Origin of the sequence: Lachnospira hominis (ex Hitch et al. 2025), assembly GCF_040096395.1 — a bacterium.
In the GTDB taxonomy this organism is placed as follows: Bacteria; Bacillota; Clostridia; order Lachnospirales; family Lachnospiraceae; genus Lachnospira; species Lachnospira hominis.
Map to the genome: position 1 here is coordinate 173,015 of NZ_JBBMES010000003.1, position 57,671 is coordinate 230,685.

Consider the following 57,671-nt stretch of genomic DNA (forward strand, 5'->3'; position numbering starts at 1 on the left):
TTATCATTTCATCCGTGTAGCTGTATTTTAGGAGTATGTTATTTTGAATGGTAACAAAACCCGGCTGCATCATTAAGTGACTGTATAATCATTTTAGGAGTATGTTATTTTGAATGGTAACAAAACTTTTAAAGGAATACAAAGATTTAAAGTTCCGGTTCACTTGGATGGTGCATTTAAACAGATGTTTGTTTCGGATTATGAAAGTAATAATGCAGATGAACTGGCAGAGTGGGTATATGATAACTGCCTTGACGTAGTAAATCCGGTAAAAGTCAAAGAAAAAGCGGAAAATTATTAGAAGTAAGTCAGTAAATATTAAAAAACTATAAATCAACAGCACGCTATTGACAGCGTGCTGTTATTTTTGTAATATATTAGAACATCTAAAAGAAACTATTTATCAAATTTTATGAAAAGGAATGAGCATATGTTTGGAGAAACATTGCATTGCGGTGAACTCATAAAGAGACTTAACGATGCACTTGGAAGAAAGGCTAATAATACGTTGATGTGCGATGATGTTACCCTTTCGCAGATTAAGGTTCTCGCCACTATCAGCGAGGCACCCGATGAGACGATAACGCTAAAAGAACTTGAAAAGCATTTTGAAGTTAAACAGGCAACGATGGCAGGAATTGCTGTACGTCTAGAAAAAAAGGGGATGATAGAGGGGTTTTATGATTCAAATGATAAAAGAATCAAACATGTAAAGCTCACGGCAAAAGGTGAGGAGATATGCAAGACGGCAAGAGCTTCAATGGATGAAAATGAGAGGGAACTTTTAAAGGCACTTAATGATGATGAAAAAAGACAGCTTAGAAATCTTTTGCAGAAAGTATATGACAGTATCAAGTCATGCTGACTGTAGACTTATAAGGTGAATTTAATCGAAGGGAGAATGATAAAAATATGATAAAAACATTAGCAAAATGTATTGGCAAATATAAAAAAGAATCAATTATAACGCCAATATTTACTGCAGTTGAAGTTTTTTTGGAAATTCTTATTCCATTTATAACAGCCTCAATAATTGATAAAGGAATACAGGCCGGAGATATGAGAAAGGTTGGTATTTATGGTGGAATAATGCTTATTATAGCATTTTTGAGCCTTTTTTGTGGTATACAGGCAGGAAGGTATGCGGCGGCAGCATCAACAGGATTTGCGTGTAATCTGAGAGAGAAAATGTATGAAAATATACAGACATTTTCATTTTCTAATATTGATAAATTCAGTACAGCAGGTCTTGTAACACGTATGACAACTGATGTAACTAATGTACAGAATGCTTATCAGATGATAATAAGGATTGCTGTGAGAGCACCTCTCATGATGATTTGCAGTATTACAATGTGTGTAATAATAAGTCCGAGATTAAGTATTATATTTCTTGTTGCACTTATATTTTTAGGATTTGTACTTTTCTTTATTATATATAAAGTAACACCGATTTTTACATCAGGTTTTGAAAAATATGATGAACTCAATGCGAGTGTTCAGGAGAATATTTCAGGAATTCGTGTTGTTAAGGCATTTGTACGTGAGGAGCATGAAAATAAAAAGTTTAATAAAGCGGCAGATAATCTTTATAAAACATTTGTTAAAGCCGAGTCATTTCTTGCATTTAACAATCCGACTATGATGCTTGTTGTATATGGATGTATTGTTGCATTGTCATGGTTTGCTTCACATTTTATTGTGTCGGGTTCAATTACAACTGGTAATCTTACATCAATGTTCAGTTACGTAATGAGCATGCTTATGGCACTTATGATGCTTTCAATGATATTTGTAATGGTTTCAATGAGTGCGGCAAGTGCAAGGCGTATTTCAGAAGTTCTTAATGAAAAAGCGGACCTTGCCAATCCGGAAAAACCTTATGAAGAAGTGGAAGACGGAAGAATCGATTTTAATCATGTTAATTTTTCATACAGAAAAAACAGTACAGAGGATACTTTACATGATATTGATATTCATATTAATGCAGGTGAGACAATTGGTATTATTGGTGGTACAGGATGTGGAAAATCAAGTTTTGTGAGCCTTATAAGCCGTCTTTATGATGTTACTGAAGGTTCTGTATGTGTTGGCGGAAAAGATGTAAGAACTTATGATATGGATGCACTCCGTAATCAGGTGGCTGTAGTATTACAGAAAAATGTCCTGTTTTCAGGAACAATACTTGACAATCTCAGATGGGGTGATGACAATGCTTCATATGAAGATTGTGTTGAGGCATGTAAACAGGCATGTGCTGATGAATTTATCGAGAGAATGCCTAAGAAGTATGATACATGGATAGAACAGGGCGGTACTAATGTTTCAGGTGGTCAGAGACAGAGACTCTGTATTGCGAGAGCATTGCTTAAAAAACCAAAGGTTCTTATTCTTGATGATTCGACAAGTGCTGTAGATACTGCAACAGACGCAAAAATCAAACAGGCATTTGCCCAGAAAATTCCGGGAACAACAAAGATTATAGTTTCGCAGAGAATTTCAAGTATTCAGGATGCCGATAGAATTATTGTTCTTGAAGATGGAAAAGTCAGTGGCTTTGATACACATAAGAATCTTATGGAAAATAACAAAGTTTACCGCGAAATCTGTGAAGTTCAGATGCAGGGCGGCGGCGATTTCGACGAATCGGCAGAATAGTGAGAATAGGAGGAAGACATGAAAAATAAAAATGAGAACAAAGAGAAGAATCCGCTTTTATTATTAAAAAGACTTCTTTCTTATATAGTAAAAAATTATAAATTGGCATGTTTCATGGTGGTTGTTTGCATATTGGTTTCAGCACTTACAACATTGTGTGGAACTCTGTTTATACAGAAACTTATTGATAATTACATTGTGCCTCTTACCCAGATGGCAGTTCCTGATTATTCACCGCTTGCACAGGCTCTTTTAAAACTTGTAGCAATATTTGCAGTGGGTGTTTTATGTTCCTACGGATATAACAGAATTATGGTAAATGTCGGTCAGGGTACTATGAAAAAGCTCCGTACAGAGATGTTTACTAACATGGAATCACTTCCAATCAGATATTTTGATACACATGCACATGGAGATATCATGTCGGTATATACAAATGATATTGATACATTAAGACAGCTTATAAGCCAGAGTATTCCACAGGTTCTTAATTCACTTATAACACTTGTATCAACATTTGTAAGTATGATAGTTCTTGATATACCACTTACAATTGTATCTGCTATTATGGTTGCAATTATGCTTTTTGTGACATCAAAGCTTTCCGCTGCATCCGGCAGATATTTCGTTGAACAGCAGAAAGATATCGGTAAGGTAAATGCTTATATTGAGGAAATGATGGAAGGACAGAAGGTTGTTAAGGTATTCTGTCATGAGCAGGAAAGTCTTGAACAGTTTAAGCAGATTAATAACAAGTTAAGAGAAAGTGCCAATAATGCTAATAGGATTGCAAATATTACAATGCCTATCAATGGAAATATAGGAAATATAAGTTATGTTTTGTGTGCACTTGTAGGTGGTGTGCTTGCATTAAGCGGGTTTTCCGGACTTACTATTGGTACACTTGTAGCATTTCTTTCATTAAACAAGAGTTTCACACAGCCTGTAACACAGATAAGCCAGCAGATAAGCAGCATTGTAATGGCTATGGCAGGTGCTGGCAGGGTATTTGATCTTTGTGATGAAGTACCGGAGACAGATGAAGGTGATGTTGAACTTGTAAATATATGTTATGATTCAAATGGTGAAATTCATGAAACTGAAGAACAGACAGAGATGTGGGCATGGAAAAAACCAAATGCTGCAAACAAAGATGAAATGTATACAAGACTTCAGGGTGATGTTACATTTGATGGAGTTGATTTTGGATATAATCCTGACAAAATCGTGCTTCACGATATAAAAATGTTCGCAAAACCTGGTCAGAAGCTTGCGTTTGTAGGTTCTACCGGTGCCGGAAAGACAACAATTACCAACCTTATTAACAGGTTTTATGATATACAGGATGGTAAAATCCGTTATGATGGAATTAATATTAATCATATTAAAAAAGACGATTTACGCCGAAGCCTGGGCATTGTTTTACAGGATACCAACCTTTTTACAGGCACGATTATGGACAATATCAGATATGGAAGACTTAATGCAGCTGATGAAGAATGTATGGCTGCCGCAAAGCTTGCTAATGCTGACGGATTTATAAAAAGACTTCCTGATGGTTATAACACAGTGCTTACCGGCGGTGGTGCGAACCTTAGTCAGGGACAGCGTCAGCTTCTTGCAATAGCGAGAGCAGCAGTTGCAGATCCTCCTGTTCTTATTCTTGATGAGGCGACTTCTTCTATTGATACACGTACAGAAAAACTTGTACAGCGTGGTATGGATGCACTTATGACAGGAAGAACTTCATTTGTTATCGCTCATCGTCTTTCTACGGTACGGAATGCAGACTGTATTATGGTTATGGAACAGGGAAGAATTATTGAGCGTGGTACACATGACCAGCTTATGGAAGAAAAAGGCAGATATTATCAGCTTTACACAGGAAAGTCAATCAGTGCGTAAGATTTTGCTTAATTGGTATTAAATAAACATTTCAAAAACACGGGGTATAAAAATATGAAATATGCTTATATTAACGGAAAAATACTTGACGGAACCAAAGATATGCAGGTAAAAGAGGGCTTCGTCATACTTACGGACAATGATAAAATTGAGGATATTGTCAATGCAGGCACGGATTTGAATGGATATGAAAAAGTTGATTTAAAAGGCAGATATATTATGCCCGGTCTTATAAATATGCATGTTCATCTTGCAGGTAATGGTAAGCCGCAGAAAAAACAGCGTGATAATGAGAAGCTTGTAAAAATACTTATGGGAAATGCACTTATGCGTTCAATTGCATATGGTATGGTTGCCGGATTTGCAAAAACAGAGCTTATGAGCGGCGTGACAACAATAAGAACGGTTGGCGGACTTGGAAGTTTTGATACAAAATTAAGAGATGAGATTAATGCAGGAACAAAGATGGGACCTAGAATACTTGCCGCTAATGAAGGGATTTCTGTGCCTGGCGGACATATGGCTGGCTCTGTTGCTGTTGCGGCGGACAGTATAGATACAGCCTTAAAACATCTGGAGCAATCGGAAAAAGAAAAGGTTGATTTGATAAAACTTATGATTACAGGCGGCGTAATGGACGCAAAAGAAAAAGGTGTTCCGGGTGAATTAAAAATGTCTCCTGAAATGGTAAAGGCAGTCTGTGACAAGGCACATGAAAATGGCTATGTCGTTGCTGCACATGTTGAATCTCCGCAGGGGGTGCGTGTTGCACTTGAAAATGGAGTTGACTCAATTGAACACGGTGCAAAAATTGATGATGATACAATTAAGTTATTCAAGGAAAGAAAGGCATTTCTTTGTACAACAATTTCACCTGCACTTCCGTATGCATTGTTTGATCGTTCAATTACTAACGCAACTGAAGTTGAACAGTTTAACGGAAATGTTGTGTTTGAGGGAATAATTGCATGTGCGAAAGCGGCACTTGAAAATGATATACCTGTCGTTCTTGGCAATGATGTTGGATGTCCGTGGATTACACAGTATGATTTCTGGAGAGAATTGTATTATTTCCACAAATATACGGGCGTTTCCAATGCGTTTGCACTGTATACGGCAACCGCAAGAGCCGCCGAAATGGCGGGAATCGGTGATATTACCGGTACGCTCGAAAAAGATAAATGTGCAGATATGATTGTAACCGAGGAAAACCCACTCGATGACCTCAGAGCATTACGCCATGTAAAAATGGTTGTTTCAAGAGGAACGATTATGGAAAATCCTAAGGTTAAAATCAATAAGCGTGTTGAGACTGAACTTGATAAATTCCTATAAAAAAACCCCGCTGCGGCGGGGCTTTTTTATTCATATACTTCTCAATATTCAAATTTTTGCTTAATCCGGATATTCGCTTGTGATTCCAAAATATTCTTCAAGTGAAATCCAATTGCCATTGTTGTAAAGCTTTTCAGCGAGGTCTTTACCGACATATCTTAAATGCCATGATTCATACTGATAGCCTGTGTATGCGTCCTTACCCTTAGGAAAACGTATGCAGAAGCCGTATTTATAACAGTTGTCATTGACCCATCTGCCCTCTGCGGTATCGCCGAAGCTGTCATCTATAGAATTGAGGTCAAAACAGAGCCCTGTCTGATGTTCTGAGTTACCGGGTCTTGATGAATATGTATCTGCGGCAGCTTTTCCATCTCTTGCTACATAGGAATTATATAGATTTACCTGATAACTGTATGAACGGTAAGCACTTGCAATATAGATATTAAGTCCCTGTGAAGAAGCATCAGCCTGCATCGTACGCCATGCACTCATAAGTGTTCTGTCAAGACTTGTTGTGCTTCGCTGGCTTGTTACAGGAACCTCAGGGTCCTGAGGAATAAAATCACTTGGAAGAGAGTAAGTTTTATTGGCGATAAGCACCCCATCAACATATGTTATTCCATTGATAGTCTGGATTGAAAATCCTTTGGATGAAACAGACTGCGAATCAGCATACTGGCTTCCTGAATAATCAGAGCTGTTATCTGATGATGTGGAAACATCCTGAAATTCCTCAGATTTTCTGTTTTCGCTGCTGTTTTCACTGTTGTTTTCTGTTGCTGTTTTATTGTCATCAGTAGTAGTCTCAGTAGTAGTTCCGGCTGTCTTGTCGTTATTCCTTTTCTTACTGTTACAGCCCTTAAATGCGAGTACGAATATAATTACTAAAATAAAAACCGCAATGCCTGCGGCAAGTGTAATTTTTTGTCGTCTGACTACAGCTGCACGCTGTTTTCTTGTTAATCGGTTGTTTGCCATAGTTAATTCTCCATTCTGATTTTGCCGTTGTAGTGTGGCAGTTCATAAAACAAATCCATTATTGCATTTACAAAAGAAAATATCAAGTGTTGACGTTTCAATTAAAATAAATATATTGAAATGTTATGTTTTGAGTGGTATATTATTAATACATTTAAAAGAGCGAAAATTACAATTATTTTAAATATGAATGGAGAAATACAATGCATATATCGAAAAATGCTGCGATGCAGATAGTTGATGAAATATCGCAGCTTGTAAAACAAAATATTAATCTTATGGATGAGACGGGGCATATAATTGCAAGTTGTGATAAATCAAGAATAGGTGATTTTCACTATGGAGCATACAAAATCATTACGGAATGTCTAGATGAATATTATCTTAAGAAAGATGATAAGGAAAGAGGAATGAAACAGGGAATTAACCTTCCGCTTGAACTTGATGGTGAAATCGTTGGGGTTGTCGGAATTACCGGAAGTCACGATGAGGTAATAACAGCCGGACGTCTGATAAAAAAGATGACCGAAATTCTGCTTATGGAACGCCGTGTCAGTTATCATCAGCTCATGGATAAGCGTGTAAAAAATGCTTTTTTTGAAGAATGGCTTATAAATGACGGATATAAAAACTTTGATGATCTGAGAGAACGTGGAAAATCTCTTGGGATAGATATAGACAAGCCGGGAAGAATTATTATTGTAAGTATCGATGAACTTGATGAGTATAAAGATAATCAGGAGGGTCAGTCTGTAATTGCCAAATTTGAAAATAATGTTGCAGCATTTCTTAACAGAAATGGTTACAAGGCACATTTCAGAAATGCCTCAAGACAGATAATTCTTATAGATGATATGACAACAGAAAAGGTAATTGAATTTTCAAATGAACTTGCAGATTACATATATGAAAAGCAGAAACTGAATCTTAATATAGGGATTGCAGGGAAAAGTGATGATATGCATGAGGCATACATCCAGGCACATAGGGCGTGGAATGCAGCTGCAAATGAACATGAAAAGATTATCTGCTATGAGGATATGAGTCTGGAACTGCTTGTTAACTGTATTCCTGCCAAAATTAAGCTTGAATATATTACCAAGCTTTTCAAGAATTCATCTGTTGATGAAGTAAAAGAATATATGTCACTCCTGAAGGCTTATTATAAAGAGCAGGGCTCTATTCAGGCGGTGTCTGATAGTCTTTATATACATAAGAATACATTGCAGTACAGGATTGGCAAGTTGAAGGAACTGACCGGATATGATGTCAGAAAACCATCCGAAAATCCGGCATTATATATGGCATATCTTATTATGCAGGATATAGAAATGGAAAAAAGTGAAACATATGCTTTGTTACATGAAACAAAATAATTTGAATAATTATGTTACGTGTAACATGTGAAAAGATTTGCTTCCGTGATATGATTGCACCATAGACAGTACGAGCTATTGTACAAATCGTATAAAAAATAACGAAAAGGGGTGTTTATTATGTCAGGAATAGCATTAATTATTGTCTTTATTTTAGCTATCATAGTCATGATAGTAGCAATTTCAAAGTTTAAGGTTCATCCTTTCCTTGCTATCATGGCTGTATCACTTATTCTTGCTATAATTGCAGGAATTCCATTTGTTGATACAGTCACGGCAGACGGAAAGAAGATTTCCGGAATTCCAACAGTAATCGGAGCAGGATTTTCGGGAACATTCAGCAGCATCGGTATTGTAATTATTCTTGGTGCACTTATCGGTTCAGTTCTCGAAAAGACAGGTGCAGCATTAAAGCTTGCCGATATGGTAATTAAAGTTGTTGGTAAGAAGAGACCTGAACTTGCTATTGAACTTATGGGATGGGTTGTTTCAATCCCTGTTTTCTGTGATAGCGGTTTTGTTATTTTGAATCCAATTAGAAAAGCTCTTGTAAAGAGAACAGCAGTATCAAGTGTAGCTATGACAGTTGCTTTGTCAGCAGGTCTTTATATTTCACATGTATTTATTCCACCAACACCTGGTCCGATTGCAGCAGCAAGTACCCTTGGTGTAGGTGATAATCTTTTACTTGTAATGGGACTTGGTGTTGTATGTTCGATATTCCCTCTTATTGCAGGTCTTATCTATGCAAAGTTTATCGGCAAGAAAGTAAAGAGTGCAGACGAGATGGGCGATAATGCAGAAGTAGCAAAAACATATGAAGAACTTGTTGCAGAATATGGCAAACTTCCTAATGGATTTAATGCACTTGCTCCAATTCTTGTTCCAATTATACTTATGGCACTTGGCTCAATTTCATCTATGGCCGGCTGGACAGGAGCACTTGATATCGCCTGCCAGTTCTTAGGAAAGCCAATTATTGCCCTTGCAGTTGGTACAATATTTGCAGTAATCCAGCTTGCAACTGCTCATAAGATGAGTGATTTTTATAACATTACTAATGAGACATTAAAAACTGTTGGTCCTATTCTTTTTGTAACAGCAGCAGGTGGTGTTCTTGGTAAAGTTATTTCTTCAACATCAATGGTAAGCTACATAACACAGCATGCAGAAGTGCTTTCGGCAGTAGGTATATTCTTCCCGTTCATACTTGCAGCAATATTAAAGAGTGCACAGGGTTCATCAACAGTTGCTATTACAACAACAGCAGGTATACTTGCTCCGCTTCTTCCTGTACTCGGACTTGCAACACCTGTAAAGTCAGTACTTTGTGTAATGGCTATTGGTGCCGGTGCCATGACAGTATCACATGCTAACGATTCATATTTCTGGGTTGTTACTAACTTTGGTGATATGACACCTGAACAGGGATATAAGACGCAGACAGTATGTACATTAATCATGGGTATTGCATCTATGGTTGAGATATTCATACTTTCATTATTCTTATAATTAAAATGCTGTTAAAATGATATAAAATCAGGAGGATTTATATGGTTATTGGGTTTATCGGACTTGGAATAATGGGGAAACCAATGGCTAAGAATCAAAAGCCATAGATGGAACAGTTGCATTTATGGTTGGCGGAGATGAGAATACATTTGAAAAATATAAAGAAATACTTTTTAAAATGGGTTCATCTGTAACCAGATGCGGTGAGCTTGGAGCAGGAAATACAACTAAACTTGCTAATCAGATAATTGTAGCAGGTAATATACAGGCAGTGTCAGAAGCATTTATTCTGGCAAAAAAGGCCGGTGTTAATCCTGAGTGTGTCTTTGAGGCAATAAAAGGCGGACTTGCTGGTTCTACAGTAATGAATGCAAAAGTGCCTATGATGATTAATGATGATGTAAAGCCGGGATTCAGGGTTGATTTACACATCAAAGATTTGAATAATGCTTTGGAATGTGCACACAGTGTTGGTGCTGTTGTTCCAATGACATCACAGATTCAGGAGATAATGCAATATCTTCATAATAATGGAGACGGAAGCAGTGACCACAGTGCAATAATTCATTATTATGAGAAACTGGCAGATATCAAACTTTAATATTTGTATTTCGATAAAAACCAGAAAAGTCTGGTATATAATAGAAAATCAGACGGAAAGGGGAAACATATGAATTATGAATTAAAAAAGGTTGCAGATAATATAATAGATGCAGCAATAAAAGCTGTTCTGCCGGATAAAGCAGTAATAAGAGCACTTGAGAATAAAGAATTTCCCGGCAGGGTAATTCTTGTTTCAGTAGGAAAAGCAGCATGGCAGATGGCAAATGCTGCATCAGAATATTTGGGCGATAGAATAGATAAAGGTATTGTTATAACAAAATATGGACATGTCAAAGGTGAGATAGAAAATGTGACATGTTTTGAAGCAGGACATCCTGTGCCTGATGACAATTCCTTTAAGGCAACACAGAAAGTCCTTGATATGGTTTCTGATTTAAAAAGTAATGATACAGTTCTTTTTCTCCTTTCAGGAGGTGGAAGTGCATTGTTTGAAAAACCACAGATTTCAGGTGATGAGCTCTCAGACATAACTAACCAGCTTCTTTCCTGTGGAGCAGACATTGTGGAGATAAATACTATAAGAAAACGTTTATCTATGGTAAAAGGCGGAAGATTTGCAAAAATATGCGAACCGGCACATGTATATTCAATTGTGCTTTCAGACATACTTGGAGATCCTCTTGATATGATTGCTTCCGGACCGGCGTGTCCTGATTCTACTACATGTGAGGATGCAAAAAAAATTGTAAATAAATATAACCTGAAGCTTTCACCGGATGCTGAAAAGCTTATGGAGGTTGAAACACCAAAAAAACTAGATAATGTTACGACATTGATTAATGGCAGTGTAAGAGAACTTTGCAATGCAGCGGCAAAAGAATGTGAAAAACATGGTTTTGAGTCGGTAATTCTTACAGACCAGCTTTGCTGTCAGGCGAAGGAAGCAGGAAGTTTTCTTGCCTCTATAGCAAAAACACATTGCCATGGTAATAAAAAGACAGCCTATATTGCCGGTGGCGAGACAGTTGTTAATCTCACCGGACATGGCAAAGGCGGAAGAAATCAGGAGATTGCACTGTCAGCAGCCAGTGGAATTGATGGTATTAAAAATGCTGCCATATTCAGTATCGGAAGCGACGGAACTGATGGTCCGACAGATGCCGCTGGAGGATATGCTGATGCTGATACTGCGGGAGAACTCAGAAAGAAAGGCATTAATATATTTGATGTTCTAAGACAAAATGATGCATATAATGCGTTAAAAGAAACAGGCGGACTTATTATAACTGGTCCGACCGGAACAAATGTTAATGATGTTGCTGTGCTTCTTATTGATTGCGATTGATAGGTTAATAAGAAGAAGCCGGTAATATTCATATAAAAGTACCTTCCATCCTATTTGCAGGACTGCCACACTAAGTGATTGGTTTGGCAGTCCTTTTTATTTACGCGTGTAACGAGCCAAAGTCCGTGCTTGCACGAGACCTTGGTGAGTGCCGCGATAACTTGAGAAACCCGCGGAGCGTGTTTCTCATAGTTTATTAGGACTGAAGTATATAATTGAATTTAATATGTGTAAAAATGCCAACATGATTTGCTTTTAAAAAATAATCGGGATATAATTAAATAAAATTAACGTGAATATAAATATTGATTTATAGAGGAGGTACAATTTTATGGTGAAAAATTTTGGACAGTTATCATCAGGGGAAACAGCACATCTTTACAGTTTAATGACAGATATGTTAAGGATTTGTGTCACTGATTTTGGCGGAACACTTGTGAGTGTGGAAGTTAAGGATAAATCAGGCAAATTTGTTGACATAACGCTTGGTTATGATGATGTTGCAGGTTATGAAAATGACAATGACTGTTTTGGGTTTAATATCGGAAGAAATGCAAACAGAATTTCCAATGCACAATTTACCTTAAATAATATTAAATATGTACTTGCAAAAAATGATGGGGAAAATAATCTGCATAGCGGGCCACATCTTTTTTCAAAAAGAATGTGGCATGTAACAGAATACAGGGATGATTCAATTATATTTGAAATTGAGAGCCTGCATCTTGACCAGGGATTTCCCGGAAATGCAAAGTTTTATATTATATACAGAATAACAGGCAGTAATTCATTTGAGATTGAGTATAATGCGGTTTCTGATATGGATACAGTAATTAATATGACAAATCACAGTTATTTTAATCTTAATGGAGAGGGAAGTGGAAGTATTGTTAATCATAAGACCGTTATACATGCAGTTTCTTTTACACCATTAAGAGCCGGTGCAATTCCTACAGGAGAAGTTCGTGCAGTTGAGAAAACACCTATGGATTTTAGAAAAATAAAAAGAATAGGTGATGATATTAATTCAGAATATGAGCAGATTAAGATTGCGGGAGGCTACGACCATAACTGGGTGATTGACCACCCTGATTCACAGAAGCTGGCTGAATGTGTGGAAGTTTACGGAGACAAAACCGGTATTGCTATGAAGATAAGCTCGGATTATCCGGGAATTCAGATGTATACAGGCAATTATATTGGAAATGTAAAAGGAAAACACGGACATATATACGCACCTCGTGATGGGGTATGTTTTGAGCCGCAGTATTTTCCGGATGCAGTCAACAGACCAGAGTTTGAAAGTTCTGTATGTAAGGCGGGTCAGAAATTTGATAAAAAAATAAAGTATGTTTTTTTTAATGAGAAATATTGCTAATATTTGTATTTTGAATTATATTGTTCATTGAAAGATTTATTAATAAATGGAGGATTTATGAAAAAAATTAGCGAACTTATGCCGGAGGCATATGATTTTAATGGAAAGCTTCCATTGAAGCAGGCAATACCACTTGGACTTCAGCATGTTATGGCGATGTTTGTTGGTAATCTTACACCGCTTCTTATTATAACCGGTGCATGCGGGATTGGTGCAGGAAGTGAATATGCATCTGTTCAGGTTGCACTTTTACAGAATGCGATGATTATAGCCGGTATTGTAACACTTATTCAGTTATTTGCAATTGGACCAATAGGTGGAAAAGTACCTATTATTATGGGTACAAGTTCCGGATTTATAGGAGTATTCAGCAGTGTAACTAAAATTATGGGCGGTGGAGTATTAGCTTATGGAGCACTGATGGGGGCATCTATTATAGGAGGCTTGTTTGAGACTGTACTTGGAGCATTTATTAAACCTTTGAGAAGATTTTTTCCATCAGTAGTGACAGGAACTGTAGTTTTATCTATAGGTTTGTCACTTATATCAGTTGGTATTAATTCTTTTGGAGGTGGAAATTCAGCTAAAGATTTTGGCTCTTTGGAAAATCTTTTTCTGGCTTTTGTTGTCCTTGTAGTGATATTGTTTTTTAAACATTGGACGAAAGGATATATTAGTTCATCAGCTATACTTATTGGAATTATAGTTGGTTATATTGTTGCATTTATTATGGGATTAGTTCTTCCACATACAGCAGTTTCTGCTGATGGAGTAGAATATACAAAGTCATGGGTGCTTAACTGGAACAAAGTTGCAGAGGCAAAATGGATTGCAATTCCAAAGTTTATGCCGATAAAACCTGTATTTGACCTGAGAGCAATTTTGCCGGTACTTGTTATGTTTGTTGTTACAGCGGTAGAAACAGTTGGTGATATTTCGGGTGTTATGGAAGGTGGAATGCAAAGAGAAGCAACAGACAAGGAACTTTCAGGCGGTGTTATGTGTGATGGTATCGGTTCAACACTGGCAGCATTGTTTGGCGTTCTTCCTAATACATCATTTAGCCAGAATGTTGGTCTTGTTGCAATGACAAAGGTTGTTAACAGAATAGCACTTGCTTCAGGAGCTGTTTTTCTTATACTCTGTGGACTTATTCCAAAACTAGGTGCATTAATTTCAATTATGCCTCAATCTGTACTTGGAGGTGCTGCAGTTATGATGTTCTCATCAATTATAGTAAGCGGTATTCAGCTTATAACTAAAGAATCTCTAAATGCAAGAAGACTTTCTATAGTTTCAGTTGCACTTGGAGTAGGTTATGGTATGGGAGTCAGTCCGGCAATTCTTTCACATACACCACAGGCAGTCCAGCTTATATTTGGTGAATCTGGTATTGTTCCGGCAGCATTTGTTGCAATAATACTTAATGTGATATTGCCGAAAGACGAATAATATCATCCGGTGTGTCAATATCATATAATTCATATTTATCCTGTGCAGGAACAGCAATGACCTGTGCAGGATATTTTTTAATAAGAAATCCGCCACCTTTGTGTTCTGGGAGATTTAAAAGTTCGTTAAAATAATGAGATGGAAATATACATGGAGAGCCGGCATTTCCGTTAAAACTAAGTCTGCATATTTTATCATTATGATAAACAAATAAAAGACAAAGAAGTTGTAGGCTTGTTCTTTTTATTAATGGTTGATCTGCTGGCAGAAATAAAATTCCACCAGAATATGAATTATTAATAATATGTGTCACGCCGATACGTATCATGTCATTTCTGTATGGCATATCATGTTTTATAAAATGTATATTTTCATGTCTGCATATATCGGCTACATCGTTGTGGCGTGTCACAACAATACAGTCTTTAAAATTTACAAAGCGGCTTTCTGATATAGCATTTTCAATAAGCGTTTTTCCATTAAAGTCAGCAGTCAGCTTATTATGACCAAATCTTTTTGACATGCCTGAGGCCATGATAATGCATGAGAGGTTATTGAATATAGTGTCTATATCTATAAGAAGTACATCTTTTCGTGAACGTATTTTGTCAAGAAAAGATGTTGACTGTTTCCTTATTATAGCTAATACATGTGAACTGTTCAGAAGTTCAAATATAGAAGTCTGGAATTGAATGCAGGAACTTTCAAGATATCCGAGTTCATCAATAACAAAAAATCTATTATTTGAATTGTCAATGTGTGAACGGATAGCCGGTATGGCACATTTAAGAAAACCTTCTTGTACGGCTTTCATGTTATTGCCTTTTGATAAAGAATCAGGGTTTGCGGTTAGTGGAGTGCCTATTGTATATTCACGTGCATTTTCAATAAGATTAGATTTTATAACTACTTCAGGTTTCATGGTTTTGTAACTTCGCAAAAAATCAAAATTTTCATTTAAAAGTACGCATAAATTATTTAAAAGAGTTGATTTGCCACTGCCCTTGCAACCTGTAATAAAAAGATGTTTCTTGCCGGTTATATTGTAAAAATTAAGGACCGCTGAAGCATCCATATAAAAATTATTCATAATAATCCCATCCTTTATAATGAAAGAACTGTTTTGTGTAATCTACCGTTAGCATCGGCACATTCAACTACATTAATATTACTATATAAAAATGACATTTTTTCATTGATTTCTGTAATATCTGCTGTATGGACATCAATATCAGATATGATTTTTCCGTTTTTCATAAGAAATATTACATCGCTGTATTCAAGTGCCAGTTCAGGACTGTGGATACACATTATTACACATTTATTATTTCTTGAAATATGAGTTATATGCTTCATAAGCATATGTCGATTTGCAAAATCAAGAGCACTGTCGGGTTCATCAAGAAGCAGAAGAGGAGTATCTTCTATAAGCGTTCTTGCAAGTATGCATAACTGTTTCTGCCCTTCACTTAAAGTTAAAAAATCAGTGTTGTATAAACCGGCAAGCCCTACAGAATCGATAGCTTTATCAACCTTCTGTCTCATATTACTGCTGTATGATTCAAATATCCGAAGATGTGGATTAAATCCTAAAAGACATACTTCTCTTACCGTCATACTTATATTTATTCCGGTTTTCTGCGGTATATAGCTTATTAACCGGGCTCTTTTTTTTACTGACATTTTTTCCAGTGTTTTTCCGTTAAGTCTGCATATGCCATTGTGACCGGTAAGATTCATAACAGCTTTCATAAGGGAAGTTTTGCCACATCCATTATTTCCGATAATAGCATAAATATGTCCAGAATGTGCATTAAAGCTTACATTTTCAACAGCACATTTATGACCATAGTATACAGATACATCTGATATATCAAGTGTTGGAACGATTAAATCAGGCATTACAAATCCTCCTTTTTGTTTGATTTTATAAGAAGAATTATAAGCAGCGGTGCCCCAATAACAGATGTAAATATACTTACAGGAAGTTCGGATGATGATAAACTTCTTGCAAAAATATCTGAAAGAGTCATTATAATAGTGCCGGCAAAACCACTTGAAATGTATGTGAAACGGTCATTTCTTCCAGTGAGCAGTCTGGCAATATGTGGGGCTATAAGACCGATAAAACTTATGAGACCGGTTACACATATTATTGATGAAACTATTAACGTCGCTGTAATCAGTATAATGAATCTGAATATTGTGACATTTACACCTAAAGAAGCTGCTTCATCTTCATTGATAGATAGTATTAGAATTTGCCTGTATAGTAAAAGTATAATAAAGAAACCAATAAATGTTATAAAAAAGGGAATAGCAATACTGTCGATAGATATACCATTGAGACTTCCCATAATCCAATATTCTATGGATGCAAGCTGTTTTTCCGGGTCAGCAGCAAGTTTTAAAAACATAAGAATTGTCTGTGCAACAGAGTGGATTGCAATACCTGTAAGTATTATGGTGTATCTGTTTTTTCCCGGAACTGCATATGCTGTAAGAAGTGTAATCGAAAGTGCAATTAGACCTCCTGCAAATGCACATATTGAAATAAATGGTGCTGAAGCTGAAACTGCAACGATAGCAAATGCTGCACCGGCACTTGCCCCGGATGAAACACCTGCAATATCAGGCGATGCAAGAGGATTTTTAAATACCAGCTGGTAAACATAACCGGCAATTGAGAGACCAAACCCACCAATAATTCCCATAATTACACGTGGTAAGCGGAGACGGAAAAACACCATAAGCATCATTTTATCGCCGTCCAGCAATCCTTTTATTGTAAGTGGATATTGTCCTGTAAAAACTGACCATATGGATACTGCAATAAGAAGCAGTACCCATATAACAGATAAAAATATAATTTTGTTTTTGTAGTTAGTGATTTTTAACATAAATCATTCCCGTATTATTTTGAAGGTGTAAATCCATAGAAATTTTTATAAAATTCTGTTACGCATGATTCGTAGAAATCTTTTGTTATTTTATCAGGATGAAGGATATGTGCAATATAAATACTGCCGAGAAAACTTCCTGGTACCGGAGAGTCCCATGCTTCAATATCATTTGGAAGCTTTACAACATTTTTATTTTTAATTGCTGTGCAGTTTGCAAGATTGGCATCATTTAATACATCGTCAACAGAGTATGATGCATCAGCAGCTATAATAATATATTCAGGATTCCATGCAAGAATCTGTTCGTAAGAAACATTTGCCCAATAAGTATCTGTAAGTTCAGATGCAACATTTTTTCCACCGGCATTTGTAAGAAGCGTATCCTGATACATATGACTGCCTGCTGTTGACAGAACAGAACTGTTGCCGGCAAGATATACAGATGGGGCTTTTTCATCTGCAACTTCGTTTTTTGTACTTGTTAAAAATGTATCTATTGAATTATTAAGAGCAGTAGCTCTTCCATATGTATTAGTTATTTTTCCAGCTAAAGTTATGCATTCCTTTAAAAGTGACTGATCTTCAGGATTTACAACAACTGCCTTAATACCAAGTTCATCAAGTGTATCGGCAGCTTTTTTTAATTTCATCGGAAGAAATACTACATCAGGAGCAGCTGCAACGCATGCTTCTGTATTAAATTCTTTTGCAGTTCCCATATTAGGCAGATTTACTGCTGAAGGAGCAGCAAGTTTATATATATTTCGTGTGTTTGCTTTTGCTTCAATACCAACGAGCTTATCTGTTAATCCCAGTGCGATAAGAAGACTTGTTGAAATATAGTATGAAGAAGCAATTTTTTCAGGAGCTTTATCAAATGTTACAGTTCTTCCAGCCTGGTCTGTAACAGTGAGAGGGTAACTTACACCGATTTCGTTGAAATTAGACATGATTTCAAAAGCAGATGTAGTATTTTCTGTTGTGTTTTTATCATTGCTGTCAGAATGTGAAAAGTTGCATGCAGTGACAGAGACAAGCATAATCATCGATAATGCGACAGCTGATATTTTTTTGAAAAATTTCATTATTAAAATCCTTTCATTAATTTAATTTAGCAAATAGAGTTTATCAGATTGACAATATTTTTACAAGCCGTTATATTTATAACAGTTAAATGCAGAATACTGCAAAATTAAAAGATTGGAGTTTTTATGCTTAATATACAGAATTATATTAAAGTTGAAAGTCTTGAAGAAGCTTATGAGCTTAACCAGAAAAAGAATAACAAAATTATTGGCGGTATGATGTGGATGCGTATGGGCGATAGCAGAATAAATACAGCAATCGATTTGTCAGGACTTGGACTTGATAGAATTGAAGAAAATGATGATGAATTTAGAATTGGATGTATGGTAACATTAAGACAGTTGGAAGTTCATGATGGATTTAATCAATATACCGGTGGATGTGTAAAAGAAGCTTTAAGACATATTGTCGGGGTTCAGTTCAGGAATCTTGCGACAGTTGGCGGAAGTGTATTTGGAAGATACGGTTTCTCAGATGTGCTTACACTTCTGATTGGATTAGATTCTTATGTTGAATTGTATAAGGAAGGTATTGTCAGGCTTGAAGACTATGCTGGTCGAAGCTATGACAATGATATTATTATAAATATTATTGTAAAGAAAAGACCGGTGCATATGTTTTATGAAGCAGTGAGAATTACTGAAACTGATTTGCCTGTATTGACATGTTCAGGAGTAAAGTTTGCAGATACAGGTTTATGTAATATTTGTATAGGTGCACGACCTGGGAAGGCTGTTATTGTTAAAGATACTCATGACATACTTTCATCTGGAATTAGTGAAGAATCAATAGAAAAATTTGCTGATTTTGTTGAAAAAAATCTGCCAACACAGGGAAATATGCGTGGAAGTGCCGGTTATAGAAGCCATCTCGCAGGTGTTCTTACAAAAAGAGCTTTAATAAATATTAATAAATAATTGAGATTCAGATGGGAGAATATATGTTAGTTAATATTAAATTAAATGGAAAATCTGTCGTATCTGACATAGCCGCTGATATGACACTTTATGATTTTGTGAGAAAACACGGATGCTATAGTGTAAAATGCGGCTGTGAAACTTCTAATTGTGGTCTGTGCACAGTGTTTCTTGATGAAAAACCTGTTCTTTCATGTTCAGTTCTTGCTGTAAGAGCGGATAAATGCAGTGTAACAACGCTTGAAGGTATTCAGGAAGAGGCTTCTGAATTTGTAACTTTTATAGCAGACCAGGGAGCTGAACAGTGTGGTTTTTGCAATCCGGGATTTGTTATGAATGCAATTGCACTTTTCAGAGAAAATCCATATCCGGATGAAAATGAAATTAGAGAATATCTGTCAGGAAATCTCTGCAGGTGTTCAGGTTACGAAGGGCAGCTTAGAGGAATTCTTAATTATATTAAAGCTAAAAAAGAAAAGGAGTTACAGTAATGAAAGCAGTTAATAAAGCTATACGAAAAAAAGATGCGATGCAGCTTCTGCTTGGAAAGCCTGTGTATACAGATGATATTGCACCAGATGACTGTCTTATTGTGAAGTTGTTGCGTTCTCCTTATGCTAATGCTGTCATTAAGAATATTAATGCGGATATAGCAATGAAAGTACCTGGAATAGAGGCAGTTTTTACATATAAAGATATTGACCAGAATATGAAACGTTTTACATGTGCCGGACAGACATATCCTGAGCCAAGTCCGTATGACAGGCTCATACTTGACAGACATGTAAGATTTATAGGGGATCCTGTTGCTATTGTTGCCGGGGTTGATGAAAAGTGTGTTGATAAGGCAATGAAGCTTATAAAAGTAGAATATGAAGTACTCGAACCTGTACTAGATTTTACTAAAGCGAAAGATAATAAAATTCTCGTTCATCCGGAAGATAACTGGGAATCACTTTGTCCTGTCGGAGCTGATAACAAAAGAAATCTTTGTGCACATGATGAGAGTGGTAATGGAGATATAGATAAAGTCCTGAATGAGTGTGATGTTGTTATTGACAGAACATATCATACAAAAGCATGCCAGCAGAGTATGATGGAGACTTTCAGGACGTTTTGCACAATAGATACATATGGCAGACTTCATGTTGTAAGCTCAACACAGATTGTATTCCACTGCAGAAGAATCATATCACATGCACTTGGAATTTCGCCATCAATGATAAGAGTTACAAAGCCTAGGATTGGTGGTGGTTTTGGAGCAAAGCAGACGTCTGTTTCAGAGATATATCCTGCATTTGTAACTTGGATGACAAAAAAGCCTTCAAAGATTATTTTTTCGAGAAAAGAATCATTGTCAGCATCATCACCAAGACATGAGATGCAGATGCATGTAAGACTTGGTGCAACAAAAGATGGCATAGTAAAAGGGATAGATTTGTACACATTGTCAAATACTGGGGCATATGGTGAGCACGGACCAACTACGGTCGGACTTTCAGGGCATAAATCAATTCCACTTTATGGAAAGGCAGAAGCATTTCGTTTTGTAAGTGATGTTGTATACACTAATGTTATGTCAGCTGGTGCATATAGAGGGTATGGTGCAACGCAGGGACTTTTTGCTGTAGAATCTGCAGTAAATGAACTGGCAGATATTCTTCATATGGATCCATTTGAAATAAGATTGAAGAATATAGTAAAAGAGGGAGATGTAATGCCGGCTTATTATGGACAGGTAAATACAAGCTGTGCATTGGACAAATGTCTTTTAAAAGTTAAAGAAATGATAAAGTGGGATGAAAAATATCCTATGCGTAAAATTTCCGATACAAAAGCCCGTTATGTTGGAATGGGAATGGCAATGCAGGGTTCTGGTATTTCCGGCGTAGATGTAGGAAGTGCAACTTTAAAGCTGAATGATGAAGGTGTCTATACAATGAACATAGGTGCAGCTGATATGGGTACAGGTTGTGATACCATACTTGCACAGATTGCAGCAGAAGTTCTTGAATGTAATACTGATGATATAAGCGTATTTGGTGCAGATACTGATATTTCACCTTATGATTCAGGTTCATATGCATCAAGTACAACTTATATAACCGGTAAGGCTGTTGAAAATTGTGCATTAGAATTACGTGACAGAATTGAAACGCTCGGTGCAAAAATACTTGGATGCAATAAATGTGATGTTAAATTCGATGGCAGCAAAGTAATATGTGAATCAGGCAATAATAAAGATAAGAGTGTAACACTTGCAGATATTGCCACAGCATCAATGTGCGGAAATGATATATCACTTTCTGTTACTAATACTCATTCATCACCAATCTCGCCGCCACCATTTATGGTTGGTGCAGCAGAAGTTGAAGTTGATCTGCTTACAGGTGAGAGCCATATTGTTGAATATGATGCATGTGTAGATTGTGGAACTCCGGTCAATCCAAATCTTGCAAGAGTACAGGCAGAAGGTGGCATTTTGCAGGGAATTGGAATGGCAATGTCAGAAAATATCACATATTCAGATAAAGGAAAACTATATGAAAACTCTTTCTTACAATATAAAATACCATCTAGAATGGATATTGGACATATTAATGTTGAGTTTGAGAGCAGTTATGAAAACGCAGGTCCATTTGGTGCAAAATCGATAGGTGAAGTAGTAATTAATACACCGCTTCCTGCAATTACAGATGCATTAAGCCATGCAGCAGGAAAACGTTTTTATGAACTGCCGATAACTCCTGAGCAGATTGCAATGTCTAATTCATTGTAAGCATTTTTTTATAACTGCTTGGCGACATTCCCATATTTTTCTTAAAGACATCACCGAAAAAGTTGCTGCTGTTGTAACCACACAGCACAGCGATTTCTGTGATGCTTTTTTCTGAAGAAATTAGCAGGGATTTGGCGGCTTCAATCCTTGTTTTTGTCAGATATTCCTTAAATGTCATGTTTGTGAATGCTTTTATTTTCTTTGACAGCCCTGATTCACTGAGTCCGAATTTCTTTGCAAGTCCAGGAAGGGTCAGGTCATTTCCGTAATTGTCATCTATATAATGAAGAATCTCGCCGGTAGTGATATTGGACAGGTCAGTTTTCTTAATGATTTCATCATTGTATCGGTGGCATCTTATAATGTAAATAATCATTTCAAAAAAATAAGCCTTTGTGAGAGGGGCAGAAAGATTATCAATATTATACTTTTCAAACTGGATTTTTTCAAATAATGAAGAAAGATTAGAAAAACTCTTTCTTGACAACTTTATATGGCGGTTTATGAAAAGATTGTCGATTTCTTCCTTAAAATTATCGTCAAAATACCAATTGAGCTGTTCTGTTGATATGTATAAGACTGTTCTTTTTACATCCACTGTATCATAATATACAAATGTATGCTCTTTAAAAGCAGGAATAAACAGAACACTTCCGTCTTCAAGGGTATATTTTTCATTTTCTATATAAACATGGCATTTACCTGACTGCAAAAAGTATATTTCATTAAACTGATGTGAATGTGAAAGAGGAGGCAATCCTTCAACATGTCGGGTTCTATGGTCAATTACAAAGTCTTTACTGATTTTTTCTAACATACTATATAATCCTCACTTTTTAATCTTTAGAATTTTTAATCAGGACTTATAACGATACTTTTTATAAAAGTCCTTATTTTATGTAAATTATAATTTATTTTGCAGATAATTGGTAGTATGTTTTTGGTAACAAATTTATATATGAAGTCATAAAATATTCACAAAAACTCATAAGGAGGCAGTAAAAAATGCGAAAAGTTACTAAGTCATTGGTTACGCTTGGATTATGCACAACAATGCTGGCGGGAGCGTTTATTAGTGTTCCTACAGCTGGTGCACTTTCAGGTCTTTCCAAAGTTGATACTGTATATGCAGCAGACGGTGAACAGGTTGAATTGGGAGATCTTGTTTTGCGATTCCTTGCCATAGGAGAGTATGAGCCTAACCGTTATACAAAAAAGGACGGCAATAAGTGGGGACCAGAGGAGATTGAAAAAGGACTTCTTATCAAGGCTGATATGGTTCTCGGAGAAGGCAATGCCGAGGGAATGATGGCACCTATGAAGTGTTCGCTCGAAGATATTACAGGTCATGTTGATGCAGATGTTTCCACGGGAAATATTGTTATTACATATAATGGACTTACACTTACAATGAAAGCAGGCAGTACAACTGCTGAGCTTAAAAACGGAACAGATACAAAGACACTTAATATGAGAAGCGAAGTTGCTCCTTATTTTAAAAAGATTGATGGAGAGAAAAATGCAGACGGAAGCGATTACTACGCATGCTATCTTCCTGTAAAATTTACTGCTGAAGCACTTGGTGGCAATGTTGTATGGAATGATGCAATGCACAGGCTTGAAATGGCATTTGCTTTTTACGCATCGGATGCAGCAGCATCTCCTGTAGTTAATTCAAAATCTGATTACACAACAAAGAAGATGGAGTCTAATTCTAATACATACAGCAAGATGAAAGCAAGACTTGATTCTACAAAGCTTACTTCTGAGCAGGTTAAGACCAATGTTGCCAATATGATTAAGGCAGGTCTTAATGTTGTAGACCCTGTATATCAGAATGATGACGGTGGATGGGCAAAGACAAATACAGAATATGATTTGCTTGAAGATTCATTTGCAAGATTGTATACAAAGGGATATTCGACAGTTGATAATGGTGCAACACATGGACACATGAAATTCTTATCAAGAATTATACGTCTTTCAAAAGAAAATCCTACATTATTTGCGGGATATTCGACAGAGCTTTCAACTATTGAAAAAGGTTTCTGGAAAGCTGCAAAATATATGTGTGACGCACAGAATGACAACGGAGGATGGCCACAGTATTATCCTTATGGTGTAGGATATTTCAAGAATATCACATTTAATGATAATGCGATGCCTGACCTCATGGAATCAATATATGCACTTTCAAATGACAGCGGTCTTACAGACAGTGAACTGTGTGAAGATTACGCATGGGCAAGAGAAGAGATTAAGAACCAGACAAATCCTTATGTTCTCGAACTCGGCATCAAGCACGATACATTGAAGTCAGTATGGGATAAAGGTCTTGATTTTGTAATCAGGGCACAGGTTGTAATCGACGGAACTAAGACAGGATGGGCACAGCAGTATGAACCTGATGCGGTTGACCCGGTTCCTGCGGGCGGACGAGCATTCGAGCTTCCTTCAGTATCTCCTGACGAGAGCCTTACAATGGTAAAAGTTCTTGCAAATATTGTAAATCCAAGTGATGCGGTAAAAGAGGCAATCACAAGTTATGTAAACTGGATTAATTCGGTAGGTATTACAGGCTATGGTATATACAACATTTCCGACAGAACAAGAGAACTCGGTACAGACAGACTTTTCTTAAAAGATGGAAGTACAACAAAGCAGTTCGGACGATTCTACGGACTTGATACAACTGGTAAATATTACGGTTTCACTGAGGAACAGATGAAGAATAAGCTCACAAGCAATAAGTTCTACGAGATATTCGCAGGAAGAGATTCAGTGGCACAGCTTAGCATGAATTATGGCATGTGTGAGAGAAGAATCGGTTATTCATATGTAAGAACTGGTGCTGATACAAAAGCAAAGACCATATATGATGCTTGGAAAAAGGCACTTGGCGAGTAATTGGTGCATTTAATATGTGATTAGTATTTACATAAATGGAGGCTAAAATGAAACGAAATATAAAAAAGACTATAAAAAAAGCGGTTGTCGCAGTTGCCGCTGCGTCTATGCTTACGGTTCTTACAGCACCGCTTGCTGTTATGCCTGTAAGTGCCGCAACTGTAACAAGAGGAAGCTATGATTTCTCAAACATGGTTGTAAGAAGAGTATGGTTTAATACAGATGATCCTGTATTTTTAATTGATGATTATCAGAGAGTATGGCTTGATTCCAATGTCAATGTTCTTGCGACAGGTAATGCCACAAATCCAAAACCTGATACAAGCAATCTTATGGCACCGATGAAAAATATGTTTGCTTATATCGGAGCCGATTATAAAGAGGATGGCGATAAAATTACAGTAAGCATGAATAATACAACTGTAAAATTAACAATCGGTTCAACAGATGTTGAAATTAACGGAAATGTTAAAACAGGTGCATTAACAGATGAGCAGAAACCTGTAAAAGTAAATGCAAAAGATACATATGCTGATATGAATACATATTTAACAGAAGATTATAATGTTGTATATCTTCCTGTTGCATATGTACTTGATATATTCGGTGCTGATATGTATAAAGACACAAAAATGGCAAACAGCTTTTATGCAGCAGTTCCTGTTATGAAAACAGATGTTGTACCTTCATATGAGACATCTTCAAAGGGTTATGGAATACGTTATGATGCGTTGCTTGCAGGTACAGCATCACTTGATACGACAGCAGCAGACACAATCGTAGCTTTGCAGAATGAAGACGGCGGATTTGCTGTACTTCCTGATAATTTTGAAATGGCACAGACAGGAGCGTCTCTCGGAAGCCTTAAAGGTGCTTCAAGCATTGAAAACGGTGCAACTACAGCGGAGTTAAAATATCTTGCAAAGTATATTACGGAAAATAAGCCTGAAGATTCAAAATATCAGGATGCATTTATAAAAGGTATTAAATTCCTTCTTTCAACACAGCTTGATAACGGCGGATGGACAATGCAGCCAAACGGCGGAAGCGGATTTAACGGAAATATTGAAGTCGGAAATAGTGCAATGACAGAAGTTCTCACACTTTTAAGCGACATTGCCGTATTAAATAATCAAAATTATGTATTTGCAAGAAAAGCAATGAATGTTGACGCAATCAAGTCAGCTGTAGAAAAAGGAAATGATTTTATCGTTGCTTCACAAATAAGCAATAATAACAAAAAAGCGGGCTGGGCATCACAGTATGACAAAGCTGGCAAAGTCACAATGGGACGTACATATGAAAGAGCGTCTGTAAGTTCATACACAACAAAAGCCGTGGTTGATTATCTTATGACAATCCATAATCCGTCACAGGCAGTAAAGGATGCCGTAGAGAGTGCTTACAGCTGGCTTAAAGATGTTAAGATTGCCGATAAAGAGCAGGAAGTTGTAAAAGATACATCTATGAACAACGGATTTGATGTATATTTTGTAGATGGAAACGGAACATGGGCATCAAACTATGTTTATGATGAAGCAAATGATTCATATCGTCCGTTATATTCAGATGTTGACCCGACAAGAGCAGATCAGAAATATGTAAATGTATATGATTTATTCAATCTTGACGGTAATAAGGTTGGCCAGTCAAAAATTAACAATAAAGATTTAATTCTTTATTCAACACGTACAACAATTTCTTACTATGATAACAATCTTTGTGATGAACTTATCGCAACAGGATATGACACATGGAAGGGTTACCTTGCTAATGGATTCCCAGAAATTCCTACAGACCCTGCTGATACACCTGACAACGGCGGTACAGACCAGGGCGGTGACAATTCAAACACAGGTGATACAGGAAATGGCGGCAGTGCTGATACAGCAGGTAATCAGACAAATACAGGTGATACAACACCATTTGGTTTATATGCCGCACTTCTTGCAATATCAGGCGGACTTGCAGGAGCTTGTGTTTATGGAATTAAAAAAACAGGAAAAAACGGACTTGTAAGAAAGTAAGATAAATTCATATAAATAATTCTTTCCTAATTTTACTTTATTTAAGAAAAATCCGGCAGAGGGCTGTATGGCTTGTCTGTCGGATTTTTTGCCTGATGCGGTCGTTTTAGTTAATGAGTATATGGACATTTTGAAAATCGGTGTTATAATAGGCGTGCGAAAAATGTGAAGAAAAACAGATATAAGTTAGGAGAAACGAGTGAAAAAGAATAAATATGAAATTGATATGTGTAACGGAACGATAATGGATAAGCTGATTTCGTTTGCCCTGCCGTTAATGCTGTCGGGCATGTTACAGCTCATGTTTAATGCGGTTGATATTATAGTTGTGGGACGATTTAGCGGAAGCCGGGCGTTGGCTGCGGTTGGCTCAACGACGGCACTTATTAACGTATTCACGAATCTTTTTATAGGAATTTCACTTGGGGCAAATGTTCTTGCTGCAAGATTTTATGCGGCGGGAAAAGAAAAAGAGATGTCAGATACGGTTCATACGGCAATAGCCATTGCAATTATAAGCGGATTAATCATGGCTTTTGTAGGACTTATATTTTCAAAAGGGGCATTGGAACTTATGGATACGCCTGAAGATGTAATAGGTCAGGCAGCATTGTATATGAGAATATATTTTATCGGCATGCCGTTTTTCATGCTTTATAACTATGGTGCGGCTGTGCTTAGAGCCGTTGGCGATACAAAAAGACCGCTTATGTTTCTTATTGTATCGGGATGCATTAATGCGGTGCTAAACCTTATTCTTGTAATAGGTTTCAGTCTGTCCGTGGTCGGTGTTGCTGTGGCAACTGTAATATCACAGATGATTTCATGTATTCTTGTATTGCGTTGCCTTTATAAATCAGAGGGAAGCTATCAGCTTAGATTTTCAAAATTAAAAATAAACAAAAAGTATATGATTCAGATATTTCAGGTAGGAGTTCCTGCGGGAATACAGAGTACGGTAATTAATTTTTCAAATGTACTGTTGCAGTCATCAGTTAATTCGTTCGGTTCTGTTGCGATGGCGGGATATACGGCGGCGAACAATATTCTGGGTTTCCTTTATCAGTCAATCAATTCAGTCACACAGGCATGTATGAGCTTTACGAGCCAGAATTACGGTGTCGGTAAATACAAAAGAATGGACAGGGTTCTTGCTGACTGCATGATTCTCACCGTGGCGGTATCGCTTATAATCGGTTGTAGTGCATATTTTTTTGGAAATTATATATTAAGAATTTATACGTCCGATGCCGAGGTTATAAAATGTGGGCTTGAAATATTGTCAATAACTACAGTTCCGTATTTTCTGTGCGGAATAATGGATTTGTTCCCTGGAGCACTGCGAGGCATGGGCTATTCGGCCGTACCGATGATTTTGTCTGTAATCGGAACAGTCGGAATGAGAGTTTTATGGATATATGCGGTATTTCCGTCAAACCGTTCGCTGTATGTGTTGTTTATTTCATATCCGGCGTCATGGGGGATTACGATAGTCATGCAGGTTATATGTTACATATTTGTGAGAAATAAAGTGCATGGGAAAATAAAAAATATATATGCTTGATAAAACAAAAAAATAATTGTATAATTTAAACAGCAAAAATATAATTCTATAATTAAAGGAGGTTTTATGGGAAGAAAGACACGCGTAGGGATTATTGCGGCAGGAATAATAGTATTGGCATCGACAGTTGTCGGTACATCGTATTATTTTGTAAGTTCGCATTATGCAAATCGTCAAAAAGCTGACAGTACAGAATCGGGGCAGGTTTATGGTCAGAATGACGAACGATTTAACGATACATATACAGAAAATGAAAGTGTTAAATATTCATCAGACGATTATGCGGTGAAGAAGAGTACAAAACTTCCGTAAACAAGTAACTGCAAATGCGGTTTTATCAACACATTTTGTCCTATATGTCTAAAAATATATTAAAAGGTGAGCCTTTCTAGGGGCTCACCTTTTTGTGCAATATTTCTGTTATGACGCTGACCGAAGCAGAATTTGCAAATTACGGTTTGCATGGTGGCATACACGTCTGTAATATTAATTAAACAGCTCTTTTACCATATCCGCATTGTATACAACTTCCGTTTTGTGCTCTACTTCGATTAAGTAAAGTGCATGTGCGGCGATGTGCTCTGCAGCCTGCTCAAGGTCACGGATACCTGTTGTGTCTTTGAATATGTCAAGCACAGTATCAAGTGCGTCATCAAGCACACGGCACTCGTTTTCTTTAAGACCGATTCGTTTTAATACCTTAGGAAGAGAGTATTCGACAAATATAGTTTTCTTTTCTTCCCTTGTGTAGTCAGGTATGTCAATAATCGCAAAACGTGAAAGAAGCGGTGCACTAATCTGGTCTTTGTAGTTTGCTGTGGCAATTGGATATACACCTGATGTAGGAATGAGACATTCCATATAATTGTCTGTAAATCCGAGGTTATCAAGGAGTGTGAGAAGTACGTCGGCAGGGTTGCCGTTTCCGTTGCCTGATGTGGCTTTATCAAGCTCATTGATAATAAATACAAGGTTAGATTCGCCTGCCATATTAAATGCTTCCATTATAATACCCGGTTTTGCGTTAGAGTAGATTCTTGAACTTCCCGTAAGCTGTTCGGCATCGTTGATTGAACTCATGTCAAGTGTAGACCACGGAAGCTTTAAAATCTTGGCGATAAGGTAGGCAATCTGTGATTTACCTGTTCCTGCAGGACCAACAAGAAGTATTCCGTATGCAGGAAGCGTATGTGTACGGTTAATCTGAATGATTGTTTCAATAATACGTTGTTTTACACGTTCCATTCCGAATAATTCTTCATCAAGAATACGACGTGCTTCATCAGGGTCGATTGCTTCAAAATAATTGCTTTTCCATTTGATGTTAAGCATTATTGACAAAGCTCTCTGAGCATGGCGTTTTTCTTCGGGAGTAACTTCGTTGGAACGTGCAACCGCAAGATTTCTTCTCGCCCACAGCCTGATATTTTCAGGGAGGGTAATTCCCGCACAGTTAAGGAAATCAGATATGCTTGTAAGGCTTGTAACCTTCATGCTGTCGCCTGATTCGTCAAGCTCGTCATCTGAAATATTTTCTGATAAAGCACTGCTTTCAAGTAGTCTTTCAATCATAAACTGTAAAAATCCGTCTTCAGACGAAAGTTTCTGGCTGTTGTTATATGCAATTTCACGTATTTTGTATACAGCATATCCTCGTGCAGTATTTTCACCTGTAAGTTTCACTTTTATCTTATTTTCCCCAAGCCATCTTATAAGGCTTTCAAAACGTGAGTCGATAAGAAGAATATTACTGAATACATCTCCGTCAGGCGTCTGCATTGTGAACGCAGTTTTTCGGTAAGGATTCGTAAATGTTCCTACACAGTCATTTGTAAATGCTACGGACAGGTTATCGAGAACAAGGATTGGTGCATCAGGTGTGGCTGTCTGGTTGTTGGAAGTAAATGTTTTATATGTACATTCAAATTTTGATTTTGAATTTGCTATACTTTCTGAATCATAAACAGGCATTGTTTTTCTCCTAAATATAAATTTTTTGTTTTCATTATAATAACACAATAATAATATTAATCAAACGGGTATTTTTCGCAGTTTGAAAAAAATTCTTGTTACATCGGCAATATAAGTGTAAAATTGAAAACAAGGGTTTTGTTAAAAATTGGGGAATACAGGTAATTAAATTATGTTAAAATGGCTGATGCTTTTTGTCTACTTTATCGTAGGCGTGTATGTTTTACACAGAATTATTTATTGGTTTAAAATTGTTACGCCGCTTTTTAAGCACAGAGGTGTACAGGGAATCTGTGTTGCATTATACTGTATTGCAGCATCAACGATATTTTTCGGTGCATTTCTTCCGTCGGGAAGAATACAGACCTCAGTTCATCGTGCGGGAAATGTGTGGCTGGGATTTCTTATTTATCTTCTTACTTATATAGCTGCTTCAGATATAATAGTTTTAATATTAAAGCTTATAAATAAAAAGAAAGAAATTCCCATACTGAAAAAAAGATATGGTGCATTGATAATAGGTGCGGCGGTGACGGTTTCAAGTTTTGGATTTACAATATACGGAACGATTCATGCAAGAAATATGACGACAAAAGAGTATGATGTCAGTATTGAAAAGCATGTTGACGGATTGGACGGTCTTAATGTTGTTCTTGTTGCCGATTTACATCTCGGATACAGCATAGGCTGTAAAGACATGGAAAAAATGGTAAAACGAATAAATGCTTTAAATCCCGATGTGGTAATATATGCAGGAGATATATTTGACAACGATTATGATGCACTCGATGACCCTGACAGGCTTTCACAGATTATAAGCGGGGTAAATGCAAAATACGGTTCGTATGCGGTATTCGGAAACCATGATGTGACAGAAACGCTTGTCGGAGGATTTTCGGTATCGTCTGCATACAGGGCATTTCGAGATGACAGAATGAAGCCGTTTCTGGAATCGGCGGGAATTAATGTATTGCTTGACGATGTCATTCAGATTGCGGACGGAAAAATAAATCTTGTCGGCAGACTTGACGAAGAAAAGCCGGGAGACGGTACAAAGAACAGAAAACCGTTAGATGAACTGTTATCAGAATGTGATATGAATAAGCCTGTTATAGTGATAAATCATGAACCCGACAAGCTCCGTCAAAATGCACAGTCAGGTGTTGACGTGCTTCTTAGCGGGCACACTCATGCGGGGCAGTTTTTTCCTCTTACGGTTGTTCAGCCGTTTGCGTGGGAGAATTATTACGGAGTAAAAAAGATTGATAATATGTATAGTGTTGTGACGTCGGGAATAGGAGTGTACGGTCCTGCAATAAGGGTCGGAACCGATAGCGAAGTTACTAAGATAAATATATATTTCAAATAAATAATACAAATAAATACAATTAATCCGGAGGATATTATGGAGGAAAAAGCAAAGAATATTATTGAACTTAAAAATATATGTAAAGTATATGATGACAATGGTTTTAAGGCGGTTGATGATTTTAATCTAGAGGTAAAAAGAGGTGAATTTGTAACGTTTTTGGGATCATCAGGATGTGGAAAAACGACAACACTCAGGATGATTGCAGGTTTTGAGATGCCGTCAAGCGGAAAGATTCTTCTCAATGGTGAGGATATATCACAGCTTCCGGCAAATAAGAGACCGATAAATACAGTGTTTCAGCGTTATGCGTTGTTTCCGCATATGAATATTTATGACAATATTGCATTTGGTCTGAAGTTAAAAAAATTATCTAAAGACGAAATAAAGAAAAAAGTGAAGCGTGTTCTTTCAATAGTTGACCTTGAAGGATTTGAAAACAGAAAGATTTCCACACTTTCAGGCGGACAGCAGCAGCGAATTGCAATTGCAAGAGCACTGGTAAATGAACCGGAGATACTAATGCTTGATGAGCCTCTCGGTGCACTTGATTTAAAAATGCGTAAAGAGATGCAGCTTGAACTTAAAAATATGCATGACAGGCTTGGTATTACATTTATTTATGTTACACACGACCAGGAAGAAGCACTTACTATGTCAGATAAAATAGTTGTTTTATCAGAAGGTAAAATCCAGCAGATAGGAACGCCGGAGGATATATATAATGAACCACAGAATGCGTTCGTTGCTGACTTTATCGGTGAGAGCAATATTTTCAAGGGAATTATGACTAAGAATATGAAAGTACGTTTCTGCGGTGGTGAATTTGCCGGAATGGATGATTTGCCTGAAGGAACACTTGTCGATGTCGTTGTCAGACCTGAAGATGTAATAATAACAAAACCTGAGGAAGGAGCAATATCAGGTGAGGTTGTATCTGTAATATTTAAGGGAATGCACTATGAGATTACTATTGAATCAGGAAAATATGAGATGGTAATTAGGACGACTAAGTGTTATAAGGTTGGAGATAAAGTAGGCATGCAGCTTGAACCTGACGGAATTCATGTAATGATGGCAGAGGATCATACAACAAGTTTTGTTACAACGGTCAACAGCGATTATACACTTGATTTTAACGGAAAAGTCATTAATTGCAATCTGGCTGATATTGTTCCGAAGTCTCATATGAAAGACGGCATTCTTGTTGATGAAAATGGTGAGACAGTTGATGTGTCAAAGATAAAAGTAATAGTTTCGTTGCAGCCTTATGATATAAAGATGAGTGATGAGACGGATGCCGGTCTTGTTTCGGGAAAAATTATTGATCTTATATATAAAGGTGACCATTACAGTTATGTTATTCGTGATGAATATGGGCATGACCTTATCGTAGATGATGAATATCTGTGGAATATGGATGACCAGGTTGGGCTTATAATGCCTGAGGATAAGATGAAATTCCAGATAAAGAAGTAAAACAGGAGGATTTACGGAGATGAAAAATATGTTTTCACGTAAACAGCTGGGTATTCCATATGGTTTATTTTTAGTCCTTTTTGTAGCAGCACCGTTATTAGTGCTTGTATATTATGCGTTTACGGATGGTTCGGGAAAGTTCAGCATTACAAATCTGCTTAATTTTTTCACAGACCCTAATACGCTTGGAACACTGTGTTACAGCTTTGTTCTTGCAATAGTGACAACGCTGGTGTGCCTTTTAATTGCATATCCGGTTGCCTATATACTTGCACATAGCAAAATTAAGCGTAAAGCAGTTATTCTACTTCTTTTTGTTATGCCGATGTGGATTAATTTTACATTAAGAATTACAGCTTTAAAAGAGATACTTTCACTTATAGAAGGAAATCTTGCTTTTTATCCGTTTTTAAATACTGTAATCGGAATGACTTATGATTTTCTTCCGTTTATGATTCTGCCATTGTATACAACATTGTCAAAGCTCGATAAGAGCCTTATTGAAGCGGCTGCAGACCTTGGTGCTGATAATTTTCAGACATTTATAAAAGTTATATTCCCATTGTCGGTGCCGGGAATTGTGAGCGGAGTTTCAATGGTATTTCTTCCGGCAATGACTAACTATGTAGTTCTTGATATGCTTTATAACAGCACATATATCATGGGCAGTCTGATTGGAAGCTATTTCAGTGCATATGACTGGCATAATGGTTCAATGATTGCATTGATTCTTTTAATTATTATCTGTATCGTCTCGCTTATTTCAGGTGATAGTGATTCAGAAGAAAGCGGCAGAGGAGGTGCATTATTGTGATTAAAAAAATATTAAAATATGCAGTTATCAGCCTTGTGCTTCTGTTTATGTATGTGCCGATACTTGTGCTTGCAGTGTACAGTTTTACTGATGCATCAAACATTGGAGCAATACATGCATTCTCATTTCAGAATTATGTGACACTTTTTACAACACCGGAATTGCAGCATATGATATTCGGATCAATACTTCTTGCATTTGGCAGTGCGGCAATTGCAACAATACTTGGAACTACAGGTGCTGTTGGTGCTTTTTATTCAAAAAAGAGAGTGAGAAATACATTGTCGGTTCTTAATCAGGTGCCTGTTGTAAATGCCGATGTGGTAACGGGATTTTCAATATGTATCCTTATAGTTGTTGTGTTCGGAGTGAGCAAAGATACGTATATACCTCTGGTTGCAGGTCATGTTGTGTTAAGTGCACCATTTGTATATCTTGCAGTAGTGCCTAAATTAAAACAGATGGACCCGAGCCTGTATGAGGCAGCTCTTGACCTTGGAGCAACTCCTGCATATGCGTTGTTTAAAGTTATAATTCCACAGATTGCTTCAGGAATTTTATCAGGTTTTGTTATGGCTGTTACACTGTCGCTTGACGATTATTTTGTTGCAACATATACAAAACCTGCTACATTCGATACTATAAGCACCTATGTCGTAAATGCAACAAAAGGTTCACAGACACAGATAAAGACTGCGTTGTGGGCATTGTCAACAATAATTTTTATTATTGTAATTGTGGTGGAACTTTTTATTAATATTGTTCCATCAAGAAAAGAAAAAAAGGAGGGCTGATATAATGAAATATTTTTTAAGAAAAATTGTATCAGTCAGTCTTGCATCACTTATAGTAATAGGAAGTGCATGTGCATTTCTTCCGTCATATGCACATGCGGCCACTTCTTCTGATACAATCACGCTGCGTGTCTGCAACTGGGAAGAGTATATTGATGAAGGTGGCTGGGATGAGACAATAGACCTTGAAAGCGGCGATATAAAGGGCGAGAATTCAATGGTTGCTGATTTTGAGGACTGGTATTACAAAACATATGGTAAAAAAGTAAAAGTTGAATACAGCTGTCTGGGGACAAATGAGGAACTTTATAATATGCTTACGCTTGGCGATGAATATGACCTTGTGTGTCCGTCTGAATATATGATAATGAAACTTATGTCAGAAGACAGGCTTGAGCCATTTTCAAATGATTTTTATGATAAAAATATCAAAGAAAATTATTACAGCCGCGGAGTATCGCCGTTTATTAAAAATATGTTTGACAGTAATGAAATAAATGGTGAGGCGTGGAGCAGATATGCTGCGGGATATATGTGGGGAATCACAGGAATTATATATAATCCGGATGCAGTCTCAAAGGAAGAGGCATCGACCTGGACTATTATAAATAACAGCAGGTTTAAACGTCAGATTACTATAAAAGATAACGTAAGGGATTCAATGTTTGCAGCGATAGGTGCTATAAAGTCTGACAAACTTACATCAAAATCATTTCTGGCTTCAAAGGATTATAAAGAAAAACTTGCACAGGAGATGAATGATACTTCAGATGATACAATAAAAGAAGTACAGGAGTATCTGCAGGAAGTTAAAGATAATGCCTACTCATTCGAGACAGATAGTGCAAAGGCAGATATGATTACCGGAAAAGTTGTTGCAGGTTATCAGTGGTCGGGTGATGCCGTGTATACAATGGATCAGGCTGATAAAGATGATTTTACACTTAATTTTGCAGTGCCAAAGGAAAGTACCAATATTTATTTTGATGGATGGGTAATGCTGAAATCAGGAATTGGCGGAAATGATGAGAAAAAGCAGGCGGCACAGAGCTTTATTAATTTCCTCTCAATGCCGGAAAATGCTGTCAGAAACATGTATTACATCGGTTATACTTCTGTTATATCAGGAGGGAACAGCGATGTGGTTTTTGATTATTTAAAGTGGAATTACGAGGCTGATGACGATGAAGCAGATACTGTAGAATATCCGCTTGGCTATTTCTTTTCAGGTGATTCAGATGATGAAAAATATATACTAACAATTCCAAGAGACCAGATGGATAGACAGATTCTTGCCCAGTATCCAAGTGAGGATGTCATGGAAAGAAGTGCTGTAATGCAATATTTTGATAATGATAAAAATGCAAAAATTAATCAGATGTGGATTAATGTAAGATGTTACAATATTGCAAATGTTCCGCCATGGGTATGGATAATGGTAGATGTGGTCATAATAATATTGGCCGCTGCATATATTTATAACAGGACAAAAAAATAGATTGTTAAAAAACAGACAATATTCAGGCAGTGCATAAATTTTAGGCACTGCCTGTTTTTTGCCTGTTTAATAAAATCATTAAACGGGTTATATTATAGAAAACAACTCAGAAAGGATGATTTGTATGGGTAAAAAATCAACAAAATTAGGCGTGGCATCTTTGATAGCAGTTGGAGCAGGAATTGCAGCAGTTGCAGCAAAGAGCAAAAAAACTGAGGAGAAAAAAAGAGTAAAAGAAATTCAGAAAGAAGAACATGATACGTTCAGGAACACAGAGCGTGGCAAATATACAAAGAACAGTAAAGGTATTTACTATTCAAACGGTAATTATGAAGCATTTGCAAGACCTGAAAAACCTGAAGGTGTTGATAACAAGAGTGCATATCTTGTAGGAAGTGGACTTGCTTCACTTGCAGCTGCATGTTTTCTTGTAAGAGATGGACAGATGAAGGGCGAAAATATTCATATTCTTGAAGCTATGGATATCGCCGGTGGTGCGTGCGACGGAATTAATGACCCAACAAGAGGTTATGTAATGCGTGGCGGACGTGAGATGGAAAACCACTTTGAATGTCTCTGGGATTTGTTCAGAAGTATTCCTTCAATTGAAATACCTGGAGCATCTGTACTTGATGAATATTACTGGCTTAACAAGCATGATCCTAACTATTCACTCTGCCGTGCAACTGTAAACAGAGGCGAAGATGCCCATACTGACGGCAAGTTCAATCTTAGCCAGAAGGGCTGTATGGAGATAATGAAACTTTTCTTCACAAAAGATGAAGATCTGTATGATAAGACAATAGAAGATTTCTTTGATGAAGAAGTTTTTGATTCTGATTTCTGGCTTTATTGGAGAACAATGTTTGCATTTGAAAACTGGCACAGTGCACTTGAAATGAAGCTTTATATCCAGAGATTCATTCATCATATCGGTGGACTTCCTGACTTCTCTGCTTTGAAGTTTACAAAATACAACCAGTACGAATCACTTATTCTTCCTATGCAGAAATATCTTGAGGCAGCAGGTGTCAAATTCCAGTTCAATACAAGAGTTGATAATGTTGAATTTGAATTTAAAAATGGCAAAAAAGTTGCTAAAAAGATTGTTTGTACTGTAGATGGTAAAGAAAAATCAATAGATTTAACGGAAAATGACCTTGTGTTTGTAACAAACGGAAGCTGTACAGAAGGTACAATCTATGGTGACCATACACATGCACCTGTTGGCGAGGCGGAAGTAAGGACAAGCGGATGCTGGAGCCTCTGGAAAAATATTGCAAAACAGGATAAATCATTTGGACATCCGGAAAAATTCTGCAGTGATATTGAAAAGACAAACTGGGAGTCAGCAACAGTTACAACAAGCGATGAAAAGATTATTTCTTATATCAAAAATATATGCAAGAGAGACCCAAGAACAGGAAAAGTTGTTACAGGCGGTATCGTAAGCTGTAAAGATTCAAGATGGCTTTTGAGCTGGACTATTAACAGACAGGGACAGTTTAAGGCGCAGAAGAAAGATGAAGTCTGCGTATGGGTATACAGTCTCTTTACAGATGTAGCAGGTGATTATATCAAGAAGCCTATGAAAGAATGTACAGGTGAAGAAATCACAGCTGAATGGCTGTATCATCTTGGTGTTCCTGTAGATGAGATAGACGAGCTTGCAAAGAATCATTGCAATACAACACCTACAATGATGCCATTTATCACAGCATTCTTCATGCCAAGAAGAAAGGGCGACAGACCTGACGTAATTCCGGATGGCTGTGTAAACTTTGCATTTTTAGGACAGTTTGCCGAAACACCTAGAGATACTATATTTACAACAGAATATTCAGTAAGAACAGCTATGGAAGCTGTATATGGACTTCTTGGTGTAGACAGAGGTGTTCCGGAAGTCTGGGGCAGTGTATATGATGTAAGAGATCTTCTTGATTCATCGGTAAAACTTATGGATGGCAAATCACCTCTTGAAATTGAACTTCCCGAACCACTTAACGCATTAAAGAAGCCACTTCTTAAAATGATTAAGGGTACAGTCATTGAAAAGGTATTAAAAGACCACAATGTAATTAAAGATTATATGAAATATTAATGTATTTGATATAATGTATCTGCGATAATGTATCTGCGATAATGTATCTGCGATAATGTATCTGCGATAATGTATCTGCGATACAATAAAAAATAGTAAAGTCAGGATATTTATCACTAACGGGGTTAGCAGAATAGAATAGATATGGTATTTTGTAAAAACAGATGGAATGTATGTTTGACACAATTATAAATGTGCACAAATAAACATACGGACCATCTGTTTTTATATTATTATTTGTGGTATTATAAAAAATAATAGCTTTTATATTACGATGAAATAATTGATATTTTTACGAATTTAAGCATGGAAAGAAGATGCGAGGGAGGTTTTGTGCTAATGAAAATGACAACGCTTTGTTATATAGAAAATAATGACTGTTATCTTATGCTTCACAGAACAAAGAAGAAAAAAGATGTCAATAAAGACAAATGGATTGGCGTAGGCGGCCATGCCGAAGGCAATGAGACACCGCAGGAATGCCTGCTTCGTGAAGTTAAGGAAGAGACCGGGCTTTCGCTTACATCATACAAGTTCCGTGGACTTATCACATTTATAAGCGATGAATATGAGGCTGAGATGATGTGTCTTTTTACAGCTGACGGATATACAGGAGAACTTATTACGTGTGATGAGGGCGAGCTTGAGTGGGTAAAAAAGTCTGATGTGCCACAGCTTCCGACATGGGAAGGAGATGCACAGTTCTTAAAGCTTCTTCTTGAAGATGAAAAGCGTTTTTTTGCGATGAAGCTAAGATATGAGGGTGAGAGGCTTATTGAAAAAAGCGTTGAGTTTTGCGGTGGATGATGTTATCGTTAGAATTAGAATTTGCTGAGGCTATGAAGGAGTGGCAGAAATTATGATTACAGGTGAATTAAAAAATAAAATTGATGGATTGTGGGATGCATTTGCAGCCGGTGGACTTGTTAATCCACTTGAAGTAATTGAACAGATAACATATCTTATGTTTATACATGACCTTGATGATGCAGATAATCTTAGAGCAAAAGAAAGTGAAATGCTGGGATTGCCATATGAGACAATATTTTCGGAAAATGTTAAAATAGGTGAACGTGTTATTGATGGAACACAGTTAAAATGGTCTGTATTTCATGATTATCCGGCTGAAAAAATGTATGGCATAATGCAGGAGTGGATTTTTCCATTTATCAAATCTTTACATAATGATAAGGAAAGTGCTTATTCAAAATATATGCAGGATGCAATATTTAAGCTGCCAACACCATTGTTGCTTTCAAAAGTAGTTGATTCTCTGGATGAGATATATGATTTGATGAATCACATGCAGGCATCAGATGTCAGAGGAGATGTTTATGAATATCTGCTTTCAAAGATTGCACAGTCAGGCAGAAATGGACAGTTCCGTACACCAAGACACATTATTAAGATGATGGTAGAACTTATGAAACCATCAGCTGATGATATGATATGTGATCCGGCATGTGGAACATCAGGATTTCTTGTCGCATCAGGTGAATGGTTAAAGGAAAATCGTAAAGAAGAGATATTTTTTGATAAAGATAAAAAAGAACATTATATGAATCATATGTTTTATGGCTACGATATGGATAGGACGATGCTTCGTATAGGAGCGATGAATATGATGACTCATGGAATAGATAATCCGTGTATAGAATATCGTGACAGTTTATCAGACCAGAATTCTGATAAGGAAAGATATACATTAGTATTGGCAAATCCACCATTTAAGGGAAGTCTGGATGCAGAATCAGTTTCGGGTGATTTACTGAAAGTGTGTAAGACAAAAAAAACAGAACTTTTATTTTTGACATTATTTTTAAGAATATTAAAAGTTGGCGGAAGATGTGCGTGTATAGTTCCAGATGGTGTTTTATTTGGCTCATCATCAGCACATAAGTCAATAAGAAAGGAAATAGTTGATAATAATAAACTTCAGGCAGTCATTTCAATGCCATCAGGTGTTTTTAAACCATATGCGGGGGTATCGACAGCTATTCTTATATTTACAAAAACAAATCATGGCGGTACAGATGATGTATGGTTTTATGATATGACAGCGGACGGCTTCAGCCTTGATGATAAACGAACTTCTGTGCAGGAAAATGATATACCTGATATTATAGAACGTTTTAGCAATCTTGATAATGAAAAAGAGCGAAAGAGAACTGACAAGTCATTTTTTGTTCCCAAACAGGAAATCGTTGATAATGATTATGATTTGAGTATTAATAAATATAAAAAAATCGAATATAAGCCGGTTGAATATCCATCAACTCAGGAAATAATGACTAACATAAGAGAAATTGAGATGGAAATTGGAACGCAAATGGAAGAATTGGAGAAACTTCTGGGATTATAAGTTATAATGGGGCTGATTGTGGTTATGAAGTGCTGTCAAAATTCGGATTTGTAGGGGAAATGAGTATGATGCAAAGCTGAATGCGAATGTGTTCTGCGTATATCCGGTATGGATAATAAATAGTCTATGTGACAAAGTTGAGAAATAATAGTTATAGAATAGAAATATAATTGACATATAAAAATAGCGGTGATAATATGATTATGTAAAGGGCGTTGCCGATATACGGTTAGTCCTTAGATTGGTTATATTTGGATAACCGCTCTGTCTTCCAGGACGTTGGAGCGGTTATTTTTGTGTCTTGGAATCATGGGAACCAAATGAATAACCAAGACTAAAGAAAGCCAAACAGAGGCTTATAATGCCAATAAAGGTTTTTGATGAGGATGATGTAGATGAAAAAATTTAATGAAATATTTATTGATAAAACGAAATATGGAGAGAAAATTCAAACATCCGAATATGAAAAACAAGGTAAACACATTATTGTGGATCAAGGGCAGGCAGAAATTGCTGGTTATACAAATAGAGAAGAAGGTTTATTTAATGAGGTACCAGTTATTATTTTTGGAGACCATACGAGACTTATTAAGTATATAGATGAACCATTTTTTCTTGGTGCAGATGGTGTTAAGGTACTTCGTTCTAAAGAAAAAAATGCAAATTATAAATATTTATATTATGCACTAAAAAGTGCAAAAATACCTAATACGGGATATAATAGACATTTTAAATGGTTAAAAGATGTTGAAATAAACTATCCTGATAGTGTTAAGCAAGAAAAAATTGTCGATATTCTTGATAGAGTTTCAGATGTAATTGAAAAAAGAAAAGCTGAGTTAAGTTATTTAGACACACTCATCAAAGCCCGATTTGTCGAGATGTTTGGTGACCCGATAAGAAATACTCAAAATAGACCAACAACAGAGTTTATAAATGTGGTAAAAATGCAAAGAGGTTTTGATTTGCCTGTTCAAGATAGACAGCAAGATGGAGAGATTCCTGTATATGGTTCGAATGGGGCATTGGATTATCACAATGTAGCAAAGATACATGGAGGTGTTATCACTGGACGTTCTGGAACTATAGGCAAAGTTTTTTATACAGAAGGAGATTTCTGGCCCCTCAATACCTCGTTGTTTTCTGCCGATACACATGGGAATAATGTAATCTATCTTGGTTATTTGCTTCAGCTTTTTGATTTGACAAGATTTGTTGAAGGCACGGGAGTGCCAACATTAAATAGAAATATGTTTCATAATAAGCAGATAATTGATGTACCAATAGATGAACAAAGAGTATTCGCCGCTTTCGTCAACGAGATAGACAAATCTAAATCTGCTGTAAAAAAAGCATTGGATGAAACACAATTATTATTTGATTCTTTAATGCAAGAATATTTTGGCTGAATAAAAAACATGATAAATATAATTGAATAGAAAGGAGGGTATAGATGAGTTATACATTAAAATTATTCGATACAGAATTGTTGAAGTTTGATGTGATAGAGAATTTAGCAGACCCTGTAGTGCATATTTTGTGGCTGGATGAAAGTAAAAAAGAATTATTGCCATTAGGAATGGATGCAACAGATAAAGGACTTGCAAGCTGGCTAAAGCATAGAAGTATACCAAAAAACAGAGCATATGTTAATAGTTTTTTGGCAAAATGCGGTTTGAGTGCCAATCGTCCAATGGATGTTATATTAGTGTGTAAAGGATTATCTTTAAATGATTCTTATTGGATAACTGATGAAACATTTACGGAATCATTTGAAAGCGAAAATTTATACGATAATAATTTTAGCCGTGTTCTTGCATGGACAGCTTTTACCGGATATGGCAGCAGTATTCGTTCGACATTCGCATCGTCACCGGAGTTTACAACTAATGGAATGTTACCGAAGTGCTGGAGAAGATTAAATGATAAGATATATTTATATAAAGGGGCAACTTCTGGTGCATCAAATACAGGAAATGAGCCATATTCAGAACTTTATGCATATATGGTAGCAGAGAGAATGGATATAAATGCAATTCCTTATAGAGCTGCAAAGTGGAAAGGTAATCTCTGTTCAGTATGTGAATTATTTACAAATAAACATCTTTCATATGTGCCTGTTGGAAGGCTTATAAAGTCAGGAGGAATGAAAGCTGTAAGGCAGTTTTACGAGTCCTTAGGACAGCAATTTGTTAGTGCCTTAAATGAAATGATAGTTTTTGATGCTGTTATATGTAATACAGACCGTCACTATGGAAATTTTGGCGTATTAGTTGATAGTGATGCGAATAAAATTGTTGCACCGGCACCATTATTTGACCATGGAAATTCACTTTTTAATCTTGCAGGCGAGGAAAATTGGAAGAGTGAAAAAGTTCTTCAAAATTATGTAGAAACATTATTTCCATGTGTTTATGATGATTTTATTTCAGAAGCAAAAACGGTTATGAATGATGAAATAAAAGAAAAGTTGCGTAAATTACTTACATTTGATATTAAAAAAACAGGTAAGTATAACTATTCATCTAAAAAATTAAAAATAATGAATGAAATAATTAAAACAAGAGTGTCAATACTTTTACAAAACTAGGCCATGCATTTGCATGGCTTAAAATATACTTATGATGGAGCAGGATGTTGGTAAATATGAAAGGAAAACCAACATGGATGAAAAATTAGTTAGCATTTTAAATGAAATGGCAGATTATCTGAATATTGCACAGATGAAAAAACTGCAAGAAGTTTTATTGAAAAATTTGTCTGATGAAACACCGCAAAAAGAAGAAATATCAAATAATGAATATTTAAAAATGTTTATTGATGCTAAACGCATAGAAGGTTGCTCTATGCGAACTTTAAGTTATTATCAAGTAACGGTCGAACATTTGCTGAGTCAGATTACATGTCCAATTAGAAAAATAACAACAGACCAGATACGATGCTATCTAGCAAATTATCAAAAACGTAATAATTGCAGTAAAGTCACGGTTGATAATATAAGGCGGAACATATCAAGCTTTTTTTCGTGGCTGGAGGAAGAAGATTATATATTAAAAAGCCCAATGAGGCGTATTCATAAAATAAAGACAAAACAGGCGGTGAAAGAAATAATTTCAGATGAAATTATTGAACGCCTGCGTGATAACTGTAAATGTTTACGTGATTTGGCAATGATTGATTTGTTGTACTCAACCGGAATACGAGTTGGGGAACTTGTTGGTCTTAACATATCAGATATTAATTTTGAAGAACGTGAATGTGTTGTTTACGGAAAAGGTGATAAAGAAAGACGTGTGTATTTTGATGCAAAGGCAAAATTGCATTTGCAGAATTATATTGAATCACGCGTAGACAATAATCCTGCTTTATTTGTTACATTGGATGCACCATATGACAGAATAAAAATAAGCGGAGTGGAAATACGTATTCGGGAACTTGGAAGAAAACTTGATATTGAAAAAATACATCCGCACAAATTCAGAAGAACAATGGCAACAAGGGCAATTGATAAAGGTATGCCGATTGAGCAGGTTCAAAAAATACTTGGACATTCACAGATTGATACAACTATGAAATATGCAATAGTTAATCAGAACAATGTAAAAACTTCACATAGGAGATATATAGCTTGATGGGGCTGGCTTTATGTAATAATATTTGATTGATTTTTAACTAAAATTCGGATTTGTAGGGGAAATGAGTATGATGCAAAGCTGAATGCGAATGTGTTCTGCGTATATCCGGTATGGATAATAAATAGCCTATGTGACAAAGTTGAGAAATAATAGTTATAGAATAAAAATATAATTGACATATAAAAATAGCGGTGATAATATAATTATGAAAAGGGCGTTGCCGATATATGGTTAGTCCTCAGATTAGTTATTGTTGAATAACCGCTCTGTCTTGCAGGACGTTGGAGCGGTTATTTTTGTGTCTTGGAATCATGGGAACCAAATGAATAACCAAGACTAAAGAAAGCTAAACTGTTGTATTTATGGAAAAATATTATTATAATTGTGGATTTGTGTGGACTTTGAGAAGTCCATAGGGCTGATTGAAAAAAAGAATATATGTTTGACATAGATGCGGTTAAATGCTATTATAATAACAAAGAGGGTGCTACCGATAGACGGTTAGCCTGAAATATTGTTAGTTATAAAAATAACCGCTCAGAGTTTGCAGGACTGGGGCGGTTATTTTTGTGTCTTATCATTGCTCTTAGATCCAACGGAATAACCAAGAGCAAAGCAAGTAATACACAAGCTGATAATGGCTATAAAAAGTTCCGTTGTAAGCATAAGCACAAACCTCCTCAAAAGATTTCCCGAAATGGATTTCTATGTAAACACAGGCTATAACTCCTGCGGAGAAGGCTAACCGCCTACCGAGTAGGGCAGCACCATATATATTATAACAAACATATGTTCTAAAAGCAAGCCTGCAATAATAAAAAGAAAGATTCGTAGGGATGAAGTAGATGAGATTAAAAGATATATGTACCATTTTTATTGATGGTGATTGGATAGAAAGTAAGGATCAATCTGATGAAGGAATAAGATTGATTCAAACTGGAAATATCGGTGAGGGCATATACTTAGAAAAAGAAACAAGAGCTAAATATATATCAGAAGATACATTTGAAAAATTAAAATGTACGGAAGTATATCCAGGTGACATTTTGGTCTCAAGATTACCTGAACCGGTAGGTAGAGCGTGTATTATTCCTGAAAAAAAGGAGCGAATGATAACGGCAGTTGATTGTACAATTTGTAGGCCTGATAAATCTATAGTGAGTAAGGAATATTTGTGCTATTTTATGCGTTCAAATGCTTACTATGCAAGACTATTAGGGAGTGTTACAGGAACGACTAGAAAGAGAATTTCGAGGAAGAATTTGGGAAATGTTGAGTTGGATATTCCTTCAAAGAAAGTACAAAAAGAAGTTGTAAAGCAATTAGATTGCTTGGTTAGTGCAATTGATTCTAGAACTAAGGAACTACAGTTACTCGACGACCTCATCAAAGCCCGATTTGTCGAGATGTTTGGTGACCCGATTATCAATAGTAAAGGTTTGGAAACAAAAGAACTTAATGAAGTTTTAGTGCTAAAAGCTGGAGATTTTACAGCAGCATCAGATATTTCTGTCGAACCAACCGAAATAAACATTTACCCTTGTTATGGTGGTAATGGAATCAGAGGATATGTAGCAGAATATAACCAAGAAGGTGAGTATTCGCTTGTAGGTAGGCAGGGAGCACTAAGTGGGAATGTTCAGTATGCGACGGGGAAATTTAAAAATACGGAACATGCACTATTGGTTAAACCAATAATTCGGATGAATAGTATTTGGTTGAATCAGTTATTGCTCAATCTTGATTTGAAAAGGTATCAAACAGGAGCAGCTCAGCCGGGGTTATCTGTCAAGAATTTGCAGGACATACAGATTATTATGGTACCAATAGATGAACAGAGACAGTTTGCCGCTTTCGTCAACGAGATAGACAAATCTAAATTGCAAAAATTCTCCGCTGCATAAATCAAATTAAATATATTAAAAAACAAGCATAAGAATACAACGAACATGGAGGCATTAAAATGTTTATAAAAGAAGATAATACATACAACGATATAAGAGAAAAATCATTGCTGCAGTGGCTTAATGAGATGGAAAAACATGAAGATGTTGCAGTAAGAGGCGGCGTTAAGCTTGCAAAAGAATATATACAACATCTAAAAGATGAGAATAAAAGGCTTGATTCAGAAAATAAGTTGAAAAATGAATATTTGAAGAAAGTTGTGAAGAAGTAATTGGACATACAGGTTATTAAATCAAAACGTAAAACTATAGGATTGGAAGTTCATATAGATGGCAGAGTCATATTGAGGGCACCTACGAGGATAACCAATCGTGAACTGAATAAATTTATAGATAATCATATGTCATGGATTGAAAGCAAACTGAGTCTGATAGAAAAGAAAAATGCTGATATAATCAGCGTTGCACCGCCGAAAGAAACTATTTCACAAAAAGAACTTGATGCAATTAAAGAAAAGTTTAAAATAAGGGTGCAATATTATTGCAATATTATGGGAGTCAGTGTCAACAGAATATTAATAAAAGACCAGAAGACACGCTGGGGAAGCTGTAGTTCAAAAGGAAATGTGAATTTTAATTATAAGCTGTATTACATGCCGCAGGCACTTATGGACTATGTAATAGTACATGAACTTTCGCATAGAAAATATATGAATCATTCAGATTTATTCTGGAATGAGGTTGAAAAATATTGTCCAGAGTACAGAATGTATAGAAAAGAACTGACAAAATACTTGTAAACTTTACCATTTTACGATAAAATTATACATAGAATATGTTGAAATAGTGACTGTGAGAACATAATCGGATATGTGGAGGGTATACGGGATGACAAATTTTGATTATTTAAAGGAAGAACCTCAATATAATGCATTTTCTAATGTTGCAATATCAGCAGAAAGAATAATTCTTGCTGACCCGCAGGCAAGTATAATTAACAGCAGGCGTGCGATGGAATTCGCTGTAAAGTGGATTTATTCAGTTGACAAAAGGCTTGAACCGCCATATCAGGAAACACTTGTAAGCCTGATGGGGGCTGAGGATTTCAGACAGTTTGTTGGTAATGATATTTATCGTCGGATGGATTATATAAGAAGATGTGGTAATGATACAGCACATACATCAAAGAATCTTGGTTTTAAAGAGGCAATGCTTTGCCTTGAAAATTTATCTATTTTTCTTGATTATGTTGCATGCTGTTATTCAAAACCATATACAAAACATATATTTGATAAAGATATAATTTTAAATCGTAAAGAAAAGATTAAAAAATCCAGAGAAGAGAACAGGGCTGTAAAAGAACAGTTAGAAGCAAAAGAGATAGATTTACAGGCTTTAATTAAAGAAAATGCTGATTTGCGTGAACAGCTTTCTGCTAGAAGTGAAGTACAAAAGGATTTGTACGTTCCAAGTCCGCTTGAAAAGACGGAATATGAGACAAGAAAGCTCTATATAGATGAGATGCTTCGTGATGCAGGCTGGATAAAAGATAAAGACTGGGTTGATGAGGTTGATGTTGAGGGAATGCCTGGCAGAAGCGGCAAAGGACGAGCAGATTATGTTTTATATGATGACATGTTAAAACCGCTTGCGATTGTTGAAGCTAAAAAGACATGTGAAGATTTATCTGTTGGCCGTATTCAGGCAAAGTTATATGCTGACTATTTTGAAGAAAAATATGGAAGAAGACCTGTTATTTTCCTTACCAATGGATTTGAAACACGTATTATAGATGGACAATATCCTGAGAGAATATGTTCACAGATTTATTCTAAGAGAGATTTGGAAAAATGGTTTAATCTCATGTCAATGAGAACAAGCCTCAAATATGTTTCTGTAGATAAAGAAATAGCAGGACGCTATTATCAGGAAGAAGCGGTTAAACGAGTATGTGAAAGTTTTGATGAAAAAAACAGAAGAAAAGCACTGCTTGTAATGGCAACAGGTTCGGGAAAAACGAGAACAGTGATTGCTTTGTGCAAGATTTTATTAGACGCAGGATGGGTAAAGAATATTTTGTTTCTGGCTGACCGTAATTCATTAGTTGTTCAGGCTAAACGAAATTTTGTTAATCTGCTTCCAAAGTTATCGTGTACCAATCTTGTAGAAGAAAAAGATAATTATAATGCGAGATGTGTATTTTCAACATATCAGACTATGATTAACAAAATAGATTCTGTAAAAGATGAGTATGGAAAAATATTTTCATGTGGACATTTTGATTTAATAATATGCGATGAGGCTCATAGGTCTATTTATAACAAATACAAAGATATTTTCAATTATTTTGATGCACCGCTTGTTGGGCTTACAGCTACACCGAAAGATGAAATTGATAAGAATACATATGATATTTTTGAACTTGAAAAAGGTGTTCCTACATATGGATATGACCTTGCACAGGCTGTAAAAGATGAATATCTTGTAAGTTATATGACAGTTGAGACAACTTTGAAAATTCCGGAGGACGGGCTTGAATATGATAACCTTCCGGATGATGAAAAAGAGCAATATGAAGATACATTTACAGATGATAATGGAGACATGCCGGAAAAGATAGCCCCATCGGCTATTAACAGCTGGGTTTTTAATGATGATACAATAAAAGTTGTGCTTGATATTCTGATGGATAAAGGTATAAAAGTTGATTATGGACAAAGACTTGGAAAGACCATAATTTTTGCAAAAAATCATAATCATGCAGAAAAGATATATGAGATTTTTAATAAAAGGTATCCTGACTTAAATGGTTTTGCACAGGTTATTGATAACAAAGTTAAATTTTCCCAGAGTATGATTGATGATTTTTCGGATTCAAAAAAGATGCCGCAGATTGCAATATCTGTAGATATGCTTGATACAGGAATTGATGTTCCTGAAGTTGTTAATCTTGTGTTTTTTAAAAAAGTAATGAGTAAAGCTAAATTCTGGCAGATGATTGGGCGTGGAACAAGAACATGTAAAGGACTTATTGATGGTGAAGACAAGGATAAGTTTTATATATTTGATTTTGGAAGAAATTTTGAATTTTTCAGGGAAAATCCTAATGGTCATGAAGTTAAAAATGTTTTGCCGGTTCAGGGAGCAATTTTTAAGCTCCAATTTGAGATGGTTTATAAATTGCAGGATATGGAATTTCAGAATGAACGATTGATAAAGTACAGAGATGAGCTTATAAGTCAGATGAGTACAAAGGTGGGAGAACTTGAAAAAGATAATTTTGCGGTTCATCAGCATTTGAAATATGTTGAGTTGTATTCTGATAAAAATAGTTATAATAATATTTCGCAATATGATATTAATATGGTGAAAGAGGAGCTGGCACCGCTTATAAAACCTGACAATGATGATATTAATGCAGTTCGGTTTGATGCACTTATGTATGGAATAGAATTAGCTTCGATTATCGGAAATAAACATACGAAAGCCCGCTCTGATTTATTAAAGCGTGTAGATTGTCTTTCACATAAAATGAGCATTGATGAAATAAGAAATCATAAGGATATGATTGAAAAGATTTTGAAAACAGATTATCTGGACAGAGCCGGTATTGATGATTTTGAACATATACGGTCAGAATTAAGAGATTTGATGAAATATACAATATCTGATGTCAAAAAGTATGAAATTGACTGTAATGAAGAAATTTTATCAATGGAATTTCATGAAGCAGAACTTGAGAACGACGATTTGAATAATTATAAAGCTAAAGCAGAATATTATATCAGACAGCATCAGGATAACATTGCAATAGCAAAGTTAAAGACTAACAGACCACTTTCATCTACAGATATAAAAATCCTTGAAGATATTATGTGGAAAGATTTAGGCAGTAAAAAGGATTATGAAGAACAGGTAGGAGAAAAACCACTGGGTGAATTTGTAAGAGAAATTGTAGGACTTGATATGAATGCAGCGAAAGAGGCATTTTCTGAATATCTTGATGAAAAAAGTTATAACAGCAGACAGATTTATTTTGTTAATCAGATAATAGAATATATTGTTCGCAACGGAATAATGAAAGATTTTTCAGTTCTCAGAGAGGCACCTTTTAATAATTATGGAAGTTTTGTGGAACTATATAATAATAATTTGAATGCCTGGAATGGAATTAAAAATATAATTAATTCTATTAATTCTAATGCGGCAGCATAAAATACGAAAGGCAGCATTGCTTGTTATGAAAAAAATATTACTTTTAACGACTGGAGGTACAATAGCATCATCCGATACAGGTTCAGGGCTTATGCCGGTTGCAGGTGCTGACAGACTTTTAAACTATGTGCCGGATGTCAATAAAATATGTAATTTGTATACAATGTCAGTTATGAATATCGACAGTACAAACATGACACCAGAACTTATAATGAAGCTTGCACAGGCAGTAAGTGACAATTACGATAAATATGACGGTTTTGTCATAACGCATGGCACAGATACGATGGCATACAGTGCAGCAGCTTTAAGCTATATGCTTCAAAATCTTGGTAAGCCGGTTGTTTTTACTGGTTCACAGCTTCCAATCGAGGCAGATGGAACAGACGCAATAAACAATCTTTCTGATGCAATACATTTTGCATGTGAAAATATCTGCGGAGTTTATGTTGTATTTAATGGGATTGCGATAATTGGAACACATGCAATGAAAATAAAGACAAGAAGTTTCGATGCATTTGAAAGTGTCAATTATCCTGATATTGCAACGATAAAAAAGGATATTATAGAATATACTGCAAAAGGAAAAAGTATAACAAAAAAAGAAGCTGCACAAAATCTATATGGCAGCAAAGAATTCATTGCGAAGATTAACCTTTGTACGGATGTTATGCCATTGAAAATGTATCCCGGAATTGATGGGAGAGTATTTGATTTTATTAAAAATAATTATCGCGGAGTTGTAATCGAAAGTTTTGGAATTGGCGGAGTTCCTGATAATTATAATGATATATCAACAAAGTTGCGTGAACTGACAGAAGCAGGAACTGCGGTTGCAATCACAACGCAGTGTATGTATGAAGGAATAGATCTTTCAGTCTATGAAGTCGGACAAACACTTGCTAAACAGGGGATAATAAACTGTGCCGATATGACATTTGAAGCATCAGTTATGAAATTAATGTGGGCTCTGGCTGAATTTGATAATATAAAAGATATAAAAGCGTTTATGGAAAAACCATATTTTTATGATAAAAGTTATTAAATAAAAGCTGGATTATTTTATAAAAATAAAAAATATAATGTATATAGTGCATTATGCACAGAAATGGAGGACATATGTTAAAAGACTGGAGTAATGTAATAATTCCCGAAGAAGAAGAAATTAATGAAAGACTCGAAAAAGCAAGAAACAAGCTTGTACAGCAGCAGATTTTGATTATGCAGAAAAAACTGCCTGTTCTTGTGTCTTTTGACGGATGGGGTGCTGCGGGAAAAGGCAGTATTCTTGGTAAGATAATAAAGAATATTGATCCAAGATTTTTTAAAGTTGCTGTTATGGATAAACCAACAGAAGATGAAAAAAGAAGACCTTTTCTTTACAGATATGTGATTAATATTCCGGAGGCTGGCAAGTTTACATTTATGGATGGCGGCTGTCTGGATGAAGTTACAAAACAAAAATTATCAGGTAAAATCACGGACGAAGAATATAAAAGAAAGATTGAGAGCGTAAAACGATTTGAAAGACAGTTGTCAGATAATGGCTATCTCGTTATAAAATTCTTTTTCCATATCGGAGAGCAGGAGCAGAGAAAACGTCTTACAAGACTGCTTGATGATAAGAATACAAGGTGGCGTGTAAGCGAATATGATTGGTGGCAGAGTCAGCATTATAAGAAGTCATTGAAAGCATTTGACCAGTTCATTGATGATACAAGCCAGTCAATTGCACCATGGTATATTATTGATGCTACAGACAAAAAATGGGCACAGCTTCAGATATTAGAGACGTTGGTGCAGGCTATTGATACGGCATTGAAGAATAGCACACTTTCGGTTCCTCTTTTGCAGAATGCTTTTCCTCTTAATAAAATGGAAAAATTATCTGATATAAACCTTAATAAATCATTGTCAGATGAAGAATATGAGTACATGTTAAAGAATTACCAGAAAAAGCTGAATAATCTTCATAATATAATTTACAAGAAAAAAATTCCTGTTATTATTGCTTATGAAGGATGGGATGCGGCAGGCAAAGGCGGAAATATAAGACGAATAACCGAAGCACTTGACCCAAGAGGATATGAAGTGCAGCCGATTGCAAGTCCTGAGCCACATGAAAAGGCAAGGCATTATCTCTGGAGATTTTGGAACAGGCTTCCAAAATCAGGTCATGTTACAGTATTTGACAGAACATGGTATGGACGTGTGATGGTCGAAAGGCTCGAGGGATTCTGCAGTGAAAATGACTGGCAGAGAGCATATGTTGAGATTAATGAATTTGAAAAAGAATTGTCAGACTGGGGAGCAGTAATTGTAAAATTCTGGGTTCAGATTGATAAAGATACTCAGCTTGCAAGATTTAAGGAGCGTGAGAATACACCGGAAAAACGCTGGAAAATTACAGATGAAGACTGGCGTAACAGGGAAAAATGGGATTTGTACGAAAACGCTGTTAATGAGATGTTTGCAAAGACAAATACAACGTATGCACCATGGCATATTTTGGAATCTAATGATAAAAAATATGCAAGAATAAAGGCACTTAAAATATTAATTGATGCGATTGAAGAAAAAATCAAAGAAACTGACTAATTATTTTATGATTATTGACGATATACAAAATATAGGAAAGCATTCCTATAAATGTACATGCAGGGTAGAAACGGAGTTTAACCTTACAGCAATATTATTAAGTTTCAAGGAGGAACAATTATGAGTAGTATTGATTCGGGAAGCATGGGAGCATATGTCAGCAGTGTTGCATCATACAATAGCCAGAATATGGGCAAGACAGGAAAGGCAGATGCAGCGTCGTATTCAGAAAAAACATCTGATATACAGAAAACTTCAGAGGCAGGCAAAAAGTCAAGTGTAAGCGGCAAAACAATAGGAAGTCCGAAGCTTAGCGAAAAAGCTGCCAGGTATTATGAACAGCTTAAAAGCAAATATTCTAATATGGACTTTATCCTTGTAAGTGCTGACCAGAAAGAACAGGCTAAGTCTCAGGCAGGGAGTTATGCTAACGCAAATAAAATGGTCGTTTTAATTGATGAAGAAAAAATCGAGAAAATGGCTGAAGATGAAAATTATCGTAAGCAGTATGAAGGCATTATCGCAAATGCTGCAACAGGGCTTTCATCAATGAGCAGTAAGATATCTGCAACAGGTGCGTCAGTTAAAGGTTTTGGCATGCAGGTTAATGATGATGGAACAGCATCATATTTTGCTGTACTTAAAAAGTCAAGTGCCGCACAGAAGCAGAGAATAGAAAAAAATGCTGAAAAAAAGAAAGAGGCAAAGAAGGCAGAAGCAAAGAAAGCTCAGAAAGAAGCCCAAAAAGAGCGTCTGGAAAAGAGCAGGGATAAGACCGGAAATGTCTCAGATGACGATGATGATACAGTAACTATAACAGCATCATCAATTGATGAACTGCTTGATAAGATTCAGGCACAGAATCAATTGTTTATGAGTGATAATGTTCAGACTGAAGATGAAAAGAAGGTAGGACAGAAATTTGATTTCAGTGTATAAAAGAGACAGTGATGCTAATAGCAATGCACTCAGTCAGGATACCGCATTTAATGGAATTAAAGCATCTACTGATAAGAGAGTAAAAAGTTCCGCCAAAAAAAATTCCGTGTTTGCCGGAGATTTGAATTTGTCGGACAGTACAGCAAGCAGAATCGAACAGAAGAGAAACGGTGCAAGAAAGCAGGCTAAAAAGCTGATTCAGGATGCATGGGATAAAGATACAAAAGCACTTGGTTCAATTCAGGATATGGAGAAAGACAAGGCAGACAAGGTCAATGAGATTACCGATTTAAAAGCAAAAGCTGCATATCTTGAAAAAGATAAAAAGGCTGCTGCCGAGGAGTACGGAATTGACCCTGATTCGCAGGAACAGAAAGATCTTGAGCTTCTTGAGAAATATCAGAATAATAAAGCCGGTGTAGAAAATTCCCATTTCAGCGAAGATGAGGTTAATCGTTTGAAAGAACTACAGAATGAACCGCTTACCGATTATCAGAAACAGGTTTTAAAATTTAATGCATCAAAAAATGCAATTTTGCAGGACGCCGGCATGAAAGAAGAAAAAGTTATTTCCATGCATGAATCAATAAATCTTGCAAAATTAGACATGTTAAAGTCCCAGACTATGATTAAAGCTGATGATGCAGCTGGTGCAGTTATTGATGCGGCAGAGGATGAGATATTCGGCATGCTTATAGCTGATGGCAAAGAAAAGCTTGACGAAGATGCAAAAGAGACGCAGGAAAAAGCTGATGATGCATCCCAAAAACGTGAAGAACGTGAAGAAAAGATTGAAGAAAACAGGCAGGAACGCAAAGAACAGGAAGAGATTCTTAGCAAAGATGCTGATGCTGACAAGCTTGAACAAAATCTTTCTTTACAGAAACAGTCAGATAATAATATCACTGATGTTCAGAAGAATATCCAGCGAATGATAAAAGAAAAAGGTCTGGTCAATGAAGATATTAAAGGAATCGAGATTGATTTGACCTTTTAAGAAGATTGATAACTATTTTACACGGATGTAAGAAACTTGCTACGGATGGCACATTTATTTGTGCTGTCCGTTTTTTTGGTTTACATATATTGGGGAAGGAGATTTTTATGAGTGATGTACAGAGTGCGGTAAACAGCTTTAAACTTAGTTTTTTCAAAAATAATAAGACACAAAATAATAATAAAGTGACTGAAAAGCTGTTTGCCAAATATAAGCTAAAATCCGAAGATGAACAACAAAAGGAATCACAGGTAGACACAAGTACGATAGGACTTGCGTTAAAAGATGCAGTGGATTCGATATTTGACCCGACAACCGGCATGTCAGATGAAGAAAAAAAGAAATTTATAGACAAACTTTATAAAAAAATAAAATCAGGCAAGAAACTTTCGGCTGACGAAATGCAATATTTGAGAATGAATGACCCGGTCACATATGCAAAAATGGCAAAAGTACAGATTCAGAGAAAGGCACTTGAAAGCAGACTTAAACAGGCAAAGTCCAAAGAAGAGGCATTAGAAATATATACCAGTGCAAAATCAAGGATAAGTGATGACGACCCGGCAAGAGAAGAATTGAATGCAGCATATGATGATGCATATGGTGAATTTAAAAAATCAGAGCAGTATAAAAAACTGCCTGCAACAGAAAAAGAAGCAAAGGAGAAAGAAAAAAATGGCACAAGTAGGAGCAGTTGGAACAAAGACATCACAGGAGACACAGAATTCACAGAAAACGAAGAAGAAACATACGAATTCGGAATTTCTGGAGATTTTGAGGGAGAGGAATGAGGAACTGAAAGAAAAAATCCTCAATGGTGAAACAGAAGAATCGGTTGCAATCGGAGCAGGTTCGTATACGAAATCTGAATGGAGCAAGTTTTTGAAGGATTTTGATGATGCACAGGATATGATAAAACAGCAGATTCGAGAAGAAATAACAAAGCGTGTAGAAAAGCAGGAAAAAATTGAAGAAATTGAAGATGAAAAATTTGAGAAAGATATAGATAAAGATATACAGGATAAAAAAGAATTAGAAAAAGAATATGGATATGCACAAAAATTTTAATATATAAAACAATTTCCGCATAAGTTTAGAAACCCCGGCAGGCAAGAAGAAAAGGTCTGCCGGGATTTTTATGTCAAATATGGTAATAAAAAAATATTTTGAAATTCAAAATAATTGTTGACAGCACATATAGAGTTGTGATATAAAAATAATTGTTTGATAATCAAAGTAAGATAATCAAAATATAAGATTATCAAACTAAAAAGCAGTAATTGTTCTGCGGAAAGTGACAGATATGTATTTATGAAAGCTACGATTATTGGAACGGGAAGTTATATTCCTGAGTACATACTTACGAATCAGGAACTTTCAACAATGGTTGAAACTGATGATGAGTGGATTGTAACGAGAACGGGTATCAGTGAGAGAAGAATACAAAAATCGGGTGATGTTGCTGATATGGCAGTCAATGCCGCATTAAAGGCACTTGATAATGCAGGGATTAATTCAGAGGATATTGACTTGATAATAGCAGCTACTTCAACACCTGATTATCTGTTTCCTAATTGCTCATCAATAATCCAGAAGAATACAGGTGCAATAAATGCAGTGTGCTTTGATATAAGTGCGGCGTGTTCGGGATTTATTATGGCATTATCTGCCGCAAAAGCTTACATTGAGGCAGGAATGTATAAGAAAGTTCTCATTGTATGCAGTGAAAAAATGTCTGGAATAACAGACTGGAAGGACAGAAGTACATGTATCCTTTTTGGCGACGGTGCAGGAGCATGTGTTGTTGAAAGCAGTGAGCAAGAAGGTGTGAAATCAGTCGATTTACACAATGAAGGAATGCTAGGAGAAGTTCTTACCGCAAAAAGAAATGAAAATATAGTAATGAATGGGCAGGAAGTATTTAAGTTTGCGGTAAAAAAAGTTCCTGAAACAATTAATACATTGTTAAAAAAAGAAAATACAGATGCAGAAGATATAAAATATTTTATTTTACATCAGGCAAACGTAAGGATTATTGAGAGTGTAGCAAAAAGATTGGGTATAGATATGAACAGATTTCCGGTGAACCTGTCCAGATACGGAAATACATCATCAGCCAGTATACCGATTCTGCTTGATGAGCTGAATCGTGAAAATAAACTGCAAAATGAAGACCTGCTTGTATTTGCGGGATTTGGTGCAGGATTAAACTGGGGCAGTATTCTTGTAAAATGGAACTGCCATAAATCTTGACGATAACGTCATTACTAAAAATTGCAGTATTCACTGTAAGAATGTAAAAAGAA

47 protein-coding genes and 1 CRISPR repeat array (1 of these 48 cut by a window edge) are annotated in these 57,671 nt (G+C 36.1%); of the genes, 40 read left to right on the forward strand and 7 right to left on the reverse strand.

What is annotated here, in order from left to right:
• Nucleotides 1-126: direct repeats of the CRISPR family, unit length 36 nt; unit sequence ATTTTAGGAGTATGTTATTTTGAATGGTAACAAAAC (it extends 174 nt beyond the left edge of the window).
• A 304-nt stretch (nucleotides 127-430) separates the two neighbouring features.
• From WMO38_RS04400 to WMO38_RS04415, 4 genes are read left to right on the forward strand one after another with little or no spacing between them, the layout of a single operon-like run.
• Nucleotides 431-865 (forward strand): MarR family winged helix-turn-helix transcriptional regulator, encoded by a 435-nt coding sequence (locus tag WMO38_RS04400; RefSeq protein WP_349161662.1) that lies wholly within the window; start codon nucleotides 431-433, stop codon nucleotides 863-865.
• Nucleotides 866-912: 47 nt separating this feature from the next.
• Nucleotides 913-2,658: an ABC transporter ATP-binding protein gene (locus WMO38_RS04405; protein WP_349161663.1), complete on the forward strand. Its 1,746-nt coding sequence runs from the start codon at nucleotides 913-915 to the stop codon at nucleotides 2,656-2,658.
• Between the two features lie 18 nt (nucleotides 2,659-2,676).
• Nucleotides 2,677-4,563 carry an ABC transporter ATP-binding protein gene (locus WMO38_RS04410; protein WP_349161664.1) on the forward strand — a complete coding sequence of 629 codons (1,887 nt, stop codon included), beginning with the start codon at nucleotides 2,677-2,679 and terminating at the stop codon, nucleotides 4,561-4,563.
• Nucleotides 4,564-4,617: 54 nt separating this feature from the next.
• Nucleotides 4,618-5,898, forward strand: coding sequence for an amidohydrolase family protein (locus tag WMO38_RS04415; protein WP_349161666.1), 1,281 nt, complete (start codon nucleotides 4,618-4,620; stop codon nucleotides 5,896-5,898).
• 60 nt (nucleotides 5,899-5,958) lie between these two features.
• On the opposite strand, the gene WMO38_RS04420 is transcribed toward WMO38_RS04415, so the two are convergent.
• Nucleotides 5,959-6,879 carry a M15 family metallopeptidase gene (locus WMO38_RS04420; protein ID WP_349161668.1) on the reverse strand — a complete coding sequence of 307 codons (921 nt, stop codon included), beginning with the start codon at nucleotides 6,877-6,879 and terminating at the stop codon, nucleotides 5,959-5,961.
• A gap of 203 nt (nucleotides 6,880-7,082) precedes the next feature.
• Here WMO38_RS04420 and WMO38_RS04425 point away from each other — a divergent pair, with 203 nt between their 5' ends.
• From WMO38_RS04425 to WMO38_RS04450, 7 genes are all read left to right on the forward strand, one after another.
• Nucleotides 7,083-8,255, forward strand: coding sequence for a CdaR family transcriptional regulator (locus tag WMO38_RS04425; RefSeq protein ID WP_349161669.1), 1,173 nt, complete (start codon nucleotides 7,083-7,085; stop codon nucleotides 8,253-8,255).
• A 120-nt stretch (nucleotides 8,256-8,375) separates the two neighbouring features.
• Complete coding sequence (locus tag WMO38_RS04430; protein WP_349161670.1) at nucleotides 8,376-9,767, forward strand: GntP family permease; 1,392 nt, start codon at nucleotides 8,376-8,378, stop codon at nucleotides 9,765-9,767.
• A gap of 41 nt (nucleotides 9,768-9,808) precedes the next feature.
• Complete coding sequence (locus WMO38_RS15205) at nucleotides 9,809-9,874, forward strand: NAD(P)-binding domain-containing protein (protein WP_353964011.1); 66 nt, start codon at nucleotides 9,809-9,811, stop codon at nucleotides 9,872-9,874.
• 17 nt (nucleotides 9,875-9,891) lie between these two features.
• Nucleotides 9,892-10,368, forward strand: coding sequence for an NAD-binding protein (locus tag WMO38_RS04435; protein ID WP_349161671.1), 477 nt, complete (start codon nucleotides 9,892-9,894; stop codon nucleotides 10,366-10,368).
• A 69-nt stretch (nucleotides 10,369-10,437) separates the two neighbouring features.
• Nucleotides 10,438-11,676, forward strand: coding sequence for a glycerate kinase type-2 family protein (locus WMO38_RS04440; RefSeq protein WP_349161673.1), 1,239 nt, complete (start codon nucleotides 10,438-10,440; stop codon nucleotides 11,674-11,676).
• A 331-nt stretch (nucleotides 11,677-12,007) separates the two neighbouring features.
• The gene (locus WMO38_RS04445) at nucleotides 12,008-13,054 is read left to right on the forward strand and encodes an aldose epimerase family protein (RefSeq protein ID WP_349161674.1); all 1,047 of its coding nucleotides are present in this window, start codon (nucleotides 12,008-12,010) and stop codon (nucleotides 13,052-13,054) included.
• Nucleotides 13,055-13,111: 57 nt separating this feature from the next.
• The gene (locus tag WMO38_RS04450) at nucleotides 13,112-14,506 is read left to right on the forward strand and encodes a uracil-xanthine permease family protein (protein WP_349161675.1); all 1,395 of its coding nucleotides are present in this window, start codon (nucleotides 13,112-13,114) and stop codon (nucleotides 14,504-14,506) included.
• On the opposite strand, the gene WMO38_RS04455 is transcribed toward WMO38_RS04450, so the two are convergent.
• Genes WMO38_RS04455 through WMO38_RS04470 form a run of 4 tightly spaced genes read right to left on the reverse strand, consistent with a single transcriptional unit; the run spans nucleotide 14,478 to nucleotide 18,494 of the window.
• A complete protein-coding gene (locus WMO38_RS04455) occupies nucleotides 14,478-15,596 on the reverse strand; it encodes an NTP transferase domain-containing protein (protein ID WP_349161677.1) in 1,119 nt (372 codons plus the stop codon). The two genes, WMO38_RS04450 and WMO38_RS04455, sit on opposite strands and share 29 nt — an antisense overlap.
• A gap of 14 nt (nucleotides 15,597-15,610) precedes the next feature.
• Nucleotides 15,611-16,408, reverse strand: a complete 798-nt coding sequence (locus WMO38_RS04460; RefSeq protein ID WP_349161679.1) for an ABC transporter ATP-binding protein — start codon at nucleotides 16,406-16,408, stop codon at nucleotides 15,611-15,613.
• On the reverse strand, nucleotides 16,408-17,406 hold the full coding sequence (locus WMO38_RS04465) for a FecCD family ABC transporter permease (protein WP_349161680.1): 999 nt from the start codon (nucleotides 17,404-17,406) through the stop codon (nucleotides 16,408-16,410). Before WMO38_RS04465 ends, WMO38_RS04460 begins: the two co-directional genes overlap by 1 nt.
• A gap of 14 nt (nucleotides 17,407-17,420) precedes the next feature.
• Nucleotides 17,421-18,494 carry an ABC transporter substrate-binding protein gene (locus tag WMO38_RS04470; RefSeq protein WP_349161682.1) on the reverse strand — a complete coding sequence of 358 codons (1,074 nt, stop codon included), beginning with the start codon at nucleotides 18,492-18,494 and terminating at the stop codon, nucleotides 17,421-17,423.
• Nucleotides 18,495-18,620: 126 nt separating this feature from the next.
• Here WMO38_RS04470 and WMO38_RS04475 point away from each other — a divergent pair, with 126 nt between their 5' ends.
• Genes WMO38_RS04475 through WMO38_RS04485 form a run of 3 tightly spaced genes read left to right on the forward strand, consistent with a single transcriptional unit; the run spans nucleotide 18,621 to nucleotide 22,191 of the window.
• The gene (locus tag WMO38_RS04475) at nucleotides 18,621-19,412 is read left to right on the forward strand and encodes an FAD binding domain-containing protein (RefSeq protein WP_349161683.1); all 792 of its coding nucleotides are present in this window, start codon (nucleotides 18,621-18,623) and stop codon (nucleotides 19,410-19,412) included.
• A 23-nt stretch (nucleotides 19,413-19,435) separates the two neighbouring features.
• Nucleotides 19,436-19,903, forward strand: a complete 468-nt coding sequence (locus tag WMO38_RS04480) for a (2Fe-2S)-binding protein (RefSeq protein WP_349161685.1) — start codon at nucleotides 19,436-19,438, stop codon at nucleotides 19,901-19,903.
• Nucleotides 19,903-22,191 (forward strand): xanthine dehydrogenase family protein molybdopterin-binding subunit, encoded by a 2,289-nt coding sequence (locus WMO38_RS04485; protein ID WP_349161686.1) that lies wholly within the window; start codon nucleotides 19,903-19,905, stop codon nucleotides 22,189-22,191. The genes WMO38_RS04480 and WMO38_RS04485 overlap by 1 nt, the downstream gene beginning before the upstream one ends.
• Here WMO38_RS04485 and WMO38_RS04490 read toward each other — a convergent pair.
• Complete coding sequence (locus WMO38_RS04490; RefSeq protein WP_349161687.1) at nucleotides 22,178-23,008, reverse strand: AraC family transcriptional regulator; 831 nt, start codon at nucleotides 23,006-23,008, stop codon at nucleotides 22,178-22,180. The two genes, WMO38_RS04485 and WMO38_RS04490, sit on opposite strands and share 14 nt — an antisense overlap.
• 188 nt (nucleotides 23,009-23,196) lie before the next feature.
• Between WMO38_RS04490 and WMO38_RS04495 the strand changes: the two genes are divergently transcribed.
• The 4 genes from WMO38_RS04495 (at nucleotide 23,197) to WMO38_RS04510 (ending at nucleotide 29,001) form a co-directional block, all read left to right on the forward strand.
• The gene (locus tag WMO38_RS04495) at nucleotides 23,197-25,098 is read left to right on the forward strand and encodes a pectate lyase (RefSeq protein WP_349161689.1); all 1,902 of its coding nucleotides are present in this window, start codon (nucleotides 23,197-23,199) and stop codon (nucleotides 25,096-25,098) included.
• A 47-nt stretch (nucleotides 25,099-25,145) separates the two neighbouring features.
• A complete protein-coding gene (locus WMO38_RS04500; protein ID WP_349161690.1) occupies nucleotides 25,146-27,125 on the forward strand; it encodes a pectate lyase in 1,980 nt (659 codons plus the stop codon).
• Nucleotides 27,126-27,351: 226 nt separating this feature from the next.
• The gene (locus WMO38_RS04505) at nucleotides 27,352-28,689 is read left to right on the forward strand and encodes an MATE family efflux transporter (RefSeq protein ID WP_349161776.1); all 1,338 of its coding nucleotides are present in this window, start codon (nucleotides 27,352-27,354) and stop codon (nucleotides 28,687-28,689) included.
• 66 nt (nucleotides 28,690-28,755) lie between these two features.
• Nucleotides 28,756-29,001 carry a hypothetical protein gene (locus tag WMO38_RS04510; RefSeq protein WP_349161691.1) on the forward strand — a complete coding sequence of 82 codons (246 nt, stop codon included), beginning with the start codon at nucleotides 28,756-28,758 and terminating at the stop codon, nucleotides 28,999-29,001.
• Nucleotides 29,002-29,175: 174 nt separating this feature from the next.
• On the opposite strand, the gene WMO38_RS04515 is transcribed toward WMO38_RS04510, so the two are convergent.
• Nucleotides 29,176-30,660: an AAA family ATPase gene (locus tag WMO38_RS04515; protein ID WP_349161693.1), complete on the reverse strand. Its 1,485-nt coding sequence runs from the start codon at nucleotides 30,658-30,660 to the stop codon at nucleotides 29,176-29,178.
• Between the two features lie 172 nt (nucleotides 30,661-30,832).
• Here WMO38_RS04515 and WMO38_RS04520 point away from each other — a divergent pair, with 172 nt between their 5' ends.
• The 22 genes from WMO38_RS04520 to WMO38_RS04625 all read left to right on the forward strand — a co-directional run bounded on the left by WMO38_RS04520 (nucleotide 30,833) and on the right by WMO38_RS04625 (nucleotide 57,618).
• Nucleotides 30,833-32,029 (forward strand): metallophosphoesterase, encoded by a 1,197-nt coding sequence (locus tag WMO38_RS04520; protein WP_349161694.1) that lies wholly within the window; start codon nucleotides 30,833-30,835, stop codon nucleotides 32,027-32,029.
• Between the two features lie 36 nt (nucleotides 32,030-32,065).
• A complete protein-coding gene (locus tag WMO38_RS04525) occupies nucleotides 32,066-33,508 on the forward strand; it encodes an ABC transporter ATP-binding protein (protein WP_349161696.1) in 1,443 nt (480 codons plus the stop codon).
• A gap of 19 nt (nucleotides 33,509-33,527) precedes the next feature.
• Nucleotides 33,528-34,322 carry an ABC transporter permease gene (locus WMO38_RS04530; RefSeq protein ID WP_186836690.1) on the forward strand — a complete coding sequence of 265 codons (795 nt, stop codon included), beginning with the start codon at nucleotides 33,528-33,530 and terminating at the stop codon, nucleotides 34,320-34,322.
• Nucleotides 34,322-35,116 (forward strand): ABC transporter permease, encoded by a 795-nt coding sequence (locus tag WMO38_RS04535; RefSeq protein ID WP_435390981.1) that lies wholly within the window; start codon nucleotides 34,322-34,324, stop codon nucleotides 35,114-35,116. The genes WMO38_RS04530 and WMO38_RS04535 overlap by 1 nt, the downstream gene beginning before the upstream one ends.
• Nucleotides 35,117-35,120: 4 nt before the next feature.
• The gene (locus WMO38_RS04540; protein WP_349161698.1) at nucleotides 35,121-36,614 is read left to right on the forward strand and encodes an extracellular solute-binding protein; all 1,494 of its coding nucleotides are present in this window, start codon (nucleotides 35,121-35,123) and stop codon (nucleotides 36,612-36,614) included.
• A 124-nt stretch (nucleotides 36,615-36,738) separates the two neighbouring features.
• Complete coding sequence (locus WMO38_RS04545; protein WP_349161700.1) at nucleotides 36,739-38,715, forward strand: oleate hydratase; 1,977 nt, start codon at nucleotides 36,739-36,741, stop codon at nucleotides 38,713-38,715.
• 339 nt (nucleotides 38,716-39,054) lie between these two features.
• Nucleotides 39,055-39,522, forward strand: a complete 468-nt coding sequence (locus WMO38_RS04550; RefSeq protein WP_349161701.1) for an NUDIX hydrolase — start codon at nucleotides 39,055-39,057, stop codon at nucleotides 39,520-39,522.
• A gap of 52 nt (nucleotides 39,523-39,574) precedes the next feature.
• Nucleotides 39,575-41,077, forward strand: a complete 1,503-nt coding sequence (locus tag WMO38_RS04555; RefSeq protein WP_349161703.1) for a class I SAM-dependent DNA methyltransferase — start codon at nucleotides 39,575-39,577, stop codon at nucleotides 41,075-41,077.
• A 395-nt stretch (nucleotides 41,078-41,472) separates the two neighbouring features.
• Nucleotides 41,473-42,486, forward strand: a complete 1,014-nt coding sequence (locus WMO38_RS04560; protein WP_349161704.1) for a restriction endonuclease subunit S — start codon at nucleotides 41,473-41,475, stop codon at nucleotides 42,484-42,486.
• A 44-nt stretch (nucleotides 42,487-42,530) separates the two neighbouring features.
• A complete protein-coding gene (locus WMO38_RS04565; protein ID WP_349161705.1) occupies nucleotides 42,531-43,667 on the forward strand; it encodes a HipA domain-containing protein in 1,137 nt (378 codons plus the stop codon).
• A gap of 73 nt (nucleotides 43,668-43,740) precedes the next feature.
• A complete protein-coding gene (xerA, locus tag WMO38_RS04570; protein WP_349161706.1) occupies nucleotides 43,741-44,709 on the forward strand; it encodes a site-specific tyrosine recombinase/integron integrase in 969 nt (322 codons plus the stop codon).
• Nucleotides 44,710-45,557: 848 nt separating this feature from the next.
• Nucleotides 45,558-46,616, forward strand: a complete 1,059-nt coding sequence (locus tag WMO38_RS04575; protein ID WP_349161708.1) for a restriction endonuclease subunit S — start codon at nucleotides 45,558-45,560, stop codon at nucleotides 46,614-46,616.
• Between the two features lie 59 nt (nucleotides 46,617-46,675).
• Complete coding sequence (locus tag WMO38_RS04580) at nucleotides 46,676-46,888, forward strand: hypothetical protein (protein ID WP_186836695.1); 213 nt, start codon at nucleotides 46,676-46,678, stop codon at nucleotides 46,886-46,888.
• Entirely contained in the window at nucleotides 46,889-47,416 is a 528-nt protein-coding gene (locus WMO38_RS04585; protein WP_349161710.1) for a M48 family metallopeptidase, read from the forward strand. It abuts the gene before it with no gap.
• A gap of 88 nt (nucleotides 47,417-47,504) precedes the next feature.
• A complete protein-coding gene (locus WMO38_RS04590; RefSeq protein ID WP_349161711.1) occupies nucleotides 47,505-50,831 on the forward strand; it encodes a DEAD/DEAH box helicase family protein in 3,327 nt (1,108 codons plus the stop codon).
• A gap of 25 nt (nucleotides 50,832-50,856) precedes the next feature.
• The gene (locus WMO38_RS04595) at nucleotides 50,857-51,876 is read left to right on the forward strand and encodes an asparaginase (protein WP_349161713.1); all 1,020 of its coding nucleotides are present in this window, start codon (nucleotides 50,857-50,859) and stop codon (nucleotides 51,874-51,876) included.
• Between the two features lie 74 nt (nucleotides 51,877-51,950).
• Nucleotides 51,951-53,429, forward strand: a complete 1,479-nt coding sequence (gene pap / locus WMO38_RS04600; RefSeq protein WP_349161714.1) for a polyphosphate:AMP phosphotransferase — start codon at nucleotides 51,951-51,953, stop codon at nucleotides 53,427-53,429.
• A gap of 120 nt (nucleotides 53,430-53,549) precedes the next feature.
• Nucleotides 53,550-54,368, forward strand: coding sequence for a DUF6033 family protein (locus tag WMO38_RS04605; protein WP_349161716.1), 819 nt, complete (start codon nucleotides 53,550-53,552; stop codon nucleotides 54,366-54,368).
• On the forward strand, nucleotides 54,352-55,365 hold the full coding sequence (locus WMO38_RS04610; RefSeq protein WP_349161718.1) for a hypothetical protein: 1,014 nt from the start codon (nucleotides 54,352-54,354) through the stop codon (nucleotides 55,363-55,365). Before WMO38_RS04605 ends, WMO38_RS04610 begins: the two co-directional genes overlap by 17 nt.
• A 107-nt stretch (nucleotides 55,366-55,472) precedes the next feature.
• Complete coding sequence (locus tag WMO38_RS04615; protein ID WP_349161719.1) at nucleotides 55,473-56,156, forward strand: hypothetical protein; 684 nt, start codon at nucleotides 55,473-55,475, stop codon at nucleotides 56,154-56,156.
• Nucleotides 56,140-56,433 (forward strand): hypothetical protein, encoded by a 294-nt coding sequence (locus WMO38_RS04620; RefSeq protein WP_349161720.1) that lies wholly within the window; start codon nucleotides 56,140-56,142, stop codon nucleotides 56,431-56,433. The genes WMO38_RS04615 and WMO38_RS04620 overlap by 17 nt, the downstream gene beginning before the upstream one ends.
• A gap of 243 nt (nucleotides 56,434-56,676) precedes the next feature.
• Nucleotides 56,677-57,618 carry a beta-ketoacyl-ACP synthase III gene (locus WMO38_RS04625; RefSeq protein ID WP_021865689.1) on the forward strand — a complete coding sequence of 314 codons (942 nt, stop codon included), beginning with the start codon at nucleotides 56,677-56,679 and terminating at the stop codon, nucleotides 57,616-57,618.
• The last annotated feature ends 53 nt before the right edge of the window (nucleotides 57,619-57,671 follow it).

Coding starts and splice junctions, on each gene's coding strand:
- WMO38_RS04440 (WP_349161673.1), top strand. CDS start 10,438: ATGAATTATGAATTAAAAAAGGTTGCAGATAATATAATAGATGCAGCA.
- WMO38_RS04500 (WP_349161690.1), top strand. CDS start 25,146: ATGAAACGAAATATAAAAAAGACTATAAAAAAAGCGGTTGTCGCAGTT.
- pap (WP_349161714.1), top strand. CDS start 51,951: ATGTTAAAAGACTGGAGTAATGTAATAATTCCCGAAGAAGAAGAAATT.
- WMO38_RS04470 (WP_349161682.1), bottom strand. CDS start 18,494: ATGAAATTTTTCAAAAAAATATCAGCTGTCGCATTATCGATGATTATG.
- WMO38_RS04410 (WP_349161664.1), top strand. CDS start 2,677: ATGAAAAATAAAAATGAGAACAAAGAGAAGAATCCGCTTTTATTATTA.
- WMO38_RS04615 (WP_349161719.1), top strand. CDS start 55,473: ATGAGTGATGTACAGAGTGCGGTAAACAGCTTTAAACTTAGTTTTTTC.
- WMO38_RS04580 (WP_186836695.1), top strand. CDS start 46,676: ATGTTTATAAAAGAAGATAATACATACAACGATATAAGAGAAAAATCA.
- WMO38_RS04565 (WP_349161705.1), top strand. CDS start 42,531: ATGAGTTATACATTAAAATTATTCGATACAGAATTGTTGAAGTTTGAT.
- WMO38_RS04420 (WP_349161668.1), bottom strand. CDS start 6,879: ATGGCAAACAACCGATTAACAAGAAAACAGCGTGCAGCTGTAGTCAGA.
- WMO38_RS04515 (WP_349161693.1), bottom strand. CDS start 30,660: ATGCCTGTTTATGATTCAGAAAGTATAGCAAATTCAAAATCAAAATTT.
- WMO38_RS04555 (WP_349161703.1), top strand. CDS start 39,575: ATGATTACAGGTGAATTAAAAAATAAAATTGATGGATTGTGGGATGCA.
- WMO38_RS04540 (WP_349161698.1), top strand. CDS start 35,121: ATGAAATATTTTTTAAGAAAAATTGTATCAGTCAGTCTTGCATCACTT.
- WMO38_RS04605 (WP_349161716.1), top strand. CDS start 53,550: ATGAGTAGTATTGATTCGGGAAGCATGGGAGCATATGTCAGCAGTGTT.
- WMO38_RS04430 (WP_349161670.1), top strand. CDS start 8,376: ATGTCAGGAATAGCATTAATTATTGTCTTTATTTTAGCTATCATAGTC.
- WMO38_RS04490 (WP_349161687.1), bottom strand. CDS start 23,008: ATGTTAGAAAAAATCAGTAAAGACTTTGTAATTGACCATAGAACCCGA.
- WMO38_RS04590 (WP_349161711.1), top strand. CDS start 47,505: ATGACAAATTTTGATTATTTAAAGGAAGAACCTCAATATAATGCATTT.
- WMO38_RS04525 (WP_349161696.1), top strand. CDS start 32,066: ATGGAGGAAAAAGCAAAGAATATTATTGAACTTAAAAATATATGTAAA.
- WMO38_RS04455 (WP_349161677.1), bottom strand. CDS start 15,596: ATGAATAATTTTTATATGGATGCTTCAGCGGTCCTTAATTTTTACAAT.
- WMO38_RS04550 (WP_349161701.1), top strand. CDS start 39,055: ATGAAAATGACAACGCTTTGTTATATAGAAAATAATGACTGTTATCTT.
- WMO38_RS04450 (WP_349161675.1), top strand. CDS start 13,112: ATGAAAAAAATTAGCGAACTTATGCCGGAGGCATATGATTTTAATGGA.
- WMO38_RS04625 (WP_021865689.1), top strand. CDS start 56,677: ATGAAAGCTACGATTATTGGAACGGGAAGTTATATTCCTGAGTACATA.
- WMO38_RS04465 (WP_349161680.1), bottom strand. CDS start 17,406: ATGTTAAAAATCACTAACTACAAAAACAAAATTATATTTTTATCTGTT.
- WMO38_RS04505 (WP_349161776.1), top strand. CDS start 27,352: ATGTGTAACGGAACGATAATGGATAAGCTGATTTCGTTTGCCCTGCCG.
- WMO38_RS04530 (WP_186836690.1), top strand. CDS start 33,528: ATGAAAAATATGTTTTCACGTAAACAGCTGGGTATTCCATATGGTTTA.
- WMO38_RS04460 (WP_349161679.1), bottom strand. CDS start 16,408: ATGCCTGATTTAATCGTTCCAACACTTGATATATCAGATGTATCTGTA.
- WMO38_RS04595 (WP_349161713.1), top strand. CDS start 50,857: ATGAAAAAAATATTACTTTTAACGACTGGAGGTACAATAGCATCATCC.
- WMO38_RS04425 (WP_349161669.1), top strand. CDS start 7,083: ATGCATATATCGAAAAATGCTGCGATGCAGATAGTTGATGAAATATCG.
- WMO38_RS04575 (WP_349161708.1), top strand. CDS start 45,558: ATGAGATTAAAAGATATATGTACCATTTTTATTGATGGTGATTGGATA.
- WMO38_RS04435 (WP_349161671.1), top strand. CDS start 9,892: ATGGTTGGCGGAGATGAGAATACATTTGAAAAATATAAAGAAATACTT.
- WMO38_RS04415 (WP_349161666.1), top strand. CDS start 4,618: ATGAAATATGCTTATATTAACGGAAAAATACTTGACGGAACCAAAGAT.
- WMO38_RS04485 (WP_349161686.1), top strand. CDS start 19,903: ATGAAAGCAGTTAATAAAGCTATACGAAAAAAAGATGCGATGCAGCTT.
- WMO38_RS04445 (WP_349161674.1), top strand. CDS start 12,008: ATGGTGAAAAATTTTGGACAGTTATCATCAGGGGAAACAGCACATCTT.
- WMO38_RS04480 (WP_349161685.1), top strand. CDS start 19,436: ATGTTAGTTAATATTAAATTAAATGGAAAATCTGTCGTATCTGACATA.
- WMO38_RS04520 (WP_349161694.1), top strand. CDS start 30,833: ATGTTAAAATGGCTGATGCTTTTTGTCTACTTTATCGTAGGCGTGTAT.
- WMO38_RS04400 (WP_349161662.1), top strand. CDS start 431: ATGTTTGGAGAAACATTGCATTGCGGTGAACTCATAAAGAGACTTAAC.
- WMO38_RS04495 (WP_349161689.1), top strand. CDS start 23,197: ATGCGAAAAGTTACTAAGTCATTGGTTACGCTTGGATTATGCACAACA.
- WMO38_RS04405 (WP_349161663.1), top strand. CDS start 913: ATGATAAAAACATTAGCAAAATGTATTGGCAAATATAAAAAAGAATCA.
- WMO38_RS04510 (WP_349161691.1), top strand. CDS start 28,756: ATGGGAAGAAAGACACGCGTAGGGATTATTGCGGCAGGAATAATAGTA.
- WMO38_RS04475 (WP_349161683.1), top strand. CDS start 18,621: ATGCTTAATATACAGAATTATATTAAAGTTGAAAGTCTTGAAGAAGCT.
- WMO38_RS04560 (WP_349161704.1), top strand. CDS start 41,473: ATGAAAAAATTTAATGAAATATTTATTGATAAAACGAAATATGGAGAG.
- xerA (WP_349161706.1), top strand. CDS start 43,741: ATGGATGAAAAATTAGTTAGCATTTTAAATGAAATGGCAGATTATCTG.
- WMO38_RS04545 (WP_349161700.1), top strand. CDS start 36,739: ATGGGTAAAAAATCAACAAAATTAGGCGTGGCATCTTTGATAGCAGTT.